A 57,671-nucleotide genomic window follows, 5' to 3' on the forward strand; every position below is an offset into this window, starting at 1 on the left:
GCAGCTTCGCCCAGTTGTGGCGCGAGGCGCGGATCGAGCAGCAACTGTGGCCGGTGTCCTTTCAGTGGCGAGGCAGCGAGCTGACGCCTGCCGAGTTGCTGCCATCGCCCTGAGAACCTGTTCATGATCTTTGGAAGCAGTTTTCCAACCATTCCAAAGCGATAACGACAACCTGGCGAAAGCCGCCGTTCATTGTGTGGGGCGCCAGTTGGTGGGCTGAAGCGGATCGCCGCCCGGCCCACCCGGTTAGATGCGCGGCTGTAGGGTGGGCTTCAGCCCACCAAATCGAAGGTCCGCTTTCGCCTTGAGGTGCTAAGTCTCCCCGCGGATTTGCTTGAAAGCCTTGAGCGCTGCAAGGCGCTCGCGACTGAGGGCGTCGCCCAGTTCGGCGCCCTTGTAACCGCGCTCAAGAAGGGGCTGCACGGCGACGTCACGAACCGCCTGCATGGCGGCCAGCAGGTAGCCGGCTTGCGGGTACTCACGCTGTTCCAGGCCATGACGACCCCGGGCATCCATTTCGCTGGCGGCCACGAAAGCCTCGAAGCGCTGCGGGCGGCGGAACACGTCGAAGCGCTGCATCAGCTCCAGCAGCGTAGAGGCTCGCAGCTCCATGGCGCGGTGGGCGTGGGTGTGGAACTCCCCGACCAGTTCGGCCAACTCCTGGCATTCCCGGGGTACCTTGCAGCGGCTGTTGATCGCCTGGATCAGCGGGATGCCGTGCTGTTCGTGGGCGATATGCCTAGGCCATTCGGCGGGCTCGGTGAGGCCCTTGCCCACGTCGTGCAGCAGGCAGGCCCAGCGGACCGGCAGCGGTTGATCGTGTTCGGCACACTGGCGCAGCACGGCCAGTACGTGGATGCCGGTGTCTATCTCGGGGTGATGAGCCGGTGGCTGCGGTACGCCGAACAGCGCATCCACCTCGGGTAGCAGGGCTGCCAGGGCTCCGCAGTCGTGCAGTACCTGAATGAAAACGTCAGGTCGTGGCTCCATCAGAGCACGGGAGATCTCTTTCCAACTGCGTTCCGGTGTCAGGGCGTCCAGCTCGCCGGATTCCGCAAGTTGGCGCATCAGCGCCTGGGTCTCGGCGGCCACGCTGAAGCCCAGTGGTGCATAACGGGCTGCGAAGCGCGCTACCCGCAAAACACGCAGTGGGTCCTCGGCGAAAGCCAGCGAGACATGCCGCAGCTGTTTGGCAGCCAGGTCGCGTTGCCCGCCATAGGGGTCGATAAGCCCGCCATCTGGATCCTCGGCGATGGCGTTGATGGTCAGGTCGCGGCGGATCAGATCCTCTTCGAGAGTCACTTCCGGGCTGGCATGGAAGGTGAAGCCGCCGTAGCCGCGGCCACTCTTGCGTTCGGTACGCGCCAGGGCGTATTCCTCGCCTGTTTGCGGGTGCAGGAACACCGGGAAATCCGCGCCAACCGGGCGATAGCCCGCTTCCAGCATGGCCTCGGCAGTAGCGCCGACCACGACCCAGTCGATCTCGGTGACCGGGCGGCCGAGCAGGCGATCTCGTACGGCGCCGCCAACTTTATAGATGAGCATAGGGTTCTCCGTCATCGGCAGAGGATAACCGCTGTGCCGGAGCCTGTCGTTGCGCACGAAGACGCGGGCCCAATCAGGGCCCGCTATCAAAGTGGAGGGATATGCAGATCCAGGCGCGGAAACTCGCCGTTCGCGGCCGTGTCGCTTTTGGGCGGCACGTGCTGGGTGTTGACGATCTGTTCGCCCTGCAGGGTCTGCAGGTGGATATCGAAGCCCCACAGCCGGTGCAGGTGCTTGAGTACTTCCTCGGTGGAGCTGCCCAGCGGTTTGCGGTCGTGCTGGAAGTGACGCAGGGTCAGTGAGCGATCGCCGCGCCGGTCGATGCTCCAGATCTGCACGTTGGGTTCGCGATTGCCCAGGTTGTACTGGGCCGCCAGGGTTTCGCGGATGGTGCGGTAGCCTGGCTCGTCATGGATGGCGGGCACGCTCAACTCGTCCTTCTGGTCATCATCGAGAATGCTGAACAGCTTCAGGTCACGGATTACCTTGGGCGACAGGTACTGCAGGATGAAGCTCTCGTCCTTGAAGCTGGTCATGGCGAATTTCAGTGTGCTCAGCCAGTCGCTGCCGGCAATATCCGGGAACCAGTGACGATCTTCTTCCGTAGGCTCTTCGCAAATGCGGCGGATGTCGCGATACATCGCGAAGCCCAGCGCGTAGGGATTGATGCCGCTGTAATAGGGGCTGTCGAAAGACGGTTGCAGCACCACGCTGGTGTGCGACTGCAAGAACTCCATCATGAAGCCTTCGGTAACCAGGCCTTCGTCGTAGAGGTCGTTCATCAGGGTGTAATGCCAGAAGGTCGCCCAGCCCTCGTTCATGACCTGGGTCTGGCGCTGCGGATAGAAATACTGGGCGATCTTGCGCACGATGCGGATCACTTCGCGCTGCCAGGGCTCCAGCAGCGGGGCGTGCTTTTCCAGGAAATACAGGATGTTTTCCTGGGGCTCCGCGGGAAAGCGCTTGCTGTCGCCGTCACCGGCCTTGCTGGCGCTCTTGGGGATGGTGCGCCACAGATCGTTGATCTGGCGCTGCAGGTGCTCTTCGCGATCCTTCTGGCGACGTCGCTCCTCTTCGGCGGAGATTGGGTAGGGCCGCTTGTAGCGATCCACACCGTAGTTCATCAGCGCATGGCAGGAGTCGATCAGGTCCTCGACCGCGTCGATGCCATGGCGCTCTTCGCACTGGGTGATGTACTGCTTGGCGAACACCAGGTAATCGATGATCGAACTGGCGTCGGTCCAGGTGCGGAACAGGTAGTTGCCCTTGAAGAAGCTGTTGTGACCGTAACAGGCATGGGCGATCACCAGCGCCTGCATGGTGATGGTGTTTTCCTCCATCAGGTAGGCGATGCAGGGGTCGGAGTTGATCACGATTTCGTAAGCCAGCCCCATCTGGCCGCGGCTGTAGGACTTTTCAGTGCTGAGGAACTGTTTGCCGTACGACCAGTGGTGATAACCCAGTGGCATACCTACCGATGCGTAGGCATCCATCATCTGCTCGGCGGTGATCACCTCGATCTGGTTCGGATAGGTGTCCAGCGCATAGCGTTCGGCGAGCCGGCTGATTTCCCGGTCGTAGTCGCGAATCAGCTCGAAGGTCCATTCCGAGCCGGTGGACAGGGGCTGGCGTTTCCTGTTGCTGGCGCTGCTGCTCATGTCGAAAGCCTCCGCTGGAACAGTTCGCGGAATACCGGGTAGATATCTCCCGCCGATACCAGTTGCTGTTGGGCGAAGGTCTCGTCGAAGGCTTCGGCGACCCGTTCGTATTCGAACCACAGAGCCTGGTGCTCGCGCGGGGTGATTTCCACGTAGGTGAAGTACTGCACGAAAGGCATGATCTGCTTGATCAGGATGTCTCTGCACACCGGTGAGTCGTCGTTCCAGTTGTCACCGTCGGAAGCCTGGGCGCCATAGATGTTCCATTCGTTGACCGGGTAACGCTCGGCCATGATCTCCTGCATCATTTTCAGGGCGCTGGATACGATGGTGCCGCCGGTTTCCCGCGAGTAGAAGAACTCTTCCTCGTCCACTTCCTTGGCACTGGTGTGGTGGCGGATGAAGACCACATCGATCTTGTCGTAATTGCGCTTGAGGAACAGGTACAGGAGGATGAAGAAGCGCTTGGCGACATCCTTGGTGGCCTGGGTCATGGAGCCGGACACGTCCATCAGGCAGAACATCACCGCCTTGGAGCTGGGCGTGGGGTGTTTGACCAGCAGGTTGTACTTGAGGTCGAAGGTATCGAGAAACGGCACGCGGTGAATGCGCGCGCTAAGCCGTTCGATTTCAGCCTCGAGAAGCTGAATGTCGCCGAAGTTGTCCGGTTCTTCTCTACGCAGGCGTTCCAGCTCGGCTTTGGTCTCCCGCAGCTTTGCCCGGCTGCTGCCGGATAGTGCGATACGCCGCGCATGTGCCGAACGCAAGGTGCGGATGATGTTGATCCGCGACGGATTGCCTTCGCTGCTGATCCCGGCGCGTACGGTCTTGAAGGTTTCGGCACCGGTCAGGTGGCGCTTGACCAGATTGGGTAGCTCCAGATCCTCGAACATGAAGTCGAGGAATTCTTCCTGGGTGATCTGGAAGACGAACTCATCCATGCCGTCGCCGGAGTTGCTGGCCTTGCCTGCCCCCTGGCCACCGCCGCCACCCTGCGGCCGCGGGATGCGTTCGCCAGCGATAAAGTCCTTGTTGCCCGGATGCACGACGGTCTGCTTGCCGCCCCGGCCATGGTGCAGCACCGGTTCGTCGATATCGCGCCCTGGAATGCTGATCTGCTCGCCGTGTTCCATATCGGTGATGGAGCGGCGGCTAACCGCCTCTTCCACAGCCTTCTTGATGTGATCACGGTAACGACGGATGAACCGCTGGCGGTTCACCGTGCTCTTGTTCTTGCCATTCAGGCGACGGTCGATCACGTAGCTCATAGGCCCTCCGGGCCAGCTTAAAGCGGCAAGCTACAAGCTGCAGGTCGGCCGTATCTGGCCCGTGCTTTTCTTGCAGCTTGAAGCCTGGCGCTTGTGGCTGCTGTTATTGCGATTTACGTACGCGCAAATACCACTCGGACAGCAGGCGCACCTGCTTCTCGGTGTAACCGCGCTCGACCATTCGTTTGACGAAGTCGTTGTGCTTCTGCTGGTCCTCCTTGCTGGCCTTGGCGTTGAAGCTGATGACGGGCAGCAGGTCTTCGGTGTTGGAGAACATCTTCTTCTCGATCACCACACGCAGCTTCTCGTAGCTCAGCCAGGTCGGATTCTTGCCGTTGTTGTTGGCGCGGGCACGCAGCACGAAATTGACGATTTCGTTGCGGAAATCCTTCGGGTTACTGATGCCGGCGGGCTTCTCGATCTTCTCCAGTTCCTCGTTTAGGGCGACGCGATTGAGGATCTCGCCGGTCTCCGGATCGCGGTATTCCTGGTCCTGAATCCAGAAGTCCGCATACAGCACGTAACGGTCGAAGATGTTCTGGCCATACTCGCTGTAGGACTCGAGATAGGCGGTCTGAATCTCCTTGCCGATGAACTCGATGTAGCGCGGTGCCAGGTATTCCTTGATGAAGCGCAGATAGCGTTCGCGTACTTCGCCGGGGAACTGCTCCTGCTCGATCTGCTGCTCCAGCACGTAGAGCAGATGCACCGGGTTGGCGGCGATCTCATGGGGGTCGAAGTTGAACACCTTGGAGAGAATCTTGAAGGCGAAGCGGGTCGACAGACCATTCATGCCCTCGTCGACGCCAGCGGCATCGCGATACTCCTGAATCGATTTGGCCTTTGGATCGGTGTCCTTGAGGTTTTCCCCGTCGTAGACGCGCATCTTCGAGTAGATGTTGGAGTTGTCCGGCTCCTTGAGGCGCGACAGCGTGGAGAACTGGGCCAGCATCTTCAGCGTATCCGGCGCGCAGTGCGCGTTGGCCAGCGAACTGCTGATCAACAGCTTGTCGTAGATCTTGATCTCGTCGTTGACGCGCAGGCAGTAGGGCACCTTGACGATGTAGATACGGTCGATGAATGCTTCATTGTTCTTGTTGTTGCGGAAGGTATGCCATTCCGATTCGTTGGAGTGGGCCAGCAGAATGCCGTTGTAGGGGATCGCCCCAAGGCCTTCGGTGCTGTTGTAGTTGCCTTCCTGGGTGGCGGTGAGCAGTGGGTGCAGCACCTTGATAGGCGCCTTGAACATCTCGACGAATTCCATCAGGCCCTGGTTGGCCCGGCACAGCGCGCCCGAGTAGCTGTAGGCGTCGGCATCGTTCTGCGGGTATTCCTCGAGCTTGCGGATGTCCACCTTGCCCACCAGGGCGGAAATGTCCTGGTTGTTCTCGTCGCCAGGCTCGGTCTTGGCGATGGCGATCTGGTTGAGGATCGAAGGGTAGAGCTTGACCACCCGGAACTGGCTGATATCGCCGCCGAACTCGGCCAGGCGCTTGCTGGCCCAGGGCGACATGATGCTGCCCAGGTAGCGCCGCTCGATACCGTAATCTTCCTCCAGAATCGCGGCGTCCTCGGCGGCATTGAACAGCCCCAGCGGGGACTCGAAGACCGGCGAGCCCTTGATGGCGTAGAAGGGAACCTTCTCCATCAGTTGCTTGAGCTTTTCAGCCAGCGACGATTTACCGCCACCGACCGGGCCCAGCAAGTAGAGGATCTGTTTCTTCTCTTCCAGGCCCTGAGCGGCGTGCCGGAAGTAGGAAACGATCTGCTCTATGCATTCTTCCATGCCGTGGAAGTCGGCGAAGGCGGGATAGCGACGGATCACCTTGTTGGAAAAGATGCGCGACAACCGCGGGGTATGCGACGTATCGAGCAGCTCCGGTTCGCCGATCGCCATCAGCAACCTTTCGGAGGCGCTGGCGTAGGCGCTGCGATCCTGTTTGCACAGTTCGAGGTACTCCTGCAGCGAGTACTCCTCCTGGCGGGTCGCCTCGAATCGTTGCTGGAAGTGACTGAAAATGCTCATGACTTCACCTCGCTCGATGCTTGGAGCCGGCCGGGATCGGTCGAGCGGGTGCATGCAGGCCCGGCGCTTGCGCAACCGGGATGAATCCCCCGAGCACCCCCGCAGCCAGTCAGAACCTCGTGGTCGGCCTGTCCGTGGCGTGGCAGGTTAGAGGACAGCCGCCGCCGGGTGTTACCCGTGCGGCGTATCGGCTGCCTTCTCCTGCCATGACCATTCGTTGCATGGCCTGACTGTCTGCTGAAGGTGGTTACCGATGGCCCGTTCGGCCGATTGGCCGGCTACCTGAATTGGGATGGCCTGAGGTAAGGATAGTTCGGAATCGGCAGGGTCAAGGCGCAATCGCCGATAGTCGCCCCGTCGCGGCGCCCTTGAGGGGGCCAAGCCCAGTGCTGGCGCGGGCCTGGCGGGAGAATTTTTTTATTCCGGCTGGCTGGACGCGGTTTCCTGCGGGAAGGTGTTGCGCCACAGTTCGAAGCCACCATCGAGACTGTAGACGTCGGAGAAGCCTTGGCCAACCAGGTACGCGGCTGCGCTCTGGCTCGAGTTGCCGTGGTAGCAGGCGACGATCACCGGCCCGTCGAGATCGGCCTTGGCGATGAAGTCAGGCAGCGAGTAGTTGTCCAGGTGCTGTGACCCGCTGATATGCCCGGCAGCGAAGCTCTGCGGGTCACGGATGTCGACCACCACCGCGCCATTCTCACGCAGGGCGTGGGCCTGTTCCGGGGGGATGCGTTTGAACTCGCTCATGCTGTTTCCTCATTGCAGTCGCAGCGATGATACTCGCCGCTGTCGATATTCATCAGGGTCAGGCTGCCGCCCCACACGCAGCCCGAATCCAGGGCGAACACCCCAGGCTCATCGCAATGCCCTTCCAGGGAGGCCCAGTGGCCGAAAACGATCTTCTGGCCACGGGTCTTGCGTTGTTTGTGGCTGAACCAGGGCAAGTAGCCGGCGGGTGCGGTGCCCAAGCCTTCCTTGCTTTTCAGGTCCAGGGTGCCGTCCGCCTTGCAGAAGCGCATGCGGGTGAAATAGTTGGTGATCACCCGCAGTCGCGCCACACCCTGCAGTTCCTTGTCCCAGCGCGCAGGCTCGTTGCCGTACATGCCGTCGAGGAACATCGGGTAGAGGGCGTCATCGGCCAGCGCGCCCTCGACTTCAGCCGCACGCCTGAGCGCCTTGGCCATGTTCCATTGCGGGGGAATGCCTGCGTGCACCAGGGCCATGTCACGCTGCTCATCGTAATGCAGCAGTCTTTGCCTGCGCAGCCAGTCGAGCAGCTCGTCGCGATCCTCCGCCTCGAGGATTTCCCGCAGGGTGTCGCCGCGCTTCAAGCGTTCGATGTTGCGCGAGGCAGCCAGCAGGTGCAGGTCATGATTGCCCAGCACGCAGACCAGTGCGTGGCGCATGCGATACAGGAAACGCAGCGTTTCCAGCGAGTCGGGGCCGCGGTTGATCAGGTCGCCGACCAGCCACAGGCGATCATGCTCGGGATTGAACGCGACGCGCTGCAGCAGGCATTGCAGCGGCTTGAGGCAGCCCTGCAGATCACCAACGGCATAGGTCGCCATCAGTGCAGGGCACCAGGGACGGCAAGACGGAAGGGCGCGATGGGCGCGTCGAAGCGTTTGCCGTCATCGGCGATCATCTGGTAACTGCCCTGCATGGTGCCAACCTGAGTCGCCATCAGCGTGCCGCTGCTGTAGCTGTGGCTGGTGCCTGGCTCGATCAACGGTTGCTCGCCAATCACCCCGGCGCCACGCACCTCCTGGACCTGACCGTTGCCATCGGTGATCAGCCAGTGGCGCGACAGCAGTTGCGCGGGCAGGCTGCCCGTATTGGCGATGGTCACGTCGTAGGCGAACGCGAAGCGGTTCTGCTGCGGCTGCGACTGCTCCGGCAGGTAGCGGGTGACGATACTGACGTCTATCTGGTAACGAGGGTCGGACATGGGCACTCGACAAGTCAGGTGAGCGAAGGGGCGGGTTGTTCCGCCAACTGATCGGCCAGGCGCACGAAGGCGGCCAGATCCAACTGTTCCGGGCGCAAGCTGCCGTCGACGCCAGCCGCCTCGATTTCGCTGGCTGGGAGCAGGGCCTTGAGGGTGTTGCGCAGGGTCTTGCGACGCTGGTTGAAAGCTTCGCGCACCACCCGCTCGAGCAGATGATGGTCCTTGGCCGGGTGCGGCAGCTGCTTGTGCGGCGTGAGCCGGACGATGGCCGAGTCCACCTTGGGGGGCGGGTTGAAGGCGCCGGGGCCGACGTTGAACAGATGTTCAACCTGACAATGGTACTGGACCATGATCGACAGGCGACCCCAATCGCCGCCACCAGGGCCGGCAGCCAGGCGTTCGACCACTTCCTTCTGCAGCATGAAGTGCATGTCGCGGATCAGGTGGGCGTTGGCAAGCAGGTGAAAAATCAGTGGCGTGGAGATGTTGTAGGGCAGGTTGCCGACCACGCGCAGGCTGCCAGGCTCGGCCTGCAGGCGGGCGAAGTCGAATTTGAGGGCATCGCCCTGATTCAGGCGAAAACGCGGTTCATTGCCGAACTTCGCTTCCAGAATGGGGATCAGGTCGAGATCCAGCTCGATCACGTCGAGCCTGGCGCCACTGTTCAGCAGCCCTTCTGTCAATGCGCCCTGACCCGGGCCGATCTCCAGCAGGTGTTCGTTGTCACGGGCATGGATGGCGCGCAGGATGCGATGGATCACGCCGGCATCGTGAAGGAAGTTCTGGCCAAAGCGTTTGCGCGCACGGTGTTGGTAAGGCTCGGACATCGAAGAGCAGCTCCAAGCTTCAAGCTGCAAGCCATAAGCGACAGCAGAAAGCGGTAAGGCGAAAACGCTCAGTTTAGCAGGGAAAGGGCTTCTACTTGTGGCTTGTCGCTGGCAGCTTGCGGCTGCCCTGGGCCATTTCATAGGCAGTTTCCAAAGCGACCTGCAGGCTGCCGCAGTCGATCCGGCCGCTGCCGGCGAGATCCAGAGCGGTGCCGTGATCGACCGAAGTGCGAACGATCGGCAGGCCCAGGGTCACGTTCACGGCAGCTCCGAAGCCTTTGTACTTGAGTACCGGCAGCCCCTGATCGTGGTACATGGCCAGCACCGCGTCGCAGTGTTCCAGGTGTTTTGGCGTGAACAGGGTATCGGCCGGCAGTGGGCCGATCAGGTCGATGCCCTCGCCACGCAAGCGCTGCAGTGCCGGTTCGATGATGTCGATTTCCTCGCGACCAAGGTGGCCGCCTTCTCCAGCGTGAGGGTTGAGGCCACAGACCAGAATACGGGGTGCGGCAATGCCGAACTTGTCGCGCAGGTCGGCATGCAGAATGCGTGTCACGCGTTGCAGGCGCTCTTCGGTGATCGCGTCAGCCACCTCCTTGAGCGGCAGGTGGGTGGTCACCAGGGCAACGCGCAGGCCATGGGTTGCCAGCATCATCACCACCTGCTCGGTATGCGTCAGGTCGGCGAGAAATTCGGTGTGGCCGGAAAAAGCGATGCCAGCATCGTTGATGATGCCCTTGTGTACCGGCGCGGTTATCAGCCCTGCGAAATCGCCGTCCAGGCAACCCTGGCCCGCGCGCGTAAGGGTCTGCAGTACGTAGGCCGCATTGGTCTTGTCCAGTTTGCCGGTTGTTACCGGCTGCCCCAGAGGTGTATCCCATACATACAGGCTGCCAGCTGGGGCCGGCTGTTGCGGCCAGTTGCCGGGGGCGGTTTCGATCAGGCTGATGGTCAGCCCTAGCTCCACCGCGCGCGCCTTCAGCAATGCGCTGCTGGCGATGCAGATCAGCGCATGGGCCTGGCGTTGGGTGGCGAGCAGCAGGCATAGATCCGGGCCAATGCCGGCGGGTTCTCCGGGGGTGAGGGCGAAGCGCAGGCAGTTGGTCATGATCGGCTCTCGAGGGCAGGGCATTGGCGATTCTAGCGCAGGCGCAAATGAAAAAGCCCGGCGCTGGGCCGGGCTCTTCGGTGCAGCATCAACGCGTATTTACAGCTTGATCTCCACATAGGCTTCGTCGCGGATCTGGCGCAGCCAGGTCTGCAGCTCTTCCTCGTACTTGCGGTTGCGCAGCAGGTTCAGCGCCTGCTGTTCGCGCATCTGCTCGCTACTGTCAGTGGCGCGACGGCCCATGACCTGCAGCACGTGCCAGCCGAACTGGCTCTTGAAGGGCTTGGAAACTTCACCGCTGGCGGTATTGTTCATCACTTCGCGGAACTCGGGGACCAGCGCGTTGGGGTCGATCCAGTTCAGGCTACCGCCATTGAGGGCCGAGCCCGGGTCTTCGGAAAAGCTTTTCGCCAGTTCGGCGAAGTCTTCGCCGGACTGGATGCGCTGGTAGAGGCGCTCCGCCAGAACCTGGGCTTCGGCCTCGCTGCGAATTTCGCTGGGCTTGATCAGGATATGGCGTACGTTCACTTCGTCACGGACGGTCGCTGCTTCGCCACCACGCTTCTCCAGTACCTTGAGCAGGATGAAGCCGCCTGGCGTACGGATCGGTTCGCTCACGTCACCGACGCTCATGGCGCCCAGCATGCTGTCGAACGGCGGTGGCAGTTGAGCGGCTTTACGCCAGCCCATCTCGCCGCCGTCCAGCGCCGTTTCACTGGCCGAGTTGGCGATGGCCAACTGGCCGAAGTCGGCGCCCTGACGTGCTTGCTGGTAGATGTCCTGAGCACGCCGTTCGGCGGTCTGTAGGGCATCGGAGGAGGCATCTTCCTGCACCGGGATGACGATGTTGGCCAGGCGGAACTCTTCCGAAAGCTGCATCTTGCCCAGATCGGAGGCCAGGAAGTTCTTCACTTCCTGATCGGTCACCTGGATGCGTTCGGCCACTCGACGCTGACGCACGCGGCTGATGACCATCTCGCGGGAGACCTGATCACGGGCTTCGTTGAACGACAGGCCGTCCTGGGCCAGTGCAGCACGGAACTGCTCGACGCTCATGCCGTTGCGCTGGGCAATGGTGGTGATGGCCTGGTTGAGTTCTTCGTCGCTGATGCGAATGCCGGAGCGCTCGCCCATCTGCAACTGAATGTTCTCGATGATCAGGCGATCCAGCACCTGCTGGGTCAGCACATTGGCCGGTGGCACCTCGGTGCCGCGTTTGGCGATGGTCTGTTGAACCTCGCGGACACGGGCGTCGAGCTGGGTCTGCATGATCACGTCGTTATCGACGATCGCCACCACGCGGTTGAGGGGCTGTACATCGGCGTGTGCCGCGGTACCCAGAAACAGCGCGCCCAACAGCAGCGGGCGCACGCACTCAGAAAGCTTCATCTTCACGTTTACGATAACCTTGAATGCCTTGGTCGAGGAATGTCTCAACGTTGCTACCCGTCACGCCGCCCAGGCCTTTGAGGACGATTTGCAGGAAGATGCCGTTATCCGGCTCGTCGTTGCGCGAGGGGTTGAGGCTGACCTCGTCGTAGTCGATCCAGTAGCGGTTGATGACGCGCAGCTTCCAGCAGCAGCTGTCGTACTCGAAGCCACCGAAGGCTTCCAGGGTACGGTTGCGACCGTAGTCGTACTGCCAGCGGGAAATGACGCTCCACTGCGGACCGAGAGGCCAGATGACTGAGAAGTCATGCTGGCTGATCTTGTAGTAGTCCTTGATGAAGTTCGGGTTTGCCGAGCCATCCGCAAGAGTTTCAGTGCCATAGTCACTGCCGAAGCCCCAACGACCGGTGCTCTGGTCATAGTTGAGGGTGTCATTGCGATAGCGATACCCGACGTTGACGATCTTGCGTGGGTTATCCGCTGGCTGGTAGTGGAACATGGCGCTACCCGAACGAGTGCGATGCGCATCCGGATCCCAGTTGAAGTCCGAGGTGAAGCGCCAGTCCTGGTTGTAGCGATACATGTATTCCAGCGCGTAAGGGGAGACCGAAGACTGCGCCTCATCACGGGTGCGGTAATCGATGCCCGGCATCTGCACCTGGCGGTCTTCGAAGTAGAAGGCCTGGCCGATGCTGAAGCGCTGACGCTCGAAACCGTTAGATTCGATCCAGCGGCTGGTTACGCCGAGGGAGATCTTGTTTTCGTCGCCGATGCGATCCTTGCCGCTGAAACGGTTTTCGCGCCACAGCGATGCGTAGTTGAAACTGCTCTCGCCAGTGTCGAATACAGGAATATCGGTCTGGTCTTCCTCAGGCACATAGAGATAGAACAGGCGCGGCTCGAGGGTCTGGCGAGCTTCGCGACCGAACAGTGAGGTCTGGCGGTCGAAATACAGGCCGCTGTCGACGCTGAACATGCCAACGCCACGATTCTGGCTGCTGCTGTACTGCTCATCGGCCAGGAGCGTGTCCTTGCCGCGCTGATCGATATCCAGGTCATAGTTGGTCTGGAGGTACTTGATCTGAGGCTTGATGAAGCCCCAGCTCCAGTCCAGAGGCAGGCTGACTGCTGGCTCTACGTGCATACGGGTGCCGTTGGAGCGTGCTAGACCTTGGATATTTACGTCATTCCAGGGGCCTTCGGAGTTCCCATTTTGGTCGATGTAGTTGCCGCTACGCAGATCGCGATCGAAGCGTACCAGCTCGGTCCCGTAGGTGAAGTTCAGGCCACCCGGCTCGAATGGCAGCTTGCCGTCCAGGGTGATCTGAGGCAAGCGATCGTACGGGGTCACATCGGTGATGGTGGCCAGCTCGTAGGCGTGAGCATTCAGGCGTGCTGTGTAGCTGTCACCACGCCAGGTCAGCGTGCCACGCTGGTTCACGTAGGTGGACGTTTCGATGCCCAGATCCGTGTTCAGATCCTGGAAGTAGTAAGGGTCGCTGATATCGGTGTAGTCGACCTCGGCCAGCAGGCGGTCATTCAAACCTTGCCTGTGCTGCCAGCTGTACATCCAGCGCTGATCCTTGTAACCCGACTGCAGCTTGCGGTCGTCATTGCTGTCGTCCAGATAGCCTGCACCGACCTGACCTTCGCTGTTGCGGGTCAGGTAACGGAACTCGCCTTCGAGCAGCAGGCCACGATCGGCCATGTAAGTCGGGTACAGGGTGGCGTCGAAGTTCGGCGCCAGGTTGAAGTAGTACGGTGTCTGCAGGGTCAGGCCATTGCTACTGGAACTGCCGAAGCTCGGAGGCAGGAAGCCGGACTGGCGACGGTCATCGATCGGGAAGTAGATGTACGGTGTGTAGAACACCGGAAAATCCTTGACCCGCAGGGTGACGTTGGTCGCGGTACCGAAACCGGTTGCCGGGTTCAGGGTGATGTTGTTACCCGTCAGGTGCCAGGCGTTGCTGCCAGGTTCGCAACTGGTGTAAGTACCATCCTTGAGGCGGATGATCGCGGTTTCTTCGCGCTTGGCGTAGGCCGCGCTGCCGCGTACATGAGCGGCGTGCATCACGTACTCGGCGTTGTCGATCCGTGCTTCACCGTTGTCCAGTTGCAGCTCGGCACGATCACCGACGACCAGGGCGCCCTTGTCGCGCAGACGCACATTGCCGACCAGTTCACCGCGGTTTTCCGCCTGGTGCAGGTTGGCTTCGTCAGCCTCGACCTGCATGCCTGCCTGGCGCACGACCACATCACCGGCGAGGGTGGCGACCTGCTCTTCCTGCTGATAGCGGGAGGCGCGAGCCGAAACGAACATCGGCGCTTCGCTCATCGGCGTGGTGTCGTTCATGCCCGGCCGGCTCGGCTCGATGTAGGAGCCGGAGCAGGATGGGCCGATCTCGGCCAGCTGCGCGCTGGTCAGCTGCTCGCGCGGTACCCAGTCCAGGTGGCTGTAATCGGCACTGCGCGATGCCAGCGCCCGGCCACCACTTTCGGTGACTTGCGTTGGTGCGGCCTTGGTCCCAGGCTTGGCAGTGGCCGCCGTCGTCGTGCCAGCACTTACCGCATTGGTGCTGTGCGTCGGCCGAGTCGGCAGATTGGCCGTGCTGGTTTTCGGCGCACAGGCCCAACCGCCAGCAGGCGAAGCCTGGCAATCGAACTGTTCGGCAGCAGTGGCGAATGGGCTGGCGAAGGGTTGCAGGGCCAGCAGGCCGCCCGTTACCAGAAGCGGGAATTTCTTACGAAAAGCGGGGTATTTTACTGCCATCTTGTTTTCCGGGCTTCCTGTGCGCTTTTGGCCCAGGGGCCGCACGCCTCTCGATGGGCTGAAAAAGATGCTGGATAATAAAGCATGACCCGCGCAACGGCTAGCGCCGTCGGAGACCCTTGTAATGCCTGATCAAGATGTACGTCTGCAACGCCTGCAACAGTGGCTCGAGCCGCAGCTGCAGCAGCTATTCGTTTCCAAGCAGTGGGGAGAGGTGCCACAAGCCCCGTTGCTACCGGCCAGCAGCGATGCCAGCTTTCGTCGATATTTCCGCTGGGAGGCAGCAGGGCGCAGCCTGATCGTGATGGATGCACCGCCTCCCCAGGAAAATTGCCGACCGTTCGTCGAAGTGGCCGCTTTGCTGGCGCGCGCGGATCTCAACGTGCCGCATATCCATGCCGCGGATCTCGAACAGGGCTTCCTGCTGCTCAGCGACCTGGGCCGCCAGACTTACCTGGATGTGATCGATAGCGACAATGCCGACAGCCTGTTCGCGCCCGCCATTGACGCCTTGCTCGCCTATCAGCGCCTGCCCATGGATACGCCATTGCCGCACTATGACGTCGCCCTGCTGCGCCGCGAACTGCAATTGTTTCCGGATTGGTATGTCGCCAGGGAGCTGGGCATCACCTTCGATGCCGCGCAGCAGGCTGCCTGGGAGCGCATTTGCACGCAATTGATCGACAGCGCCCTGGCCCAGCCCAAGGTGCTGGTGCACCGCGACTACATGCCGCGTAATCTGATGATCAGCGAGCCGAACCCCGGTGTGCTGGACTTTCAGGACGCCGTCTATGGCCCCGTCACCTACGATGTCACCAGCCTGTTCAAGGATGCCTTCCTCAGTTGGCCGGAGGCGCGCGTGCAGGCCTGGCTCGAGGATTACTGGCAGCAGGCTCGGGCCGCAGGCATACCGGTGCAGGGCGATGTGCAGGACTTCCTGCGGGCCAGCGACCTGATGGGTGTGCAGCGCCACCTCAAGGTGATCGGTATTTTCGCGCGCATCTGCCACCGGGACGGCAAGCCCCGCTACCTGGCTGACGTGCCGCGTTTCTTCGCCTATATAGATGCGGTACTCGGCAGGCGGCCGGAACTGGCAGAGCTTGGCGAGCTGATTGCCCAGCTCAAGCGCGCCGCGGAGGCTGCCCGATGAAGGCGATGATTCTCGCCGCCGGCAAGGGCGAGCGGCTGCGGCCGCTGACGTTGCATACGCCCAAGCCCCTGGTCAAGGCCGCCGGTGTACCGCTGATCGAGTACCACGTGCAGGCTCTGGCGCGCGCCGGTTTTACCGAGCTGGTGGTCAATCACGCCTGGCTCGGTCAGCAGATCGAGGATTATCTCGGTGACGGCGCACGGTATGGCGTGAGCATCCGCTACTCGCCCGAGGGCGAGCCTCTGGAAACCGGCGGTGGCATCTTCAAGGCCCTGCCTTTGCTGGGCGATGAGCCATTCGTGGTGGTCAACGGCGATATCTTCACCGATTACGATTTCGCCAACCTGCGCCGCCCGCTGGGCGGGCAGGCGCATCTGGTGCTGGTGGACAATCCGCCACATCACCCGAACGGCGACTTCCTGCTGCACGACGGCCAGGTCGAAGATGGCGTGGCGGGCCACGACAGCTTCACCTACAGCGGTATTGCCGTGTTGAGCGCGGCGCTGTTCGCCGGCAGCCAGCCGGGAGCCTTCAAGCTCGCGCCCTTGCTGCGCGATGCCATGGCGGCCGGGCAGGTCAGTGGTGAGCGTTTCTCCGGGTGCTGGGTCGATGTCGGTACCCACGAGCGGCTGGCCGAGGTCGAACGCCTGCTGACGGGCGAGCGCTGATATGTACTGGCCGCTGACGCTGGTTGGTGCCGTGGCGGGCTACGCGCTGGCGAGCATCCCGGGGCTGCTGCTTGGCGGGCTGCTGGGGCAGGTGCTCGACCGGCGCCTGGGGCTGCGTGGCTGGAAGGCGCTGGGAGAGCGACTGCGCAGCGCCTCGGCGGTGGGCGACGAGCACTTGCTGTTCGTCATGCTCGGCCGCCTGGCGAAAAGCGATGGCGTGGTGCAGCAGGCGCATATCCGCCAGGCTCGTGCCGAGATGCAGCGCCTGGCCGTTGGCGAGGCAGCCAAGGCCAGCGCCATCGACGCCTTTTCTCGTGGCAAGACGGGGCAGGACAATCTGCGCGGGCCCCTGCAGCGCCGTCGCGCCGACGCGGATGCGCTGTTGCGCGCCTGCTGGCGCATGGCCTGGGCAGATGGCCGAGTGGGGCAGGCGGAACGTGAGCTGATCCTGCTCTGGGGCAAATGGCTGGGCGTTTCCGCCGATGCTCAGGAGGCGCTGAGTGCCGCCTACTCACCGCGCCGTGGACCACCCACTGCCGCTCCTGACAGTTACCAGCAGGCACTGCGGCTGCTGGGCGTGAATGCCGAGAGTGACACCCAGCAGATCAAGAAAGCCTACCGGCGCCTGCTCAGTCGTCATCATCCGGACAAGATGGCTGGCAGTGGTGCGGTGCCCGAAAAGGTCCGTGAAGCCACCGAGAAGACCCGCGAGCTGCACAACGCCTATGCGCTGATTCGCCAGCGCCGGGGTTTTCGCTGAGGGGGACTAGCGGCAGTGCGTCTACTTGCCGCCTGCCTGCTTGTCGAGCCAGCCGCGCAAGCGTCGGAACAGTTGCTCCTCGGCCACGTCGGCGTTGCCGGGCAAGGCGTCCAGGCCGACCTGCACGAAGGTCGGTTGCTTCTGCCGCTGACTGAGCTGTTTGCGCAGCAGCGCGGCCTGTCGAGCGGTAGTGCTGTCGCGATAATAGAAGTCACCGACACTGGCCTTGAGTTGCGCCAGCAGGTCGTTGATTGGCGATTCGAAGCCTTCTGGCTGACGAAGATCCACCAGCAGCAGATGCGCCACGTTGGCTGGTTTGCGCTCGGCGATATAGCGGGCCGCCCAGTAGGCGCCACTGCCGTGGCCCATCAGCACCAGTGTCTTGGCCTGTTGTTGCCCGGCAAAGGCGATGCCTGCGTCGATCCGGGCGAACACCCGCTCGACATGCGCGGCGCGCGCGGCTTCTGCGTTCTGGGTCGGCTCGGTGGCTGGTGCCGATGTTGGCGCGGGTTCGGGCGTGGCGGGCTCGGCAGGTTTCTCCGCGGGCACCTCCCCAGCCGCCGGGGCGGATTCGACGACGCGTATCGGAAGGTTGGCGCCCTGGGGATCCGGCAGGCTCAGGCTCAGGCTGTGCCAGCCGGCATCCGGCAATTTCTGGCGCAGCGGGCCGATTACCCTCGGTGCATCGGCACTCTCCTCGTCGCCCGGCAGCAGAATCACCGCACCCTTGGGGGCCGGGTCGTTGGCTGGCAGCCATAGGGCGAGGAACTGCGTGCCGGCGGCGTCGAGGCGCTGTTGCTCATCGGCCGCCAACTGACGTTCGAGGGCCAGGGCTTCGAGCTCACTGCGCTCGGCCAGCGGCGCGCGTTGCTCGGGCTTGGTTTCGGCTTGTTCGCCAGTGTCGGCTGGCGGGCTCTGCTCGCCATGCGCGGCCATGGTGCCTGTCAGCAGCATCAGGCACAGCATGTAGCGTGGCGAGTGGCGAAAGCGCATCATCGAAGGGCCCGAGGTCATGCTGAAACGTCAATAGACCCTAGAGCCTAATCACTTGTCGTGGATTTGTCAGATCCAGATGTAGCTTAATGCGGCCTTTCACGGCGGGCGCCTGCCTGCTATCTCCTCGCGTTTCGGTGCCCGAGCATGATCCACCGCTGGCTGTTTTTCCTGCTGCTGAGCCTGCCAACCCTGTCGTGGGCGGACGAGTCGCCGTCTGCCCCCGCGCCGATCTTCGATGCAGCGCAGCAGCAATGGCTGGCCGATCATCCCGTACTGCGTGCCGGGGTCGTCTTGCAGGCGCCCTATGCGCAACTCGACCGGCGCTTGCACCGCCTGACCGGTGCCAACGTCGAGATGATGCACACCCTGGCTGCCTTGATGGGCGTGCAATTGCGCTGGCGGACCTTCCAGACTCAGGAGGAACTGGAAGAGGCGCTGCACACTGATCAGATCGACCTCGCCAGTGGCCTCGGCCAGACGCCTGCCGGGCTGCGTCGCTGGGTGTTTTCCGACCCTTTCCTGCGGGTGTCGCATTTGTTGGTCGGCGAGCGCGACAGCAACGGTTCGGTGGACCTCGAGCAGCTCGACGGTCGTTCGCCGATTGCCTTGAAGGTATCGGATGCCGTCCTCGACTACCTGCGCAGCAGTTACCCGAAACTCAGGCTGGATACCGCCAGTTCGCCGCGTCAGGCCCTGCAACGGGTAATCAATCAGCAGGCCAGCTACGCGGTGCTCGATGAAGCGCAACTGGGGCGTCTGTCCCGTGAGCCGGAATTTCTCGGCCTGGCGATAGTCGGCGATATCGGTTTTCCGCAACTGCTGCGTGTCGCCACCCGGCGTGACTGGCCGGAGCTGTCGGCCATCGTCGATGTCGCGCTGCGCAGCGTCTCCGCTCGCGAGCTGGATGATCTGCACAACCGCTGGCTGCCGCCGAGCTATCTGCAGCAGGAAAGCTCGTCGAGCTTCTGGCGCGGAATCAGCCTGCTGCTCGGTCTGCTGTTGATCTTCGCCCTGCTGCTGGCGTTGTTGATGCGTCGCCAGCGCGACACCCTGGAGTTTCGTCTGCTCGCCGCGCGTCACGAGATCGAGCTGCGTGAAGTCGCCCGCGATGCACTGCGGCTGTCGCAGTTTTCCATCGACAACAGCACGGTGGGCATTCTCTGGGTCAATTGGGACAGCCACGTGCGCTACGCCAACCGCGCGGCGGAGGCGATGCTCGGCTGTCGCAGCGGCGCTGTGGTGGATCGGCCGTTGAGCGATTTCGAGCCGAGCCTGAACATGGACCGCTGGCTCAACCTGTGGCGGCTGGCGCGCAGTGGTGACGAGCGGCCGCCGAGCTTCGAGACCGAATGCCTGCGGGCCGATGGCAGTCGCTTGCCGGTGGATGTATCGCTGAGTTTTCTGCAATACCGCGATACCGAGTATCTGGTGGTGTTCATCACCGATGTCACCGAGCGCCGCCGTGCCCTGGCCGCGCTGCAGGAGAGCGAGGCGCGGCTGCAGGGCATCGCTTCCAACGTGCCTGGCGTGGTGTTTCGTCTGGAGCGGGCCCGGCCCGGGGACCCAGCGTTGTTCGCCTTCATCGGCGAGGGCAGCGAAAGCCTGGTCGGCTATCGGGCATCGACACTGCTGGCGCCCGATCACGGTCTGCGCAGCCTGGTGCACCCGGACGACAAGGCCAATTACCACCGCGTTCAGGATCGCGCCTTCGACAGTGACAGCGATTGGCATTGGCAGGGGCGCATGCTCACCCATTCCGGCGAGTCGCGCTGGGTGGACATCAAGGCCATGGCCAGGCGCATGGCCGACGGTCGGCTGATCTGGGACGGCGTGGTCTGGGACATCAGCGAGAACAAACGCAACGAGCTGGCGCTGGCCGAATCGCAGATGCGTCTGCGCGATCTGTCGGCGCACCTCGAGAGCGTGCGCGAGGAGGAGAAGGCGCGCATCGCCCGGGAGGTGCATGACGAGCTGGGCCAGGTGCTCACCGTACTCAAGCTGGAAACCTCGATGTGCGAGCTGGGGTTCGCCGAGCTCGACCCGGGCCTGCGTGACCGACTGGACAACATGAAGAAGCTGATCGCCCAGTTGTTTCAACTGGTGCGCGACGTGGCAACGGCGCTGCGCCCACCGATTCTGGACGCCGGTATCGCCTCGGCCATCGAATGGCAGGCGCGGCGCTTCGAAGCGCGCACGCAGATTCCCTGCCTGGTCGAGGTGCCCGAAAACGTACCGCCACTGAGCGATGCCAAGGCGACCGGGCTGTTTCGCATCCTTCAGGAATCGCTGACCAACGTCATGCGCCACGCCGAGGCGCACACGGTGAGCGTGCGCCTGGAACTGCTCGGTGACAGCCTGCGCCTGTCGATCAGCGACGATGGCCGCGGTTTTCAGCCCGCTGCGGTACGTGCCGACTCCTTCGGTCTGGTGGGCATGCGCGAGCGGGTGCTGATGCTCGGCGGACAATTGACCCTCGACAGCCGCCCCGGCGAGGGTACCCTGTTACGTGTAAGGGTACCGCTGAGCGAGTGTGTGTCCACCGACTGAACAGGGGCTAAACGCGTGATCCGAGTACTGGTAGCCGAAGACCACACCATCGTCCGCGAGGGCATCAAGCAACTGATCGGCATGGCGCGTGATCTGCAGGTGGTCGGTGAGGCGAGCAACGGCGAACAGTTGCTGGAAACCTTGCGCAACACACCCTGCGAAGTGGTGTTGCTGGACATCTCCATGCCTGGTGTCAACGGCCTGGAGGCGATTCCGCGCATTCGCGCCCTGGCCCAGCCTCCGGCGATTCTGGTGCTGTCGATGCATGACGAGGCGCAGATGGCCGCCCGCGCGCTGAAGATCGGTGCTGCCGGTTATGCCACCAAGGACAGCGACCCGGCCCTGCTGCTCACCGCGATCCGCAAGGTCGCCGGTGGTGGGCGCTACATTGACCCCGATCTTGCCGATCGCATGGTCTTCGAAGTCGGCCTGACCGATTCGCGGCCACCCCACGCGCGGCTTTCCGAGCGGGAGTTCTCGGTGTTCGAGCGTCTGGTGCAGGGGGAGGGCGTCAACGAGATCGCCGCTCATCTGGCGCTCAGCAGCAAGACCATCAGTACCCACAAGGCGCGTCTGATGCAGAAGCTCAACCTCAATTCGGTCGCCGACCTGGTGCGTTACGCGGTCGAGCACAAGCTGGTCTGACAGCCCGACTTGTCTATTCGCGACGCGCTCGCCTCGGGCCATCGTCGATCGAATCGTGGGTGCGCTCCGAGGACGTATCCATTTGCGACACGGCTGTAGGGCTCGCCCTACAAGCGCCTTTCCGACTCCCTTATATCAAAGTGTCAGTACGCCCGATTTGCAGGTTCTAACGCCGGTCCTAGTCTTGAACCACGGTAGAACAACAGGCAGGTGCGGTGATGGGCGACACTTCTTCGAGCGACATCCTGGTCAGCTTTCGTGGCGTGCAAAAAAGCTACGACGGCGAGAACCTGATCGTCAAAGATCTCAATCTGGACATTCGCAAAGGCGAGTTCCTGACCCTGCTCGGGCCATCCGGCTCCGGCAAGACCACCAGCCTGATGATGCTGGCCGGTTTCGAAACGCCCACGGCCGGCGAGATCACCCTGGCCGGCAAGCGCCTGAACAACGTGCCGCCGCACAAGCGCGACATCGGCATGGTGTTCCAGAACTATGCACTGTTCCCGCACATGACCGTCGCCGAAAACCTGGCATTCCCCTTGAGCGTGCGCGGCATGAGCAAGGCCGACGTCGGCGAGCGGGTCAAACGTGCGCTGTCGATGGTACAGCTCGACGCCTTCTCAGGCCGCTATCCGGCACAGCTTTCCGGTGGGCAGCAGCAACGTGTGGCTCTGGCCCGTGCGCTGGTGTTCGAGCCGCAACTGGTGCTGATGGACGAACCCCTCGGTGCGCTGGACAAGCAGTTGCGTGAACACATGCAGATGGAGATCAAGCACATCCACCAGCGCCTGGGCGTGACCGTGGTCTACGTGACCCACGACCAGAGCGAAGCGCTGACCATGTCCGACCGCGTCGCGGTGTTCCATCAGGGCGAAATCCAGCAGATCGCCCCGCCGCGTGAACTCTACGAGGCACCTTGCAACACCTTCGTGGCCCAGTTCATCGGTGAGAACAACCGCTTTGCCGGCCAGTTGGTGGAGCGCAATGGTGACAACTGCACCGTGCAGTTGAGCCGCGGCGAGAAAGTCCAGGCCCTGGCCGTCAATGTCGGCCAGCCTGGCGATGCTGTGAGCCTGTCGATCCGCCCGGAGCGCGTTCGCCTGAATGCCGCCGCGCAGACCTGCGATAACCGTTTTTCCGGTCGTGTGTCCGAATTCATCTACCTTGGCGACCATGTTCGGGTGCGTCTGGAGGTGTGCGGCAAGACCGATTTCTTCGTCAAACAGCCGATTGCCGAGCTCGATCCTGCGCTCGCCGTCGGTGACGTGATCCCGCTCGGCTGGCAGGTCGAGCACGTTCGCGCCCTTGATCCGCAGTCGGCGGAATGATCGGCGTTTTCCGCTTTACCACAGCACTCGGAGCCAACATAAAAATGTCGAAGCTATTCTCCCTTTCCGCGCTGACACTGGGGCTGGTCTGCGCTGCACAGGTTCACGCCGCGGATCTCACCGTCATCAACTTCGGTGGCGCCAACAAGGATGCTCAGGTCAAGGCCTACTACCAGCCGTGGGAAGCGGCGGGTAACGGCAAGATCATCGCGGGCGAGTACAACGGTGAAATGGCCAAGGTCAAAGCCATGGTCGACACCAACAGCGTGTCGTGGGACCTGGTCGAGGTGGAATCGCCCGAACTGGCCCGTGGTTGCGACGAAGACCTGTTCGAAGAGATCGACTACTCGGTGGTCGGTGACAAGAACGCTCTGGTACCGGGCGCCGCTTCCTTCTGTGGCGTCGGCTTCTTCGTCTGGTCGACCGTCATGGCCTACAACGCCGACAAGCTGACCACCGCACCGACCAGCTGGGCCGATTTCTGGGACGTGAAGAAATTCCCGGGCAAGCGTGGCCTGCGCAAGGGCGCCAAGTACACCCTGGAGTTCGCTTTGATGGCCGACGGCGTTGCGCCGAAGGACGTCTACAAGGTGCTGGCGAGCAAGGACGGCCAGGAGCGCGCGTTCAAGAAACTGGACGAGCTCAAGCCTTACATCCAGTGGTGGGAAGCCGGCGCTCAGCCGCCGCAGTATCTCGCTTCCGGTGACGTGGTCATGAGCTCGGCCTACAACGGCCGTATCGCCGCCACCCAGAAGGAAGGCAGCAGCCTGAAAGTGGTGTGGGACGGTGGCATCTACGACTTCGATGCCTGGGCCATCCCGAAAGGCGCGAAGAACAAGGACCAAGCCCTGAAGTTCATCGCCTACACCCTGCAGGCTGAAAACCAGAAGACCTATTCGGAAAACATCGCCTACGGGCCGGTCAACCCGAAAGCGGTCGATCTGCTGGACGCCAAGGTCGCCGCCGACCTGCCGACCGCACCGCAGAACATCGCCAATCAGGTGGCCATGGACGTGACCTTCTGGGCCGACTTCGGCGAAGTCCTGGAGCAGCGTTTCAACTCCTGGGCTGCCAAGTAACGGCTCGCTCGAAAGGTGAAAGCGCAGCTGCTTTCACCCGTTGCAAGGAGCGCCTGCATGCAGGCGCTCCGGCTTCACCCCCGAATTCCTTATCTGTTTCACCGGAGTTAGCCCCATGGCCCTAGCAGTGCCCCATGCCGAGGTCGCCGGCCCCTCGCTCAAGCAGCGTCTGGCGCGCGCCGAGCGGATGAATCGCCTCAAGTCGCAGGCGTTGATCCTGCCGCTGGTGCTGTTTCTCGTCTTCACCTTTCTGGTGCCGATCGTGGCGCTGCTCAACCGCAGTGTGGATAACCCGGACGTGATCGGTTCGATGCCGAGAACCGTGGCCGCCATCGAAACCTGGGATGGTCGTGGCTTGCCCGCCGAGCCGGTCTATCAGGCACTGGCGCTGGATCTGGCCGAGGCGCGCGAGAAGCAGAGCATCGGTGACCTGTCCAAGCGCCTGAACATGGAGCTGGCCGGCTACCGCAGCCTGCTGGCCAAGACCGCGCGCTCGCTACCCTTCGAGGCCGAACCGGCATCCTACAAGGACGCGCTCGAGTCTTTCGATGAGCGCTGGGGCGATCCCGCCTATTGGCAGGTGATCCGTCGCAACACCAGCTCCTGGACCTCGTACTACCTGCTGGCTTCGCTCGACCATCGCGTCGATGACACCGGCGCCGTGGTCAAGACCACGCCGGATCAGGCCATCTACCTCGACATTTTCGCCCGCACCTTCTGGATGGGCGCGGTGATCACCGCCATCTGCCTGGCGTTGGCCTATCCGCTGGCTTACCTGCTGGCCAACCTGCCGACCCGTCAGGGCAACCTGCTGATGATCATGGTGCTGCTGCCGTTCTGGACCTCGATTCTGGTACGCGTCGCGGCCTGGATCGTGCTGTTGCAGTCGGGCGGGCTGATCAACTCGGCGCTGATCAAGCTGGGATTGATCGACCAACCGCTGGAGCTGGTGTTCAACCGGGCGGGCGTGTACATCTCCATGGTGCACATCATGCTGCCGTTCATGATCCTGCCGATCTACAGCGTGATGAAGGGCATATCGCCGAGCTACATGCGTGCGGCGATCTCCCTTGGCTGTCATCCGTTCGCCAGCTTCTGGCGGGTGTATTTCCCGCAGACCCTGGCCGGCGTCGGTGCGGGCTGTCTGCTGGTGTTCATCCTGTCCATCGGCTACTACATCACCCCGGCGCTGCTCGGCAGTCCGAGCGACCAGATGGTCAGCTACTTCGTCGCCTTCTACACCAACACCACCATCAACTGGGGCATGGCCACCGCGCTGGGCGGCTTGCTGCTGGTCGCCACGCTGCTGCTCTACGTGGTGTACAGCTGGCTGGTGGGTGCTGGTCGCCTGCGTCTGGGTTAATGAGCGGAGAATAGAAAATGCTGAGCCCTTACATGTCTCCCGTGGAGCGCGCCTGGTACTACGGCCTGCGCCTGCTCTGCGGCCTGGTACTGCTGTTCCTGGTGCTGCCGATCCTGGTGATCGTGCCGCTGTCGTTCAACTCCGGCACCTTCCTGATCTACCCGATGCAGGGGTTCTCGATGCGCTGGTACGAGGATTTCTTCGGCTCGGCTGGCTGGATGCGCGCGCTGAAGAACAGCATGATCATCGCCCCGGCGGCGACCGTGCTGGCCATGGTGCTGGGTACCCTGGCCGCCATCGGCCTGACCCGCTCGGAGTTCCGCGGCAAGGCGCTGGTGATGAGCCTGCTGATTTCGCCGATGGTGGTGCCCGTGGTGATCGTTGGCGTCGCCAGCTACCTGTTCTTCGCGCCGCTGGGGCTGGCCAACGGCTACCTGTCGCTGATCGTGGTGCACGCGGTATTGGGCGTGCCCTTCGTGATCATCACCGTGTCCGCCACGCTGCAGGGCTTCAACTACAACCTGGTGCGTGCCGCGGCCAGCCTTGGCGCCTCACCGATCACCGCGTTCCGCCGGGTGACCCTGCCGCTGATCGCTCCAGGCGTGATCAGTGGCGCGCTGTTCGCCTTCGCCACCTCCTTCGATGAGGTGGTGGTGACCCTGTTCCTCGCCGGCCCGGAGCAGGTCACCCTGCCGCGGCAGATGTTCAGCGGTATCCGCGAGAACCTCAGCCCGACCATCGCCGCTGCCGCGACCCTGCTGATCGGCTTCTCGGTGCTGCTGTTGCTGACCCTCGAGTGGCTGCGCGGGCGTAGCGAGAAGCTGCGTACCCAGGTCGAATAAGTCTCTACGTTTCGTAACCGCCGCACACCCCTCGGTTGCGGCGGTTTTTTTATGCCTGGGGATCGGGCGGAGTAAACTGCTGCGCTCTCCCGCGTTTCCCGGAAAGCCCCATGGATTTCGACGATCCCAGTTTTCGCGAGCTGCTCGATGCGCTGCACGACGGCGTGTACATCACCGATGCCGATGGCATCACCCTCAAGGTCAACAGCGCCTACGAGCGGCTCACCGGGCTGCGCAGCGAGGATGTGGTCGGCCAGCACATGCAGGCGCTGGTCGAGCAGGGGGTGATTTCCCAGTCGGTGTCGCTGCGGGTGCTCAAGGAGGGCAGGGCGCTGTCGCTGATGCAGAGCGTCAGCCAGGGCAAGCGCCTGCTGGTCAGTGGCACGCCGATCTTCACCGCCGAAGGCCAGGTTCGCTACGTGGTCAGCACCGTGCGCGACATGACCGAATTGCTGCGCATGAAGCACGAGCGCGACGAATTGCAGCAGCTCAAGCAACTGCGCAACAGCACCGCGCGCCTGCATGCCGGCCAGCGCGACGATCTGCTCGACGCTTCACCGGTGGCCGACCACCCGGCATCCGGGCGGGTATTCGCTCAGGCCCGCCAGGTCGCTGCCAGTGACGTGAAGGTCCTGCTGCAAGGCGAGACCGGGGTCGGCAAGACGCTGATCGCCCAGTACATCCACAAGAGCAGCCCACGGGCCGCGCAGCCGTTCCTGGCGCTTAACTGCGGTGCCTTGCCGGAAAACCTGATCGAAGCGGAGCTGTTCGGCTACGTGCCCGGCGCTTTCACCGGCGCCGGCAGCAAGGGCAAGCGCGGCCTGCTGGAGCTGGCGCACCACGGCACGGTGTTTCTCGACGAGATCGGCGACCTGCCGCTGGCCCTGCAGGTGAAGTTGCTCAAGGTCATCGAGGAAAGTCGTTTCATCCCGGTCGGCGGTCTGGAACTCAAGGAAGTGGACGTTCGCATCATCACCGCTACCCACCATGATCTGCGCGCCATGGTCGGCGACGGGCGATTTCGTGCCGATCTCTATTACCGGCTCAACGTGGTACCGATCCACATTCCGGCACTGCGTGAGCGGCGTGAGGAAATCCAGCCGCTGCTCGACTTCTACCTGACCGAATTCAATCAGCGCTACGGGCGCCAGCTCGAGTGGGGGCTGGAGGCTCTGGACGCGCTGACCGACTATTCCTGGCCGGGCAACATCCGCGAACTGATCAATCTGGTCGAGCGCCTGGTGGTTACCTGCAGCGGGGCGGTCGTCGAGCTCTTCGACCTGCCCGAAGAGATGCGCAACAGTGAGCGGGACGCCAGTGACGACAGCCTGCTGCCGTTGCGCAAGCAGGTCGAACAGCTCGAGCGACGGCTGATCCGCAACGCCCTGGTGCAGCACAAGACCACCCGCGAAGCCGCCCGCGTGCTCGGCTTGAGCCAGGCCACTCTGGTGCAGAAGATGAAACGCTGGGAGCAAGGCTGATCGGAAAATGGATCAGGCGAGGTCTTTCTGATCCATTTGCTGATCGCTGCAGCACCCCAATAGCCTGTGGCAAATCGACGCAAGCCGTCTACGGCAAGGGTTTCGTCAGGCTGGCACAGGAATCGCTATGACAGGCCCGAACCCGCAAAGCTGAACACCACATAAAAGGGCCTGATGATGAGTATTGCCGCATTCAAGATCGCCAATAAGCTGCTGACCGGCCAAGGCGCCGTCGAGCAACTGGCGAACGAACTGCCCCGTCTGAACATACAGAACCCGCTGATCGTCACCGATGCCATCCTGATCAAGTCGGGCACCGTCGAGCACGTTCTCAAGCAACTGGGCGAGCGCGCCTATGGCATCTTCGATGGCGTCGAGCCGGAGCCGGAGATCGCCATCGTCGAGGCCTGCACCAAGGTGTACCGAACGGGCGGTCATGATGCTCTGATCGGCGTCGGTGGCGGCAGCGCCATCGATATCGCCAAGGCGGTGGCCGGTTACGTCGGCCATGACGGCGCGTTGGAGGAGCTGTTCGGTGTCGATCAGGTCAAGCGTAAAGGCCCGCCACTGATCGCCATTCCGACCACGGCCGGTACCGGTTCGGAAGTGACCAACGTGTCCATTCTTTCCGACAAGCAGGCGCAACTGAAAAAAGGCATCGTCAGCGATTACCTGTTGCCCGACGTCGCCCTCGTCAGCCCGCTGATGACCCTTACCTGCCCGCGCAGCGTGACGGCGGCCAGCGGCGTCGATGCCCTGGTGCATGCCGTGGAGTCGTACCTGTCGGTGAATGCCTCGCCGATCACCGATGCGCTGGCCATTGGCGCCATCAAGCTGATCAGCAAGGCGCTGCCCAAGGCCTACGCCAACCCGGCCGACCTCGTCGCCCGTGAAGACATGGCCACCGCCAGCCTGATGGCCGGCATGGCATTCGGCAACGCCGGCGTGGGCGCGGTGCATGCCCTGGCTTATCCGTTGGGCGGGCGTTTCAATATCGCCCACGGGGTCAGCAACGCACTGCTGCTGCCCTACGTGATGGCCTGGAACAAGCTGGCCTGCGTCGAGCGCATGGCCGAGATCGCCACTGCCATGGGCGTGCAGACCTTTGGCCTGAGCGACAAGGCCGCTGCCGACCTGGCCGTCGAGGCCATGGCCGAGCTGTGCGCCAGCGTCGATATCCCCAAGGGCATGCGCAGCTTCGGCGTGCCGGAGGAGGCCATCCCGGCCATGGCCGAGGAGGCCAGCAAGATCGACCGCCTGATGCGCAACAACCCGCGTCGCCTGACGGCCGGCGACATCGAGCAGATCTACCGCGCCGCCTATTGAGCACCTGCAACAGCTGATGACGCGCCCCGGTTCTGCCGGGGCGTACTGGTTTACGTCCATACTAATAACATTGGTAATCCAAATGTCCGAACTGCACCAACAAGGCCCGGAGGCGCCCTACACGCCCCTTGGGCCATTCAAGCTGCGTCTGCCTTTCATCCATTACCGCTTCGAAATCTCCGACTACATGCAGGGTCTGCTGATGTGCGCGGTGGATCTGGCGGCGATCCCGCTGATGACCGAATTCCTCGGCATGCCCTTCGAGGTGGCGCTGGCGGTGGTCATGCTCAACGGCCTGCTGTACCTGATCCACCACCTGCTTGGCGACCCGGTAGTACCGGGCTGGATCACGCCGGCCATTCCCATGCTCATGGCCTATTGCAGCCAGTTCCCGGAGGGCGCCGAGCGGGTGCACGCGCTGATCGCCTTCCAGTTGATGCTGGGGATATTCTCCATCGGCCTGGGCATGACCGGGATGGCACGCAGGGTGGTGTCGCTGGTGCCCTCGGCGCTCAAGGCCGGAATCATCATGGGCGCCGGGCTCAGTGCGGTGGTCACCGTGTTCAAGGAGGGCGGCCGCTTCGACGCCTTCCCCTGGACGATCTCCATCGCCATCGGCGTGGCCTTCTACCTGGTGTTCTCCATGCACTTCCAGGAGCTGAAGAAGCGCAACCGCTTCTGGTGGAACTTCGCCAAGCTGGGCATCTTCCCGATCATCCTGCTGGCGGTGATCGTCGCGCCGATCTTCGGCGAAGCACCCTGGCCGAGCATCGAGTGGGGCATCAGCAAGCCCGACTTCATCACCCTGTGGAACGAATACACCGTGTTCGGCCTCGGTATGCCGCCGCTGATGATGTTCGTCACCGCCATCCCCACCGTGCTGGCCGCCTATCTGGTGGTGTTCGGCGACGTACTGAGCAACCAGGCGATCCTCGACGAGGGCGGCAAGGTGCGCCGCGACGAGAAGATCGACTTCGATCCCAATCGCTCGCACCTGCTGTTTGGCGGGCGTAATGCGCTGATGAGCATCCTCGGCCCCGATGTGGCGATGTGCGGCCCACAGTGGGCAGCCATGCAGGTGGTGATCACCGAGCGCTTCAAAGGCGGCGCCAAGGCGATGAAATCCATCTACGGCGGTGTCGGTTCGTTCCGCTGGGGCACCAATACCGGCTTGCTGCTATTGCCGGTGGTGACTCTGGTGCAGCCGATTCTCGGCGTTGCCCTGGCGCTGACCCTGCTCATTCAGGGCTACGTGAGCGTACGCCTCGGCATCATGGAAGCGCGCAGCCAGCGCGATCTGGGCATTGCCGGGGTGATCGGCGCGGTGCTGGCGATCAAGGGCGCCGGCTGGGCGTTCGCCATCGGTCTCGGCCTGTGCCTGCTGATCTATGGCACCCGCTTCTTCCGCGGCGAGAACGACCAGACCTTCAGCAAGGACCTGCCGCCCGCCGAACCGGTCGGCAAAGACTAACTATCAATCCGGGAACCGACGGCTCCCGGCCACTGGAGAGATCATGAAACTCAACGATCCCGATCTGCTGCGTCATCAGGCCTATATCAATGGTCAGTGGCGCGACGCCAGCGACGGCGCCACCACGGAAATCTTCAATCCGGCCAATGGTGAATCCCTGGGCCGCGTGCCGAACCTGGGCGCCGCCCAGACCCGCGCGGCCATCGAGGCTGCCCGTGATGCCCAGCCGGCCTGGCGCGCGCTGACCGCCAAGGAGCGCGCTGCGCGCCTGCGCAACTGGTACGAGTTGATGCTCGCCAATCAGGAAGACCTGGCGCAGATCATGACGGCCGAGCAGGGCAAGCCACTGAGCGAAGCGCGCGGCGAAGTGCTGTATGCCGCCTCGTTCATCGAGTGGTTCGCCGAGGAAGCCAAGCGCGTCTATGGCGATACCATTCCCGGTCATCAGGCCGATAAGCGCCTGCTGGTGACCAAGGAGCCGGTCGGCGTGACCGCTGCGATCACGCCCTGGAATTTCCCCGCGGCGATGATCACCCGCAAGGCTGGCCCGGCCCTGGCGGCTGGCTGCGCCATGGTGCTCAAGCCTGCGCCGCAAACGCCTTTCAGCGCTCTGGCTCTGGCCGTACTGGCCGAGCGTGCCGGCATTCCAGCCGGGCTGTTCAGCGTATTGCCGGCAGACGCCGAGCGCTCCCGTGAAGTGGGCGCCGAACTGTGCGCCGATCCCATCGTGCGCAAGCTGTCGTTCACCGGCTCCACCGGTGTCGGCATCAAGCTCATGGAGCAGTGCGCGCCGACGCTCAAGAAACTGTCCCTTGAGCTGGGTGGCAATGCACCCTTCATCGTCTTCGCCGATGCCGATCTGGATGCCGCGGTAGAGGGCGCCATGGTCGCCAAGTACCGCAACGCCGGGCAGACCTGCGTCTGCGCCAACCGCCTGTACGTCCACGATGCGGTGTATGACGCCTTTGCCGAGAAGCTCGCGGCAGCGGTTGCCGAGCTCAAGGTCGGACACGGCGCCGAGGCGGGCGTGACCACCGGCCCGCTGATCGACGGCAACGCCGTGGCCAAGGTGCAGGCGCATCTGGCCGATGCGCTGGAGAAGGGCGCCAGGGTCGTGCAGGGCGGCAAGGCGCTGGGAGGCAACTTTTTCGAGCCGACCGTGCTGGCAGACGTAACCACCGAGATGCGTGTCGCCCGCGAGGAAACCTTCGGCCCGCTCGCACCGTTATTCCGCTTCAGCGACGAAGCCGAGGTGGTACGCCAGGCCAACGACACCGAGTTCGGCCTGGCCTGCTACTTCTACACCCGCGATCTGGGCCGTACCTTCCGGGTGGCCGAGGCGCTTGAGTACGGTATGGTCGGTATCAATACCGGGCTGATCTCCAACGAAGTGGCGCCGTTCGGCGGCATGAAAGCCTCCGGCCTGGGCCGCGAGGGCTCCAAGTACGGCCTCGACGAGTATCTGGAGATCAAGTACCTCTGCCTGGGTATCTGAGCGGCTCTTTCGAGGCGTTGGTAGAAAAGCCGATCAGCGTGCTTGAGGTTTGCACGCGTAGCAGCATGCACGGTGGACGGGTGAAACGTCGTCCACCCTACGACGCGGATCGCACTTCGATGGAGCTGGCTTGCCGGCGAAACGATAGTCGTAGCACCGAAATGGCAGCATGTAGGGTGGATGACGCTCTTTTCATCCACCTTCGTGGTTGCTGCCTGGTGGACGGGTGAAGCGTCGTCCACCCTACGACGCTGATCTCCAACGAAGTGGCGCCGTTCGGCGGCATGAAAGCCTCCGGCCTGGGCCGCGAGGGCTCCAGGTACGGCCTCGACGAGTATCTGGAGATCAAGTACCTCTGCCTGGGTATCTGAGCGGCTCTTTCGAGGCGTTGGTAGAAAAGCCGATCAGCGTGCTTGAGGTTTGCACGCGTAGCGGCATGCACGGTGGACGGGTGAAGCGTCGTCCACCCTACGACTACCGCCGCCATCTTCAGTGAGCGCGTTTGCGCGTGGGCATCTGCTCCGGCATGTAGCCCGGTCCGAGCGTAGCGCCACCCGGGGGCTGCGCCCAACCCAAGCTACGAGCGGTGCAGACTCCAAGCCGTGCGCCTGTCGATCAAAGGCCTGTCAGTCGTTACAATGCGCGCCACCGTGACCAAGCACTCAGAGGTGCGCCATGCAACCCTTCGCCATCGCCCCGTCGATCCTTTCCGCCGACTTCGCTCGCCTGGGTGAGGAAGTGGACAACGTACTCGCCGCCGGGGCGGACATCGTCCATTTCGATGTCATGGATAACCACTACGTGCCCAACCTGACCATCGGCCCGATGGTCTGCACGGCGCTGCGCAAGTACGGCGTCACCGCTCCCATCGACGTGCACCTGATGGTCAGTCCGGTGGATCGCATCATCGGTGACTTCCTCGAAGCCGGTGCCAGCTACATCACCTTTCACCCTGAAGCCACCCTGCACATCGACCGCTCCCTGCAGTTGATCAAGGATGGCGGCGCCAAGTGCGGCCTGGTGTTCAATCCGGCGACCTCGCTGGAGTCACTGAAGTACGTGATGGACAAGGTCGACATGATCCTGCTGATGAGCGTCAACCCAGGTTTCGGTGGCCAGAAATTCATCCCCGGCACCCTCGACAAGTTGCGTGAAGCCCGCGCCCTGATCGACGCCAGTGGCCGTGATATCCGCCTGGAAATCGACGGTGGCGTCAGCGCCAAGAACATCCGCGAGATCGCCGAAGCGGGCGCCGACACCTTCGTCGCCGGCTCGGCGATCTTCAATCAGCCGGACTACAAGGCCGTGATCGACGCCATGCGTGCCGAGCTGGCCCAGGTGCGTGGATGAAACCGCTGCGCGCGCTGTGCGCTGGTGAGCTGCCACGTCTGGTGATGTTCGACCTGGACGGTACCCTGGTCGATTCGGTGCCGGACCTGGCCACCGCCGTCGACCGCATGCTGGTCGAGCTGGATCGTGAGCCCGTCGGCGTCGAGTGCGTGCGCCAGTGGGTCGGTAACGGCGCGCGCGTGCTGGTACGCCGTGCCCTGGCCGGCGGCATGGATCATTCGTCGATAGGCGAGGCCGAAACCGATGCGGCGTTGGCGCGCTTTCTCGATATCTATGCCGACTGCCACGATCTGATCAGCCTGTACCCCGGCGTGCATGAACTGCTCGAAGCCCTGAGCACTGCCGCCGTCGAGCTGGCCGTGGTCACCAACAAGCCGGAGCGTTTCGTCGCGCCGCTGCTCGAGCAGGTTGGCCTGGGTGGTTATTTCCGCTGGATCATCGGCGGCGATACCCTGCCCCAGCAGAAGCCCGACCCGGCCGCGTTGCTGCAGGTGATGCGACTGGCTGGAGTGACGGCCGCGCAATCGCTGTTCATCGGCGACTCGCGCAGCGACGTACTTGCCGCTCGCGCCGCTGGTGTGCCTTGTGTGGCGGTGAGTTACGGTTACAACCATGGCCGACCGATCGCCGAAGAAGAGCCGCAGTTGGTGGTCGATAGCCTGGCCGAACTTCTCTGAGGGCGCACCTGCGGCATTTGGTTGCCTGAACCGAGCGGCTGCGCTACCTTGGCCGCTCGTTATTCCCCCTCTTCGAGATGCTCCCGTGGTGGTCACCTGCAAACTCTGGATGAAAGTCATCAAGGCCCTGGCCCGTTGGCGCTGGCGCGCCTGACTTTCACCTGCCGCAACAGGCGGCCCGTTCGCACTGACCGATTTTCCAAGCCACGAGGCTGATCATGATCCATGAAGAATTCCTGCGTTTGGCCGCTGAAGGCTACAACCGCATTCCGCTTGCCTGCGAAACCATCGCCGACTTCGACACGCCACTGTCGATCTACCTGAAACTGGCCGACGCGCCCAACTCCTACCTGCTCGAGTCGGTGCAGGGCGGCGAGAAATGGGGGCGTTATTCGATCATCGGCCTGCCGGCGCGTACCGTGCTGCGCGTGCACGACCACCGCGTGGTGATCAGCACCGATGGCGTCGACGTCGAACGCCACGAATGTGCCGACCCATTGGACTTCGTCGAGACCTTCAAGGCTCGTTACAGCGTACCGACCATTGCCGGTCTGCCGCGCTTCAACGGCGGCCTGGTCGGCTACTTCGCCTATGACAGCGTGCGCTATGTGGAACCGAAGCTGGCCGGGGGCGTCAACCCCGATACCCTGGGCACCCCGGACATCCTGCTGATGGTCTCCGACGCCGTGGTGGTGTTCGACAACCTGGCCGGCAAGATGCACGCCATCGTGCTGGTCGACCCGGCCGAGCCCGACGCCTTCGCCCGTGGCCAGGAGCAGCTGCAGGCCATCCTGCACAAGCTGCGTCAGCCCTTCACGCCGCGCCTCGGCGTAGACCTCAACAAGGCGTCGGGTGAGGAGCCGTCCTTCCGCTCCAGCTTCAGCCGCGACGACTACGAACGCTCGGTCAACGCCATCAAGGATTACATCCTCGCTGGCGACTGCATGCAGGTGGTGATCTCCCAGCGCATGTCGATCCCGTTCAAGGCCGCGCCCATCGACCTGTATCGGGCACTGCGCTGCATCAATCCGACGCCGTACATGTACTTCTTCAACTTCGGTGACTTCCACGTCGTCGGCTCGTCGCCGGAAGTGCTGGTGCGCGTGGAAGACAACCTGGTCACCGTACGCCCCATCGCCGGCACCCGTCCGCGCGGCGCCACCGAAGAGGCCGACCTGGCGCTGGAGCAGGACCTGCTCTCCGACGCCAAGGAAGTCGCCGAGCACCTGATGCTAATCGACCTGGGCCGTAACGACACCGGCCGCGTCTCGGAAATCGGCTCGGTGAAGCTGACCGAGAAGATGGTCATCGAGCGTTATTCCAACGTCATGCACATCGTTTCCAACGTCACCGGCGAGCTGAAGAAAGGCCTTACCTCCATGGACGCCCTGCGCGCCATCCTGCCGGCCGGTACCCTCTCGGGCGCACCGAAGATCCGTGCAATGGAGATCATCGACGAGCTCGAACCGGTCAAGCGTGGCGTCTATGGCGGTGCGGTCGGTTACTACGCCTGGAACGGCAACATGGACACCGCCATCGCCATCCGCACCGCAGTGATCAAGGACGGCGAACTGCACGTCCAGGCTGGCGCCGGCATCGTCGCCGACTCGGTCCCCGCCCTGGAGTGGGAAGAAACCCTCAACAAGCGCCGCGCCATGTTCAAGGCCGTTGCCCTCGCCGAACAAAGCGGCTCCTGAGTGCCTTGACGGCACCAGAGTCCCCAGGCTGCACACAAAAGCCCCATCCACCCGGATGGGGCTTTTTGCATCAGCGCCGCGATCGCCAGCAAGCTGGCTCCTACACAGGAGACTGTTCGGGCGATTGATAGCTGGATGGATTTGCTCGAAGCGATATCCACAAAGGTCCTGAGTGCACCCTCGCACCGACAGCCAACCCGCAACTTCCTTGTAGGAGCTGGCTTGCCAGCGATGTTCTCGCACGCGGCTCGCCGTTCTGACGATTGAAAGTAGGGTGGACGTCGCTTCATCCGTCCACCATCGTGATGGTGAATGGAAACGGCGGCCCTTATCCACCCTGCTGGTTTGGGGCGATATCAGCCTTCGAGTTTGGCCAGCGCTACGCCTGCGTCGAGGTAGGCGCCGGCCTGTTCGCGGATGGTCAATGTGCCGCTCACCGGGGCGGTGATCTGGGTTTCCATCTTCATGGCTTCCATCACGGCAATCACCTCGCCGGCCTTTACCTGGGCGCCATCCTCGACCAGCCAGGCATGCAGGTTGCCGGAAATCGGCGCTGTCACCAGGCCTTCTTCCGCTGTGGGGGGCGCTGCCTGGGGAGCCGCTTGGGTTCCACCGGCCAGCGGTGTCAGGCCTTGCAGCAATGCACTGGGCAAACCCAGTTCATGGCGTTTGCCGTCGATCTCGATGAAGGTGCGCAGCACGGCGGCATCAGCGGCTGGCAGGGTGCGTGGGGCCAGGGTGATCTGTTCGGCGAAATCGGTCTCGATCCAGCGCGTGTGCACGGCGAAGCGCTCGGGGCCGGTGAAGTCGTCGTGGGCCATCACGGCCTGGTGGAACGGCAGCACCGAGGCGATCCCTTCGATCTGGAATTCGGCCAGCGCACGGCGGGCGCGAGCGATGGCCTGTTCGCGGGTGGCGCCGGTGACGATCAGTTTGGCCATCATCGAGTCGAAGGTGCCGGGCACTTTCGAGCCGCTTTCCACGCCGCTGTCCAGGCGCACGCCGGGACCGCTCGGGGGGCGGAATGCAGCGATCTGCCCCGGGGTGGGCAGGAAGCCCTTGCCGGCATCTTCGGCGTTGATACGGAATTCGAAGCTGTGACCACGGGGTGTTGGCGTTTCGCTGAACGACAGCGGCAGGCCGTCGGCGACACGCAGTTGTTCGATCACCAGATCGATGCCGGTGGTTTCTTCGGTTACCGGGTGTTCGACCTGCAGGCGGGTGTTCACTTCCAGGAACGACAGGGTGCCATCGGCGCTGAGCAGAAACTCCACGGTACCGGCGCCGACGTAGCCAGCCTTGGCGCAGATGTCGTGAGCGGCCTGGTGGATGCGCTGGCGTTGCTCGTCACTGATGAAGGGCGCAGGTGCCTCTTCCACCAGTTTCTGGTTACGCCGCTGCAACGAGCAGTCCCGCGTGCCGACCACCACCACGTTGCCGTGGGTGTCGGCGATCACCTGCGCTTCGATATGCCGCGGGCGGTCGAGGAACTGCTCGACGAAGCACTCCCCACGCCCGAACGCCGCCTCGGCTTCGCGTACTGCCGAGGCGTACAGCTCGGCGACTTCATCCATGCGCCAGGCGACTTTCATGCCCCGCCCACCGCCGCCGAACGCGGCCTTGATGGCGATTGGCAGACCATGCTGCTCGGCGAAGGCCAGCACTTCGGCAGCACTTTGCACTGGGCCGGGCGTACCGGCGACCAGTGGCGCGCCGACCTGCTGGGCAAGCTTGCGGGCCTCGACCTTGTCGCCGAGCACGTCGATGGTTTCCGGGTTGGGACCGATCCAGATCAGCCCGGCGTCCTGCACGGCACGGGCGAAGTCGGCACGCTCGGAGAGAAAACCGTAGCCGGGGTGCACGGCATCGGCACCGGCGCGTTTGGCGATGGCCAGCAGTTTGCCGATGTCGAGGTAGGTGTCGGCGGGGCGCTCGCCGTCCAGAGCATAGGCTTCGTCGGCCTGGCGGACGTGCAGGGCGTCGATGTCGGCGTTGGCGTACACGGCCACCGAGCCAATACCCTGGTCGCGGCAGGCGCGGGCGATGCGCACGGCGATTTCACCACGGTTGGCGATCAGTACTTTTTTCATGGGATCTCTTTCACGTCGGCAGTGGAAAGGAGGGCGTCGGCCTGCAGCTCGGCGAACGCATCGATCGGGTTGAAGCGGATCTGCGCATTGATCGGTATCTGTCCGGCCAGGTCCAGGTGGTGGCTGGCCACGGCGGCGATCACCGGGTAGCCGCCGGTCAGCGGATGGTCGGCAAGGAACAGCACCGGTTGGCCACTGGCAGGCACCTGAATGGCGCCGAGCGAGGTGCCTTCGCTGGGCAGCTCGTCAGGATTGCAACGCTCCAGCGGCACCTCACCGGTCAGGCGAATGCCCACCCGATTGGATTGCGGGGTTACGCGCCACAGCTGGCTGCTCAGCCGTTGGATGGCGGCTTGGGTGAACCAGTCGCTGCGCGGGCCCATGACCACATCCAGGGTGATCACGTCGTTGGCGGTCGGTAGCGCGAAGGCGGGCGCTTCCTGCACCGATACGCTGCAGCCACCGCTGGTTTCGTTGAAGCCCAGCCGGTCGCCGGCAGCCAGGGCCGGGGGGCCGACCTGCGCCAGGGTGTCGGTGGCCAGGCTGCCCAGCACGGGCGCGACAGCGAAGCCGCCGCGAATCGCCAGGTAGCTGCGCAAGCCCGCCTTGGGGGCACCCAGGCTGACGCGGTCGCCGTCTTCCAGTTCGATGGGCTGGTAATTGCCAGGCTGCCACTGCAGGCCGCTGGCGGTGGTCACGGTCAGCGGCGTGCGCGCGCCGGTGACGGCGATGATCGTGCGTCCATGGCAGACGAAGCTCAGGCCGCCGAGCACCACCTCCAGGCAGGCGCTGGCGGAGTCGTTGCCCACGGAGCGATTGGCCGCGCGCAGGGCGCCACGATCCAGCGCGCCGGACATCGACACGCCCTGGTCGGTGTGACCGGCGCGGCCGAGATCCTGCAGCACGCTCTGCAGACCGGGGGTGAGAATTTCCAGGTGGGCGCCGCTGCATGTTTCGCTGGCCGCGGGCTGCTCGTGCGCTGGCAGGCCGCCGGGCGGTAGTGGCCCGGCATCCGTGAAGCGCACCTTGTAGCCGGGGCGCAGCAGGGCCGGTTCGTCGCGCCCCAGGTCCCACATCTGCAAGGGCGTGACGCCGATGATCTGCCAGCCGCCGGGGCTGGCCTTGGGATAAACACCGCTGAAGTTGCCGGCCAATGCCACCGCACCAGCCGGGATGCGCGTGCGCGGGGTTTGTCGGCGCGGTACCTGAAAGCCCGCGCCCCCGGTGAGATAACCGAAGCCCGGCGCGAAGCCGCAGAAGGCGACCTCGTAGTCTGCGCTGGTATGGCGGCTGACTACTTCTTCACGGCTGATGCCCAACAGGCTGGCGACCTCGTCGAGATCCTCGCCGTTGTAATGCACGGGGATCTCCACGCGGCGGCTTTCCCGCGTGCTGCGCTGGCTCAGGTCGCGGCGGGCGATGTGGTTGATCAGCACCTGCCGGTCGACAGCACTGGGTCGGTATTGGATCAGCAAGGTGCGCGCTGCCGGGACGATTTCTTCGATGCCGGCTATGGGCGTGGCCTGCAGCGAGTCGAACAGCGCCAGGGTTTCGTCCAGATCGGCCAGTTCCACCAGCAACGCATCCAGATTGACGGGGAGAAAACGCACTGCAAGCTCCTACACGTGGTACGTGCTGTCGGGCACGTCGGTGATGAACATATGGCCTGGCGAATGGGTGATCGCGAACGGCACGCCGGAAGCCATGACGGCCGCCTGGGGCGTGACGCCGCAGGCCCAGAACACGGGTATCTCACCTGCGTCGATACGCACGGGGTCGCCGAAATCCGGTTTCTGCAGGTCGGCGATACCCAGGCGTTGTGGCTCGCCGATATGCACCGGGGCGCCATGCACCGAGGGGTAGCGCCCGGAAATGCCGGCCGCTTCGGCGACGCGATCCGCCGGGATCGGCCGCATCGACACCACCATCTCACCGTGCAGACGGCCTGCGGGGCGGCAGGCGCGGTTGGTGCGGTACATCGGTACGTTGCAGCCATCGGCGATATGCCGTACTTCGATGCCAGCTTCCTGCAGGCCGGTTTCGAAGGTGAAGCTGCAGCCGATCAAAAAAGCCACCAGGTCCGGGTGCTCCGCCCAGGCTGCGCTCGCATCGCTGACCTCTTCGGCCAGCTTGCCGTCGCGCCAGATGCGGTACAGCGGAATGTCGGTACGCAGGTCGGCGCCTTCGGCCAGTACGGTGCGCGGGCTGCCGGCGTCGCTGACGTCCAGCACCGGGCAGGCCTTTGGGTTGCGCTGGGCGTAGAGCAGGAAGTCGTAGGCCCAGTCGCGGGGCAGGGCGATCAGGTTGGCCTGGGTCATGCCGGGAGCGATACCGGCGGAGGGCGCGATCAGGCCATTACGATACCCGGCGCGGGCTTCGCGTGCGGCGGCGATGGCGGCCTGTTGAGCGCGTTGCAGGGCGTTCATCGGGCGGCTCCGGCAAAGGATTGCAGGGTCACGCCGGACTTCTCCAGCAACTGGCGGACCTCGAGGGCCATCTGAATGGCGCCGGGGCTGTCGCCATGCACGCAGATGGAATCGGCCTCGATCCGCGTGACGCTGCCGTCGATGGCTTCTACCGTGCCGTCTTCGACCAGACGCAGCATGCGCTGCGCGACGTTCTCGGCATCGTGCAGCACGGCGCCCGGCTCACGGCGTGACACCAGGGTGCCTTGCGGGGTGTAGGCACGGTCGGCGAAAGCTTCGGCAACGCAGGTCAGGCCTTCGCCCCGAGCCAGATCGACCAGGCTGGAACCGGCCAGGGCGACCAGCACCAGGCTGGGGTCGACGACGCGTATCGCCTCGATCACCGCCAGGGCCTGGCGCTGGTCATGGGCAATGGTGTTGTACAGCGCACCATGGGGCTTCACGTAGCGTACCGACGTGCCGGCGGCATGGGCCAGCGCCTGCAGTGCGCCGATCTGGTAGATCACGTCGGCGGTCAGTTCGTCGCTGGCCACGTCCATGTTGCGGCGGCCGAAGCCGACCAGGTCCGGATAGGCCACGTGGGCGCCGATGGTCACTCCCTTGGCCGTGGCGGCTTTGAGGGTGCGCAGGATGCCGGCCGGGTCGCCAGCGTGAAAACCGCAGGCGACGTTGGCGCTGGTCACGATGTCGAGCATTGCGGCATCGTCGCCCATGCGCCACTGGCCAAAGCTTTCGCCCAAGTCGCTGTTGAGGTCGATGTTCGGCATGTCGGGTCTCCTTGAGTCAGGCCACATTGAGGAAAGCGAAGATCGGGACGACCGATTTGGCCGCCATGTACCAGGTCAATGCGCAGGTCAGCGCGCCGAGCACCAGCAACCAGCGGGGGTAGTGGTAGCCCTCCATGAGGTCGGAGCGGCACCAGCCCACGTAGATGAAGATGGTCAGGCCGATCGGCAGGATCAGGCCATTGAAACCACCCGCGAAGATCAGCAGGGCTGCCGGTGGTGTGCCGAGCAGCAGGTAAACGCCCAGGGAAATGGCGATGAATACCACGGTCGCCAGGTTGCGGCCGCGCTCGCTGATGGATTTGTTGAAGACCGTGATGAAGGACATCGAGGTGTAGGCCGCACCGATCACGCTGGTGATGCCCGCTGCCCAGAGGATCAGGCCGAAGGCACGCAGACCGAATTCGCCCGCCGCGGCCTGGAAGGCTTGCCCGGCCGGGTTGGCGCCCTGGCCCGAGGTGTCGATGACCACGCCACTGGCGACGACACCGAGAATGGCCAGGAACAGGATGTAGCGCATCACCCCGGTGACCATGATGCCGCTCAGTGCTGCCTTGGACACCTCGTTGATGTTCTCCACGCCGACCGTGCCGCGATCCAGCAGGCGGTGGGCGCCAGCGTAGGTGATGTAGCCGCCGACCGTGCCGCCGACGATGGTGGTGATGGTCGCGAAGTTGATTTCGTCCGGCCATACCGTCTGGCGCAGTGCCTCACCGAGCGGCGGGTTGGACGCGAAGGTCACGAAAAGGGTCAGGGCGATCATCATCACCCCCAGCACCACCATGATCCGGTCCACGGCGATGCCGGCGCGGTGCGACATGAAGATGCCGATGCCCACCAGGGCACTGAGTGCGCCGCCCCATTTGGTATCCAGGCCCATCAGTGCGTTGAGGCCCAGACCCGAGCCCGCGATGTTGCCGATATTGAAGACCAGGCCGCCGAAGATCACCAGCACGGCCAGCAGGTAACCGCTGCCGGGAATCGCCGCGTTGGCGATATCCGATGCGCGCATGCGGGTCAGGGTGACGATGCGCCAGACGTTCAACTGCACCACGAAGTCGATGAGGATCGAGGCCAGGATGCCGAACGCGAACGCTGCACCCATGTTCGCCGTGAAGGTAGCGGTCTGGGTGATGAAGCCAGGGCCGATGGCCGAGGTCGCCATCAGGAAGATGGCCGCTATCAGGGAGGAACGACGTGAGCGGGCGAAGTCGCCGGTGGTCTGGGCCTGCATGGAACACTCCTGAGGACTGGGTTACGTGTGCAGGGTGTAAGGCAATCACCATGCCACATCACCAGAAATGCGTTCTCGTTGTTGATTCTAGACGCATTTATTGTTCAACAATCTTATTTGTATTGATGATCTATTTGCACTGTTTTGTTACCTCGTTACCCAGTGATGATTCAGCATGGTGCGTGAGGTGACAACCTTGCCCCTTGCCTGAAGCGCCTCGCTCGGAGACCATCGAGCCTCTTCGGCTCTCGTTCGTTTGCGCAGGGCCCAGCTATTGCTCGGTGGATCGGTGATGAACAAAGACATGCCTGACAACCCGCGAACCCTCGGGGAAACCGTGACGGCGGAGATTCGTCGCAAGCTGGTCGATGGTGAGCTGGTACCGGGGCAGCGGCTTTCCGAGGCGGCGCTGAGCGAAAGCCTGGATATTTCCCGCAATACGCTGCGCGAGGCCTTTCGCGTGCTGACTCAGGAGGGTCTGCTCAAGCATGAGCCCAACCGCGGTGTATTCGTGTCGGTGCCCGATATGGCCTCGATCATCGAGATCTACCGGGCACGGCGATTCGTCGAGTGCCAGGCGCTGGTGCAGGCGTATCCCAAGCATCCGGCGGTGAAACGCATGCGCGAGGCGGTAAGCGCCGCCCAGCGCAGCGCCGAGGTGCCGGACTGGGGCGCAGTCGGCACGGCCAACATGGCCTTCCATGCGGCCATCGTCGAGCTTGCCGACAGCCAGCGGCTCAACACCTTTTACGCGCACCTGTCCGCTGAGCTGCGGCTGGTATTCGGCCTGCTCAACGACCCCGAATTTCTCCACGCGCCCTACATCGACATGAACGCCGCGATTCTCGAACGACTGGAAGCGGGGCGGCCAGACGAAGCCGCCAAGGCGCTGGATGCCTATCTGGTGCAATCCGAGCGCACCATCCTCGCGGCTTATGCTCGCCGCGGCAACTGATCTGCCGCTCTTGCGAAGCCGGCGCGCTGTCCCTGGCAGGAGCCTGCCTTCAATCTCTGCAGCCGCGGCGACAGGTGGCGAGGGGCGATTACAGCGAGGGTGCCTGCTGTCGTCTGCGCCAGCCGGCGAGGCGCTGCTCCAGAGTCTTTAGGCTGGCGATCTGCTGCTTGCGGGCCCGGCTGAACAGGATCAGTGCCAACTCGGCGGTCACCAGGGCATCGGCGCTGGCGTGGTGACGTTGCTGCACCTGCAGGCCGAAATGCCGTGTCCAGTCATCCAGACCGCCATTGCGGATTTCCGCCTCGGGGCAGAGCAGGGGGGCCAGCTCGGCGACGTCGAAGAAGGGGTGGCGCAGGCGCAGGTTCAGGGTCTCTTTCAGGGCGCGGGCGAGCATGCGCTGGTCGAAACCGGCGTGAAAGGCCAGCAGCGGGCTGTCGCCGAGAAACTCCATGAAAGCCAGCAGCGCTTCACCGGGCTCGATGCCGGCGGCAATGGCGCTGGGTGCCAGGCCGTGGATCAGCACACTGGCGCTGACCCGATGATCGTCGCGGTGCAGGGTGCATTCGAATTGCTGGCCAAGCTGGATGGCACCGTTGTCGATGACCACTGCACCGATCGACAGCACCTGGTCACGCTTCATGTCCAGCCCACTGGTTTCCAGGTCGAGCACCACCAGGCGTCGCTGCGTCAGCGGTGTTTCATCCGGCACGGCTGGGGCTGGCAGCGCATCGCGACGGCGTTGCTGTTCAGGGGGCAGGGTCGTATGGCGGCGGGTCAGCCAGGTGAGTGCATTCATAACTGGTAGCGTAGCGCCAGGCTGCTTTGCAGGCGCTGGGCCTGACGAAAGGATTCACGGAGGATGCGCCGATCCAGGTGGTTGAGACTGTCCGGGTCGAGGCGGTTGGAATACGGCTGGGCCTGACGCGCCTGCAGTTGATGCTGCTGCAGGCGCGTCTGCTGGATGAAGTGATAGGCCTCTTCGTAGGCCGCGCCATCCAGTGGGTCGATGATGGCTCGGTCGATCAGTTCGCGCAGGCGCTGCTGGGTATTGCAGGCCTTGATGCCATTGGCCAGGGCCAGCAGTCGGGCGCCGTCGACGAAGGGCGTCAGGCCCTGGGACTTGAGATCCAGAGTGTCTTTCTCGGCGCCGCGACGGGCCACCACGAAATCCCGAAAGCGCCCAACGGGTGGCCGTTGTCGCAGGGCGTTGTCGGCCATCAGGCGCTGGAACAGGCGGTTGTCGGCGATCTGCCCGAGCAGCTCGTCGCGCAGTTTTTCGCAACCGCTGGCGTCGCCCCACACGGTGCGCAGGTCGAAGTAGATGGTCGAGGCCAGCAGGTTTTCCGGGGACGCCTCGCGCACGAAGCCAGCGAAGCGGCGCGACCACTCCTGGCGCGACAGGCACAGTTGCGGGTTGCCGGCCATGATGTCGCCCTTGCACAGGCTGAAGCCGCATCGTGCCAGGCGTTGATTGATCTCCATGGCCAGTGGCAGCAGGCGGCCGCGGATCGCTGCGGCCTCCGCGCCGTCCGCTGCCTCGAAGAGAATGCCGTTGTCCTGGTCGGTATGCAGGGTCTGCTCGCGACGCCCCTCGCTGCCGAAACACAACCAGGTGAACGCAACGCCCAGGTCGCCCAGGTCTTCGATGGTCAGCTCGATCACCCGGCACACGGTGTGGTCATTGAGCAGGGTGACGATATGGGTGATCTGGCTGGCGCTGGCACCGTGGGCTAGCATGCGGTCGACCAGTTGGCGGATGTCTTCACGCAGGGCGGCGAGGGTTTCCACCCGCCCGGCGTGGCGAATGGTGCGGGCCAGGTGCACCAAGTCGACGCGCTGCAGGGAAAACAGGTCGCGTTCGGAAACCACGCCGCAGAGTTTGCCCTGTTCCACCAGGCAGACGTGGGCGATATGCCGCTCGGTCATGGCGATGGCGGCATCGAAGGCGCTGGCGCTCGGCGGCAGGTGGAAGGGCGACTGGGTCATCAGGCTGTCGATCGGCAGCTCCAGCGAACTGCCGTCCGCCACCGCACGGCGCAGGTCACGCAGGGTGAAGATGCCCTGTGGGCGCAGCCCGGGATCGACGATGACGATGCTGCCGACCTGCCCTTCGTGCATCAGCCGCACGGCATCGCGCAAGGGCATGTCCGGTGCGCAGGAGATCGGTTGGCGCATGGCCAGCTCGCCCAGGCGGGTATCCAGCGAATACTGCGAGCCGAGGGTTTCCACCGCGCGCATCTGCACCTGCTGGTTGACCTGATCGAGCAGGCTGCTGACGCCGCGCAGGGCGAAATCGCGCAGTGGCGTGGACTGCGCGAACAGACGGGCGAAGGCGGTTTTGTCGAGCAGCAGGCAGAAGGTGTCCTCGGCGGCCAGGTGAGCGGTGCGCGTGGCCCGTTCACCGATCAGCGCAGCCATGGGAAAGCACTCGCCGCTGGTGATCTCGAAGGTGGTTTCCGTGCCGCGCCGCGCCGAGTGCGGGCGCTGGCCATGAACGCGGCCCTGCTTGACGATGTAGAGGTGCTGCACCGGGCCATCGTCCGGGTGGATGATGGTGTCATCCTCGCCATAGAAGCGCAGTTGGCAGTGTTCGACCAGATAGGCGAGGTGGGCGGTATCCATCTGGTTGAACGGTGGAAACTTCTGCAGAAACTCCATGGTGCCGTGGATGTTCTGCTGCACCGCGGTCTTGCCGGCCAGGGCGAAATCGTCCGCTGGTTTCATCGCTCGCTGTTCCTTTCGTTCTTGTGGCGACATGGTGGCGACCTGGGCCCGGATTCGACATAGGACGTAAGTCTAGGGTCTGTCGGCGGCCTGCGTTTTATCGATTGTCACGAGATTAGCGCGGCCGGTCGTGAACCTCTGCGGTCATTTGGCGTCCTGTTTTGTCTGGGACGCATTTTGTCTGAGACGCATTTTTAATCCGGAGCGCTTCGTTCAATTCCGGAGACAGAGGAGAGCACCATGAGCGGCAACCATCTTGGCCGAACCCTGGCCCTCGGCCTTGGCATCATCCTGAGTTGCAGCGCCAGCGCGCAGCAGAAGCCCATCGAGCTTATCGGCATCAACGTGGCTGGCGCGGCATTCGCCAGTTCGCACATTCCCGGCAAGCACGGCACCAACTTCTTCTTCCCGCCGTCCGGTTATTACACCAAATGGCAGCAGAAGGGCATCAGCTGGGTGCGCTTCTCCATTCAGTGGGAGCGCCTGCAGCCCAAGGCCAATGGCGAGTTCGATGAAAGTTACGCCAAGCTGATCGACAAGACCCTGACCGAAGCCCACCAGAGCGGCATCGAGGTGATGCTCGACGTGCACAACTACGGGCGCTACTACGACAAGGTGATCGGCACCGACGATGTACCGATCTCCGCCTACAAGAATCTGATGGAACGCATCGCCGCACGCTGGGGCAACAACCCGGCGGTGTATTCCTACGACCTGATGAACGAGCCCTACGGCGCGGCCAACAAGTTCTGGCCGGAAGTGGCCCAGGCCGGCATCGACGGGGTGCGCAAGTACGATTCGAAGAACGCGGTGTACGTCGAGGGTGCGCAATATTCGTCGGCAACGCAGTGGCCGAAGCTCAACGATGCCTTGCTGGACCTGAAGGATCCGGCGAACAACATCGTCTATTCGGCGCACATGTACATCGACCCCGACAGCAGCGGCAGTTACAAGCAGGCCCTGGCGCCCAATCTGGATCCGCAGATTGGCGTCAAGCGCATCGAACCCTTCGTCAACTGGCTGATCAAGCACAACAAGAAGGGCCATATCGGCGAGTTCGGCGTGCCGGCCGACGACGAGAGCGGCCTCAAGGCCCTGGATCAGACCCTTGCCTACCTGCAGAAACACTGCATCCCGTTCACCTATTGGGCGGCGGGGCCCTCGTGGGGCAAGCACAAGTTGTCGATCGAACCGGTCAAGGGCGTGGACCGGCCGCAATGGGCGGTATTGCAGAAGTACCTGGGGGGCGGCAACTGCACCAGTATCGGTCCGGGAACCTGAGGTTCCCGTTCGCGCTCTGATTAGCGGGGCGGCACTCAATGCTGCCGTCACCGTTCCCCTCGTAAGACCTCATCTCAAGGATGCAAACATGACAAACCGCAATCTGTGGGTGGATTATGCCAAGGCAATCGGCATCCTCCTGGTGGTCTATGGCCATGTGGTGCGCGGTTTGCTCAACGGCGGCATCATTACCGAGAACGTGGATTTCCACTGGCTGGTGGACAGCGTCATCTACACCTTCCACATGCCGCTGTTCTTCTTTCTGTCCGGGCTGTTCTTCTGGCACTCGCTGAACAATCGCGGCAGTGGTGGCCTGTTCTGCAACAAGATCGACACCATCTTCTATCCCTTCGTGCTCTGGTCGTTGCTGCAAGGCAGCATCGAAGTGGTACTGGCCCGCTATACCAATGGGGGCGTCGGGATGGGCGAAGTGCTGGCGCTGCTGTGGTCACCGCGCGCGCAGTTCTGGTTCCTGTACGCGCTGTTCGCCGCGTTCTGCCTGGCCATCCTGCTCTATCGCAGTTTCTCGACAAGGGCGTTCCTGCCGCTGCTGGTGCTCAGTGCGCTGTTCTACCTGCTGCAACAGTGGACGCCGCGGGTCGCCGTGCTGGTGTTCCTGGCGCAGAATTTCGTGTTCTTCGCCCTTGGGGTCTGGTTCAACCAGATCCGTGATGGCATCGAGGCACGCGCCTCGGCATTCGCCCTGGGTAGCGGCCTGGCGTTCATCGTGGTGCAGTATCTGTTCCACGGTCCGCTTGGCCTGACCTATGCGGATCGTGGTGCGGCATCGCTGGTCGTGGCCTTCATCGGCATTCTGTTCAGCGTCAGCCTGTGCATGGTGCTGGCGCGTCGCCCGCTGGACTGGGTGCTGACCCTGGGCGCGCTGTCGATGCCGATCTTCCTCATGCATATCCTCGCCGGCAGTGGCATGCGAGTGATCCTGAGCAAGTTTCTGGGCATCAACGACGACACCTTGCATATCGTCGCCGGCTGCCTGGCGGGCGTAGTGCTGCCGATCATCGCGGCGAAGATTCTCCAGGCGCTGGGCATCAACTGGTTGTACGAAGCACCGAAGCGTTTCTCCGCCTATCGCTGGCAGCAGCGTCGGGTTGCCGTGCAGCCAGCTGGGTGATGCGGATACCCGGCATTGGCGCAATGCCGACGATCGCTTGGTGGGTTACGCGACGCTTGGAGATTTTCGGTGTTTGAAATTTATAGGCAGTGCGTCGCTAACCTGCGCGGCCCGACCCACCCTACGGGTCTTGCGCGGCTCCATAGGGCGCCGTAACCCGCCACTTGTACGATTCCGGTTTGGAAAAGGAAAACCGCCTTTCGGCGGTTTCCTTTTGCGCGGACGTTTAGCGCGCCTGGCTGGCTTTCAGCTCGCGGCGGCGGCGGTGCAGCACCGGTTCGGTATAACCGTTAGGTTGTTTCGTGCCCTCCAACACCAGCTCCAGCGCCGCCTGGAAGGCGATGTTACCGTCGAAATCCGGCGCCATCGGGCGATACAGCGGGTCGCCCGCGTTCTGCCGGTCGACCACCGGGGCCATGCGCTTGAGGCTCTCCAGCACCTGCTGTTCACTGACCACGCCATGGCGTAGCCAGTTGGCCAGCAACTGGCTGGAGATGCGCAGGGTGGCACGGTCTTCCATCAGGCCGACGTCATTGATGTCCGGCACCTTGGAGCAACCGACGCCCTGGTCGATCCAGCGCACCACGTAGCCGAGAATGCCCTGGGCGTTGTTGTCCAGTTCGTTGCGGATGTCCTCGGCGCTCCAGTCGGTGCTGGGCGCCAGCGGGATGCTGAGGATTTCGTCCAGCGAGGCCGGTGTGCGCTTGGCCAGTTCGGCCTGACGGGCGAATACGTCGACCTTGTGGTAGTGCAGGGCGTGCAGGGTGGCCGCGGTTGGTGACGGCACCCAGGCGGTGTTGGCGCCGGCCAGCGGATGGCCGATCTTCTGTTCGAGCATCGCGGCCATCAGGTCGGGCATGGCCCACATGCCCTTGCCGATCTGTGCACGGCCCTGCAGGCCTGTGGCCAGGCCCACGTCGACGTTGTTGTTCTCGTAGGCGCTGATCCACTTCTCGCTTTTCATGGCGGCCTTGCGCACCACGGCGCCGGCTTCCATCGACGTGTGGATTTCGTCGCCGGTACGGTCGAGGAAACCCGTGTTGATGAACACCACGCGTTCGCTGGCAGCGGCGATGCAAGCCTTGAGGTTGACGGTGGTGCGGCGCTCCTCGTCCATGATGCCGACCTTCAGGGTGTTGCGCGGCAGGCCCAGCACCTGTTCGACACGGGCGAACAGCTCGCTGGTGAACGCCACTTCCTCGGGACCGTGCATCTTCGGTTTGACGATGTACACCGAGCCGGTGCGGGTGTTGGCGCGGCTGCTGTTGCCGTTGAGGTTGTGCAGCGCGGCCAGGCTGGTGCACAGCGCATCGAGAATGCCTTCCGGCAGCTCGTTACCGCTGGCGTCGAGTACCGCCGGGTTGGTCATCAGGTGGCCGACGTTGCGCACGAACAGCAGGCTGCGCCCGTGCAGGGTGAGCTCGCCGCCATCCGGGCGGGTATAGACGCGATCCGGGTTCATGGTGCGGGTGAAGGTGCTGCCCCCCTTGCTCACTTGCTCGCTCAGGTCGCCCTTCATCAGGCCCAGCCAATTGCGGTAGACCAGGGTCTTGTCCTCGGCATCGACTGCGGCTACCGAGTCTTCGCAGTCCATGATGGTGGTCAGCGCGGACTCCATCAGTAGGTCTTTCACGCCTGCCGCGTCGGTGCTGCCGACCGGGCTGCTGGCGTCGATCTGGATTTCGAAGTGCAGGCCGTTATGCTTGAGCAGAATGGCGATTGGCGCGCCGGCTTCGCCCTGGAAACCGACCAGTTGGCTGGCATCGCGCAGCCCGCTGATATCACCCTTGTCGAGGGTGACCAGCAGCTTGTCGCCTTCGATGCGATAGCCGCTGGCATCGGCATGGGAGCCGGCCGCCAGTGGCGCGCTTTCATCGAGAAAGGCGCGGGCGAGGGCGATGACCTTGTCACCGCGCACCCGGTTGTAGCCCTTGCCCCGTTCGGCGCCGCCGTCCTCGCTGATCGCGTCGGTGCCGTACAGCGCGTCGTACAGCGAACCCCAGCGCGCGTTGGAGGCGTTGAGCGCGAAACGGGCATTCATCACCGGCACGACCAACTGCGGGCCGGCCAGGCGGGCGATTTCGTCATCGACGTTTTCGGTGCTGGCTTGCACCTGATCGGGCTGCGGCTGCAGATAGCCGATCTGCTCCAGAAATGCCCTGTAGGCCACCGCGTCGTGGGGCTTGCCGGCCCGGCTGCGGTGCCAGTCGTCGATCTGCGCCTGTAACTGGTCGCGCTTGTCGAGCAGGGCCCGGTTCTCTGGTGCCAGATCGCGGAACACCGCATCGGCACCGGCCCAGAACGCATCGGCCGTGACGCCGCTGCCGGGAATGGCTTCGTCATTGATGAAATCGAACAGCACCTTGGCGACCTGCAGGCCACCGACTTGAATACGCTCAGTCATCTCTCGCCTCTCTGCTTCGCTTAGCCACTGTATCGGCAGGGAACCCTCGGTGCTGCGCAGACAGATCGCTATCGGGGGCCGTTGTAGACGGCTGCCCGCGTCGATGCGGCTTGTCTGGAGATGCTTCGTGAGCGGGGTTTTCCACAACCAGCAGGACTGGGGTTGAATTCATGTAGTGGTTTTCTGCAGATACTACATGAACGAATTGGGAAAAACAGTCCAGAAATGGTCACCGCTACCTTGGTCGTACTCGAGCTTTCTGTATCGTCGAGAGAGCGGCCTATACTGCAGGGCACCCGTGAGGAGTCGATCATGCCGATAAGCGCTGCTGCCACTGCCGATCTCGATGACCTGGTGCCGCTGTTTGCGGCTTATCTGGAATTCTATGGCGTGGACAAGGCCGTCGCGGACGTCCGTGGTTTCCTGGCCGCGCGTCTTGAGCGGGGCGACTCGACGATCTTCATCGCACGTGACGGGCAAGGTGCCGCTCAGGGCTTCGTGCAGCTCTATCCGCTGTACGCCTCGCTGGCCTTGCGCCCGAGCCTGTTGCTGAGCGATCTGTACGTTGCCGACCACGCGCGGCGGCAGGGCATTGGCGAACGCTTGCTCGATGCCGCGCGGCAGCATGCACTGGACACCGGCGCCTGCGGGTTGCAGTTGGAAACGGCAAGAACCAACCTGACGGCGCAGTCCCTCTACGAACGCCTCGGCTATGTCCGGGATGCGGTTTACCTTACCTATTGGCTCGACCTGAGTTGAGCACCAACGACGAGGACGTGAGCATGGATCATCTGATACTGACCGTTATCGCCCAGGATCAACCCGGCCTGGTCGAGCGTGTCGCCCAGTGCGTGGCCAGGCATGGCGGCAACTGGCTGGAAAGCCGCATGTCGCGGATGGCCGGGCAGTTCGCGGGCATCCTGCGGGTGGATGTCCCGGCGGCCTCCCACGGTGCGTTGATGGAGGCGCTGAGCGAGCTGAGTGCCCAGGGTATCCGTGTGCAGCTCGCGTCAGCGGGCGCCGAGCCGGACTGCACCTGGAAGTCCATCCATCTCGATCTGCTGGGCAATGACCGCCCAGGGATCGTGCGCGATATCACCCGGCTGCTGGCGGACAACGGCGTCAATCTGGAGAACCTGGTCACCGATGTAACGCCCGCGCCCATGAGCGGCGAGCCGCTGTTTCACGCCCAGGCGACCCTGGCAGTACCGGAAGGGCTGCCACTGAGCACGCTGCAGACCTCGCTGGAAACCCTGGCGGACGATTTGATGGTGGAATTGAAGTTACGGATGGAGGAGTAGCCATCGGCATGCCTGTTTGAGTGAATGAGCGCCATCGAAACGACAAGGCCGCCCGATAGGGCGGCCTTGTCATTACAGGGTCAGCTGATCACCACTTGTAGTCGACGCTGGCGATCACGCTACGCGGGTCGCCGTAGTAGCAGTAGAAGCCATCGCAGGTCGACAGGTATTCCTTGTCGAACAGGTTCTTGGCATTCAGCGCGACGCTGGCGCCTTCGAGGGTGCTGTTGAATTTGCCGAGATCATAGCGCATCGCTGCATCGTAGACGGTATAGGAGCGGGTATGACCGTCCGACACGTCGCGAACGAAGCCCATGCTGCCGACGGCAATGTTGTTGGTTTCGCCGATGTAACGTGCACCGAAACCAACCCCAAACCCGGCCAGCGCGCCGTTGTTCCAGGTGTAGTCGGCCCAGATGGATGCCTGGTTTTCGGGCGTCAGGGGCAGCGCTCTGTTCTTGTCCCGTGGGTCGCCGACCTTGGTCATCTTGCTGTTTGCGTAGGTATAGGCGGCCGTGATCTTCAGGTTGTCGCTGACGTTACCCACCGCCTCCAGTTCCAGGCCGCGTACCTGTACTTCTCGAACCGGTTCAGTGGCACCGGCGGTGCTGGTCGTGATGATGTTCTGCCGCTTCAGGTCATAGGCCGCCGCTGTGAACAGGATGTCGCTGCCTGGCGGTTGATACTTGATGCCCAGTTCGTACTGCTTGCCCGTGCTGGGCCGGAAGGTTCGACCACCACTGCCTCCAGCCTCGGCCTGGAAGGATTCGGCGTAGGACACATAGGGGGTGAAGCCGGAGTCGAACACGTAACTCAGCGCGGCATTACCGCTGAAGGCGCTGTCGCGGCGACTGTCTTCGGCGTTGCCTGCGTTATAGAACGTGGTGTCGGTGCTGAGCCAGTCCTGACGGCCGCCCAGCGTCAGGCGCCAGTTGTCGAGGGCGATCTGATCCTGGATATACAAGCCCATGCTGTGGCGTTTCTGGTTGTAATCCTGAAACGCGCTGTAGGAGACGTTGCTGAAATCCTGGCCATAGATCGGGGTGATGATGTTGCTGGTCGGCGCGGAGCCGAACAGCCACCGGTAGTTGGTGTTGACGCGCTGGTAGTCCACTCCGAGCAGTAGGGTGTGCTTCAGCGCACCGGTATCGAAGTCCGCTTGCAGGTTGGAATCTACCGCAAATTGGCTGACATCCTCGTCAACCACGTTGGCACCACGAGAAAGCGTTCCGTCATCTGCAACGGCTGTTGCGAAACCGCCCGCCGTAATGCTCTGAAATTCCAAGTCGCTCTTGGTGTAACGCAGGTTCTGGCGGAACTGCCACATATCGTTGAGGCGATGCTCGAAGGCGTAGCCCAGCGCGTAATACTTCTTGTCGTAGAACTCCCAGTCCGGATCGCCGAGATTCTTGTGGTAGTCCACCTTCCCGGCCGGCGTAGCGAGTTTTGTGCCTTGCAACGGCAGGAATTGGCTGGTGGTGCCGGTATCGTCGCGGTTGAACTGGCTGAGGAAGGTCAGCCGGGTGTCGTCGTCGAGGTTCCAGGTCAGGCTGGGGGCGATGTTGAAGCGTTGATCGTCGATATGCTCGATCGCCGTGCCGCTGTCGCGCAGTACACCGCCGATACGGTAAAGAAAACGCCCCTCGTCATCGACGCGGCCGGTGCTGTCGAAGCTGATCTGCTTGTGCTGGAAAGTGCCGACCTGCAGCTGTATCTCGTTGCTGCTGACAGCCTCCGGGCGCCGGCTGACCATATCCAGCAGGCCGCCTGGAGGTGTCTGGCCGTAAACCGAGGAGGCGGGACCGCGCAGCAGGGCGACGCGCTCCAGGTTCCAGGTTTCCAGCTTGGGCATCACGTAGGTGCCCTTGGGCAGTGGCAAGCCGTCGAGCATCTGGATCGGCTCGAAGCCACGGATCTTCATCCATTCGGCGCGGCTGTCACTGCCGTAGCTGCTGGCGATGACGCCGGGCATGTAACGCACGGCATCATCCAGGTTCTGCACCTTGCGATCCTGCATCTGCTCGCGTGTCGCCACGGAGATCGAACGTGGTGCTTCGAGAATCGACGTGTCGGTCTTGCTGCCCGCCGCCGTGCGGGTGGCCAGGTAGCCGGTGGTCGGCCCCCAGGCACCCTCCACGCCAGTGCTGGCGCTGATGGTGGTCTCGGGCAATGCCAGCGCGGCGTTGTCCGCTACAGGCTGCACGCTGTAGGTCCCGGCAGCACCGGGTACCAGCATCAGGCCCGTGCCGGAAAGTGCCTGGCGCAGGGCGCCAGCGGTGTCGAACTGACCTTGTACCGGTTGCGCGCTCTTGCCGGCGGTCAGGCCCGGGTCGATGCTCAGCACCACACCGGCCTGGCCGGCGATCTGGTTGAGGGAGCTGGCCAGCGGCGCAGCGGGCAACTGGTAGGTACGCACGCCGGAGTCCGGCGCCTGGGCCAGACTGAGTGCGGGCAGGCTGACCAGCGCCATGGCGGCGACCAGCATGCTCGGGCGGAACGGGGTACGGCTGAACATCTGCATCGCAGGTGGCTCCTACAGGGAAATGAGTCTCGATTTCCTAATGCCGAAGCAGATGCAGAAAGTGATAGGGCCAGCGCGAAATATTTTTTACCGAGGCGTTTGCGGCACGACCGTTATCCACCAGTCGGTATGGCGCTCGATCCTTACCGGCAGGCTGGCCGGTAGCGCGGCCAGTGCCAGGTCTAGATTACGCAGCGGGAAGCTGCCGCTGATGCGCAGATCGGCGATGCTGTCGTCGACCCCCAGATGGCCGTTCTGATACTCGCCAAGCCGCTCCAGCAACTCGGCCAAACGCACGTTTTCCACCACCAGCATGCCGTGCATCCAGGCGTCCGCTGCGGCCGGTGCCGGCTCACTGGCGCCCAGGCCGTCGCTGCTCATCAGCACTTGCTGACCTTGCGGGATCACCCGCTCGTCGCTGGCGTAGCGCGGCTGTGCAGCCACCGCGGACTGCAGCACGATCAACTGGGTGCCCTGCTCGTCCTCGCGCACCAGAAAGCGGGTGCCCAGGGCACGCAGGGTGCCGTGTTCGGTCTCGACCAGGAACGGCCGCGGATCGCCGTGGGCGGTTTCCACGAGAATTTCGCCACTGCGCAGGAACAGCCGACGCTCTTCGGGGGTGAAAGCGATATCCAGCGCGCTGCGGCTATTGAGGCGCAGGCGGCTGCGATCGGCCAGTTGCAGTTCCCGTTGTTCGCCGGCTGCGGTCACTTCATCGGCCAGCCAGTCGCTCAGCGGGCGCTGCTGGTTGAGCAGGCCAAGCCCCAGCACCGCGACCAGCAACACACCGAGCAGGCCGCTGACGGTGCGTCGCTGGCTGCCAGCCGGGCGCCGCAACAAGGCCTTGCGCGCTGCCGGTGCCGCCGCCACCGCGAGTTGCTGGTCCAGGCCGGTCAGTTGTTTCCAGGCGCGTACATGCTCGGGGTCGCTGGCCAGCCAGCGCTGGAATTCGACTTTCTCCCGTTCACTGGTCATGCCCGAGTCGAGGCACAGCTGCCAGTGGATGGCGGCTTCCAGCACGCGATTGCTGACCGGCGCAGAGGCAGCGATCATGCCGTCGGCTCTCCGTACAGGGCGATGTAGCACTGCCGTACCGCCTGGGCGAGGTACTGGCGCACCCGGGGAACCGACACGCCGAGACGTTCGGCGATCTCGGCATGACCGAGGCCATCCAGGCGGTTGTAGAGGAAGGCACTGCGCGCCTTGAGCGACAGCGTGCCGAGCAGACGATCGATTTCGCGCAGGGCCTCGAGCACCAGCGCCTGTTCTTCCGGGCTCGCGTGCACCGCTTCAGGGGTGTGGCTCAGCTCTTCCAGGTAGGCGCGTTCAACGGCGTTGCGACGGAAGTGATCGATCAGCAGCCCGCGGGCGATGGTGCCGAGCAGGGCGCGGGGTTCACGCATCTGCTGCAGGTCGGCCTTGCCAAGTATGCGGACGAAGGTGTCCTGGCTGAGGTCTTCGGCTCGCTGCGGGCAACTCAGGCTTTTACGCAGCCAGCCGAGCAGCCAGTCGCGATGATCGCGATAGAGCTGACCCGTCAGTTGCTGATGCGTGGATTCCCCGACAGACACACGTAGCTCCGCGAATAAGGAGAAATAAAGCAATAACTATTCGCATATGATTGCAGGATGCAAGCAGGCCCTGCAATCGCTTGTGATCGGTTTTGTGTGGAAGGTCGTGGGGATCGGAGCCGGGCAGGAATCCGCAAGCGCGAATGCCTGCCCTCGGCTTTGCCGGTCAGCGTTTGCGCAGGGTCAGCCAGGCATCGACGCTATACACCGCCAGACCTGCCCAGATGAACAGGAAGGCGACCATCTTGCTCGGGTCGAAATGCTCGTCGAACACGAACACGGCCAGCAGCAGCACCAGAGTCGGCGCCACGTATTGCAGAAAACCCAGGGTGGTGTAGGGCAGGTGCCGTGCGGCAGCGTTGAAGCACACCAGCGGGATCAGGGTGACCGGGCCGGCCGCCATCAGCCACAAGGCCTCGGTGGTGGTCCAGAATGCCGGCTGGTTGCTCATCGCCGCGGGGTGCAGAAGAATCCAGCCAATGGCCAGCGGCAGCAACAGCCAGGTCTCCACCACCAGGCCTGGCAGCGCAGCGACGGGGGCTTTCTTGCGAATCAGGCCGTAGGCGGCGAAGCTCAGTGCCAGCGCCAGAGACACCCAGGGCAGGCTGCCGACTTGCCATAGCTGCTGGGCGACGCCAGCGGCTGCCAGCCCTACGGCAACCCATTGCAGGCGACGCAGCCGCTCACCGAGGATCAACATGCCTAGCAGCACGTTGACCAGCGGGTTGATGTAGTAGCCCAGGCTGGCTTCGAGCATGCGCCCGTTGTTCACCGCCCAGACGTAGACCAGCCAGTTACCGGCGATCAGCGAGCCACTGATGGCCAGCACCGCGAAGCGTTTCGGGTGGTCGATCAGCTCGCGTAGCCAGCCGGGATGCTTCCATACCAGCAGTAGCAGCGCGCCGAATACGGCCGACCAGAGCGCCCGGTGGACGATGATTTCCAGCGAGGGAACAGCCTGAATCGCCTTGAAGTAGAGCGGGAAAAGGCCCCAGATGACATAGGCCGAAAGGCCCAGGATGTAGCCGCGGCGCAGGTCTGCGGTGGCCATGTAAGTCCTTGATAAGGCAGTGGAGGTTTGCACCATTCTAGTGCGTTGGTGCGGAGTTGTCCGTGCGTTCAGCTTTATTATCGCAGGCGCCTGCTGCTCAAAACAGTTTCAGCGGCTCTTCGTTCAAGGCGGCGATTTGCTCGCGCAGCATCAGGATCTGCTCGCCCCAGTACCGCTCACTGCCGAACCAGGGGAAGCTCTGTGGAAAGGCTGGATCGTCCCAGCGCCGCGCCAGCCAGGCGCTGTAGTGCATCAGCCGCAGGGAACGAAACCCCTCGATCAGCGGCAGCTCGCGCGGGTTGAAGTCGTGGAATTCCTGATAGCCGTCGACCAGTTCGGCGATCTGGCCAAGCCGCTCGTGGCGCTCGCCGGCCAGCATCATCCACAGATCCTGAATCGCCGGGCCCATGCGGCAGTCGTCCAGATCGACCATGTGATAGGTCTCGTCACGGCACAGCAGGTTGCCCGGGTGGCAGTCACCGTGCAGGCGGATCGCTTTCACCGGGTTTTCCGCGAACAGCTGATCCAGACGCTTGAGCAGGTCACGGGCGACCGACTCGTAGGCCGGCAGCAGGCTGCGCGGTACGAAGTTGCCTTCCAGCAAGGTCGCCAGGGAGGCGTGGCCGAAGTTGTCCACCCGCAGCGATTCGCGGTGTTCGAACGGGCGCAGCGAGCCAACCGCATGCAGGCGCCCGAGCAGTTGCCCGAGACGATAGAGCTGATCCAGATTGCCTGGCTCCGGTGCTCGGCCGCCTCGGCGCGGGAACAGCGAGAAACGGAAA

Annotated in this window: 46 protein-coding genes and 2 pseudogenes (2 of these 48 running past the window's edge); 23 read left to right on the forward strand and 25 right to left on the reverse strand. The window is 63.4% G+C overall.

The features are described from left to right. Positions 1-113, forward strand: partial view of a 2-amino-4-hydroxy-6-hydroxymethyldihydropteridine diphosphokinase gene (gene folK, locus QRN22_RS20250; protein WP_042556580.1) — the end only. Its footprint begins 415 nt before the window's first position; 113 of the gene's 528 nt are visible here — the last part of the coding sequence; its start codon lies beyond the left edge, outside the window; its stop codon occupies positions 111-113. A gap of 199 nt (positions 114-312) precedes the next feature. Here the strand turns inward: folK and QRN22_RS20255 are convergent, their stop codons facing one another. The 11 genes from QRN22_RS20255 to QRN22_RS20305 form a co-directional block, all read right to left on the reverse strand. Next, positions 313-1,545: a multifunctional CCA addition/repair protein gene (locus QRN22_RS20255; protein WP_042556581.1), complete on the reverse strand. Its 1,233-nt coding sequence runs from the start codon at positions 1,543-1,545 to the stop codon at positions 313-315. 86 nt (positions 1,546-1,631) lie between these two features. Then, on the reverse strand, positions 1,632-3,203 hold the full coding sequence (locus QRN22_RS20260) for a SpoVR family protein (RefSeq protein ID WP_042556582.1): 1,572 nt from the start codon (positions 3,201-3,203) through the stop codon (positions 1,632-1,634). Beyond that, a complete protein-coding gene (locus QRN22_RS20265) occupies positions 3,200-4,471 on the reverse strand; it encodes a YeaH/YhbH family protein (protein ID WP_042556583.1) in 1,272 nt (423 codons plus the stop codon). The genes QRN22_RS20260 and QRN22_RS20265 overlap by 4 nt, the downstream gene beginning before the upstream one ends. 103 nt (positions 4,472-4,574) lie before the next feature. Further along, the gene (locus QRN22_RS20270; RefSeq protein WP_042556584.1) at positions 4,575-6,497 is read right to left on the reverse strand and encodes a PrkA family serine protein kinase; all 1,923 of its coding nucleotides are present in this window, start codon (positions 6,495-6,497) and stop codon (positions 4,575-4,577) included. Between the two features lie 417 nt (positions 6,498-6,914). After that, positions 6,915-7,244, reverse strand: coding sequence for a thiosulfate sulfurtransferase GlpE (glpE, locus tag QRN22_RS20275; protein WP_042556585.1), 330 nt, complete (start codon positions 7,242-7,244; stop codon positions 6,915-6,917). Beyond that, positions 7,241-8,065, reverse strand: coding sequence for a symmetrical bis(5'-nucleosyl)-tetraphosphatase (locus tag QRN22_RS20280; protein WP_042556586.1), 825 nt, complete (start codon positions 8,063-8,065; stop codon positions 7,241-7,243). The genes glpE and QRN22_RS20280 overlap by 4 nt, the downstream gene beginning before the upstream one ends. Beyond that, positions 8,065-8,445 (reverse strand): Co2+/Mg2+ efflux facilitator ApaG/CorD, encoded by a 381-nt coding sequence (apaG, locus tag QRN22_RS20285; RefSeq protein WP_042556587.1) that lies wholly within the window; start codon positions 8,443-8,445, stop codon positions 8,065-8,067. Before apaG ends, QRN22_RS20280 begins: the two co-directional genes overlap by 1 nt. A gap of 14 nt (positions 8,446-8,459) precedes the next feature. Beyond that, positions 8,460-9,272, reverse strand: coding sequence for a 16S rRNA (adenine(1518)-N(6)/adenine(1519)-N(6))-dimethyltransferase RsmA (rsmA, locus tag QRN22_RS20290; RefSeq protein ID WP_042556588.1), 813 nt, complete (start codon positions 9,270-9,272; stop codon positions 8,460-8,462). 91 nt (positions 9,273-9,363) lie between these two features. Then, positions 9,364-10,380, reverse strand: coding sequence for a 4-hydroxythreonine-4-phosphate dehydrogenase PdxA (gene pdxA, locus QRN22_RS20295; RefSeq protein ID WP_042556589.1), 1,017 nt, complete (start codon positions 10,378-10,380; stop codon positions 9,364-9,366). Positions 10,381-10,479: 99 nt separating this feature from the next. Beyond that, positions 10,480-11,769 carry a peptidylprolyl isomerase gene (locus QRN22_RS20300; RefSeq protein ID WP_042556590.1) on the reverse strand — a complete coding sequence of 430 codons (1,290 nt, stop codon included), beginning with the start codon at positions 11,767-11,769 and terminating at the stop codon, positions 10,480-10,482. Beyond that, on the reverse strand, positions 11,756-14,539 hold the full coding sequence (locus QRN22_RS20305) for an LPS-assembly protein LptD (RefSeq protein WP_042556591.1): 2,784 nt from the start codon (positions 14,537-14,539) through the stop codon (positions 11,756-11,758). Before QRN22_RS20305 ends, QRN22_RS20300 begins: the two co-directional genes overlap by 14 nt. Positions 14,540-14,663: 124 nt before the next feature. On the opposite strand from QRN22_RS20305, the gene QRN22_RS20310 reads away from it, so the two are divergent. Genes QRN22_RS20310 through QRN22_RS20320 form a run of 3 tightly spaced genes read left to right on the forward strand, consistent with a single transcriptional unit; the run spans position 14,664 to position 17,117 of the window. Beyond that, a complete protein-coding gene (locus QRN22_RS20310; RefSeq protein WP_042556592.1) occupies positions 14,664-15,689 on the forward strand; it encodes an aminoglycoside phosphotransferase family protein in 1,026 nt (341 codons plus the stop codon). Further along, positions 15,686-16,357, forward strand: a complete 672-nt coding sequence (gene murU / locus QRN22_RS20315; protein WP_042556593.1) for an N-acetylmuramate alpha-1-phosphate uridylyltransferase MurU — start codon at positions 15,686-15,688, stop codon at positions 16,355-16,357. The genes QRN22_RS20310 and murU overlap by 4 nt, the downstream gene beginning before the upstream one ends. Before the next feature lies 1 nt (position 16,358). Then, on the forward strand, positions 16,359-17,117 hold the full coding sequence (locus tag QRN22_RS20320) for a DnaJ domain-containing protein (protein ID WP_042556594.1): 759 nt from the start codon (positions 16,359-16,361) through the stop codon (positions 17,115-17,117). A 21-nt stretch (positions 17,118-17,138) separates the two neighbouring features. Here QRN22_RS20320 and QRN22_RS20325 read toward each other — a convergent pair whose 3' ends face one another. After that, complete coding sequence (locus tag QRN22_RS20325; RefSeq protein ID WP_231570243.1) at positions 17,139-18,131, reverse strand: alpha/beta hydrolase family protein; 993 nt, start codon at positions 18,129-18,131, stop codon at positions 17,139-17,141. 126 nt (positions 18,132-18,257) lie between these two features. Here QRN22_RS20325 and QRN22_RS20330 point away from each other — a divergent pair, with 126 nt between their 5' ends. The 14 genes and pseudogenes from QRN22_RS20330 (at position 18,258) to trpE (ending at position 35,414) form a co-directional block, all read left to right on the forward strand. Continuing rightward, the gene (locus tag QRN22_RS20330; protein ID WP_042556595.1) at positions 18,258-20,660 is read left to right on the forward strand and encodes a PAS domain-containing sensor histidine kinase; all 2,403 of its coding nucleotides are present in this window, start codon (positions 18,258-18,260) and stop codon (positions 20,658-20,660) included. A 15-nt stretch (positions 20,661-20,675) separates the two neighbouring features. Then, on the forward strand, positions 20,676-21,305 hold the full coding sequence (locus tag QRN22_RS20335) for a response regulator (RefSeq protein ID WP_042556596.1): 630 nt from the start codon (positions 20,676-20,678) through the stop codon (positions 21,303-21,305). 218 nt (positions 21,306-21,523) lie between these two features. After that, the gene (locus QRN22_RS20340; RefSeq protein ID WP_042556597.1) at positions 21,524-22,633 is read left to right on the forward strand and encodes an ABC transporter ATP-binding protein; all 1,110 of its coding nucleotides are present in this window, start codon (positions 21,524-21,526) and stop codon (positions 22,631-22,633) included. 44 nt (positions 22,634-22,677) lie between these two features. After that, the gene (locus QRN22_RS20345) at positions 22,678-23,712 is read left to right on the forward strand and encodes an ABC transporter substrate-binding protein (protein WP_042556598.1); all 1,035 of its coding nucleotides are present in this window, start codon (positions 22,678-22,680) and stop codon (positions 23,710-23,712) included. 115 nt (positions 23,713-23,827) lie between these two features. Continuing rightward, a complete protein-coding gene (locus QRN22_RS20350; protein ID WP_042556599.1) occupies positions 23,828-25,075 on the forward strand; it encodes an ABC transporter permease in 1,248 nt (415 codons plus the stop codon). A 17-nt stretch (positions 25,076-25,092) separates the two neighbouring features. Then, positions 25,093-25,917, forward strand: a complete 825-nt coding sequence (locus QRN22_RS20355; RefSeq protein WP_042556600.1) for an ABC transporter permease — start codon at positions 25,093-25,095, stop codon at positions 25,915-25,917. 110 nt (positions 25,918-26,027) lie between these two features. Continuing rightward, positions 26,028-27,398: a sigma-54 interaction domain-containing protein gene (locus QRN22_RS20360; protein WP_042556601.1), complete on the forward strand. Its 1,371-nt coding sequence runs from the start codon at positions 26,028-26,030 to the stop codon at positions 27,396-27,398. A gap of 177 nt (positions 27,399-27,575) precedes the next feature. Then, positions 27,576-28,724 carry an iron-containing alcohol dehydrogenase gene (locus QRN22_RS20365; protein WP_042556630.1) on the forward strand — a complete coding sequence of 383 codons (1,149 nt, stop codon included), beginning with the start codon at positions 27,576-27,578 and terminating at the stop codon, positions 28,722-28,724. 82 nt (positions 28,725-28,806) lie between these two features. Beyond that, complete coding sequence (locus QRN22_RS20370; RefSeq protein WP_042556602.1) at positions 28,807-30,195, forward strand: membrane protein; 1,389 nt, start codon at positions 28,807-28,809, stop codon at positions 30,193-30,195. A 43-nt stretch (positions 30,196-30,238) separates the two neighbouring features. Beyond that, a complete protein-coding gene (gene gabD / locus QRN22_RS20375) occupies positions 30,239-31,690 on the forward strand; it encodes an NADP-dependent succinate-semialdehyde dehydrogenase (RefSeq protein WP_042556603.1) in 1,452 nt (483 codons plus the stop codon). 245 nt (positions 31,691-31,935) lie between these two features. Then, a pseudogene (locus QRN22_RS20380) lies at positions 31,936-32,061 on the forward strand (aldehyde dehydrogenase family protein); the annotation flags it as partial. 304 nt (positions 32,062-32,365) lie between these two features. Next, positions 32,366-33,040, forward strand: a complete 675-nt coding sequence (rpe, locus tag QRN22_RS20385) for a ribulose-phosphate 3-epimerase (RefSeq protein ID WP_042556604.1) — start codon at positions 32,366-32,368, stop codon at positions 33,038-33,040. Then, a pseudogene (locus QRN22_RS20390) lies at positions 33,037-33,871 on the forward strand (phosphoglycolate phosphatase). The gene rpe and the pseudogene QRN22_RS20390 overlap by 4 nt, the downstream one beginning before the upstream one ends. Positions 33,872-33,935: 64 nt before the next feature. Then, complete coding sequence (gene trpE / locus QRN22_RS20395; RefSeq protein WP_042556606.1) at positions 33,936-35,414, forward strand: anthranilate synthase component I; 1,479 nt, start codon at positions 33,936-33,938, stop codon at positions 35,412-35,414. Positions 35,415-35,770: 356 nt separating this feature from the next. On the opposite strand, the gene QRN22_RS20400 is transcribed toward trpE, so the two are convergent. Genes QRN22_RS20400 through QRN22_RS20420 form a run of 5 tightly spaced genes read right to left on the reverse strand, consistent with a single transcriptional unit; the run spans position 35,771 to position 41,949 of the window. Then, the gene (locus QRN22_RS20400; RefSeq protein WP_042556607.1) at positions 35,771-37,504 is read right to left on the reverse strand and encodes an acetyl/propionyl/methylcrotonyl-CoA carboxylase subunit alpha; all 1,734 of its coding nucleotides are present in this window, start codon (positions 37,502-37,504) and stop codon (positions 35,771-35,773) included. Continuing rightward, positions 37,501-39,114, reverse strand: a complete 1,614-nt coding sequence (locus tag QRN22_RS20405; protein ID WP_042556608.1) for a 5-oxoprolinase subunit B/C family protein — start codon at positions 39,112-39,114, stop codon at positions 37,501-37,503. Before QRN22_RS20405 ends, QRN22_RS20400 begins: the two co-directional genes overlap by 4 nt. Positions 39,115-39,123: 9 nt before the next feature. Further along, positions 39,124-39,930, reverse strand: a complete 807-nt coding sequence (locus QRN22_RS20410; RefSeq protein WP_042556609.1) for a putative hydro-lyase — start codon at positions 39,928-39,930, stop codon at positions 39,124-39,126. Next, positions 39,927-40,697: a LamB/YcsF family protein gene (locus QRN22_RS20415; protein ID WP_042556610.1), complete on the reverse strand. Its 771-nt coding sequence runs from the start codon at positions 40,695-40,697 to the stop codon at positions 39,927-39,929. Before QRN22_RS20415 ends, QRN22_RS20410 begins: the two co-directional genes overlap by 4 nt. Before the next feature lie 16 nt (positions 40,698-40,713). Continuing rightward, the gene (locus QRN22_RS20420) at positions 40,714-41,949 is read right to left on the reverse strand and encodes an NRAMP family divalent metal transporter (RefSeq protein ID WP_042556611.1); all 1,236 of its coding nucleotides are present in this window, start codon (positions 41,947-41,949) and stop codon (positions 40,714-40,716) included. A 292-nt stretch (positions 41,950-42,241) separates the two neighbouring features. Between QRN22_RS20420 and QRN22_RS20425 the strand changes: the two genes are divergently transcribed. Continuing rightward, the gene (locus tag QRN22_RS20425; RefSeq protein WP_042556612.1) at positions 42,242-42,904 is read left to right on the forward strand and encodes a GntR family transcriptional regulator; all 663 of its coding nucleotides are present in this window, start codon (positions 42,242-42,244) and stop codon (positions 42,902-42,904) included. A gap of 88 nt (positions 42,905-42,992) precedes the next feature. Here QRN22_RS20425 and QRN22_RS20430 read toward each other — a convergent pair whose 3' ends face one another. Both QRN22_RS20430 and QRN22_RS20435 read right to left on the reverse strand, forming a co-directional pair. Then, positions 42,993-43,700 carry a 3'-5' exonuclease gene (locus QRN22_RS20430; protein ID WP_042556613.1) on the reverse strand — a complete coding sequence of 236 codons (708 nt, stop codon included), beginning with the start codon at positions 43,698-43,700 and terminating at the stop codon, positions 42,993-42,995. Then, positions 43,697-45,628 carry a putative nucleotidyltransferase substrate binding domain-containing protein gene (locus QRN22_RS20435; protein ID WP_042556614.1) on the reverse strand — a complete coding sequence of 644 codons (1,932 nt, stop codon included), beginning with the start codon at positions 45,626-45,628 and terminating at the stop codon, positions 43,697-43,699. The genes QRN22_RS20430 and QRN22_RS20435 overlap by 4 nt, the downstream gene beginning before the upstream one ends. A gap of 240 nt (positions 45,629-45,868) precedes the next feature. Here QRN22_RS20435 and QRN22_RS20440 point away from each other — a divergent pair, with 240 nt between their 5' ends. Both QRN22_RS20440 and QRN22_RS20445 read left to right on the forward strand, forming a co-directional pair. After that, positions 45,869-46,909, forward strand: coding sequence for a glycoside hydrolase family 5 protein (locus QRN22_RS20440; protein ID WP_042556615.1), 1,041 nt, complete (start codon positions 45,869-45,871; stop codon positions 46,907-46,909). A gap of 88 nt (positions 46,910-46,997) precedes the next feature. After that, a complete protein-coding gene (locus QRN22_RS20445) occupies positions 46,998-48,041 on the forward strand; it encodes an acyltransferase family protein (protein WP_042556616.1) in 1,044 nt (347 codons plus the stop codon). Between the two features lie 226 nt (positions 48,042-48,267). On the opposite strand, the gene QRN22_RS20450 is transcribed toward QRN22_RS20445, so the two are convergent. Beyond that, positions 48,268-50,445 (reverse strand): malate synthase G, encoded by a 2,178-nt coding sequence (locus QRN22_RS20450; protein ID WP_042556617.1) that lies wholly within the window; start codon positions 50,443-50,445, stop codon positions 48,268-48,270. 312 nt (positions 50,446-50,757) lie between these two features. On the opposite strand from QRN22_RS20450, the gene QRN22_RS20455 reads away from it, so the two are divergent. Both QRN22_RS20455 and QRN22_RS20460 read left to right on the forward strand, forming a co-directional pair. Further along, positions 50,758-51,204: a GNAT family N-acetyltransferase gene (locus QRN22_RS20455; protein WP_042556618.1), complete on the forward strand. Its 447-nt coding sequence runs from the start codon at positions 50,758-50,760 to the stop codon at positions 51,202-51,204. A 23-nt stretch (positions 51,205-51,227) separates the two neighbouring features. After that, positions 51,228-51,746 carry a glycine cleavage system transcriptional repressor gene (locus QRN22_RS20460; protein ID WP_042556631.1) on the forward strand — a complete coding sequence of 173 codons (519 nt, stop codon included), beginning with the start codon at positions 51,228-51,230 and terminating at the stop codon, positions 51,744-51,746. A gap of 88 nt (positions 51,747-51,834) precedes the next feature. Here the strand turns inward: QRN22_RS20460 and QRN22_RS20465 are convergent, their stop codons facing one another. The 5 genes from QRN22_RS20465 to QRN22_RS20485 form a co-directional block, all read right to left on the reverse strand. After that, positions 51,835-54,267: a TonB-dependent siderophore receptor gene (locus QRN22_RS20465; protein WP_042556619.1), complete on the reverse strand. Its 2,433-nt coding sequence runs from the start codon at positions 54,265-54,267 to the stop codon at positions 51,835-51,837. Positions 54,268-54,354: 87 nt separating this feature from the next. Next, positions 54,355-55,320, reverse strand: coding sequence for a FecR domain-containing protein (locus QRN22_RS20470; RefSeq protein ID WP_042556620.1), 966 nt, complete (start codon positions 55,318-55,320; stop codon positions 54,355-54,357). Beyond that, positions 55,317-55,838: an RNA polymerase sigma factor gene (locus QRN22_RS20475; protein WP_042556621.1), complete on the reverse strand. Its 522-nt coding sequence runs from the start codon at positions 55,836-55,838 to the stop codon at positions 55,317-55,319. The genes QRN22_RS20470 and QRN22_RS20475 overlap by 4 nt, the downstream gene beginning before the upstream one ends. 166 nt (positions 55,839-56,004) lie before the next feature. Next, on the reverse strand, positions 56,005-56,889 hold the full coding sequence (rarD, locus tag QRN22_RS20480) for an EamA family transporter RarD (RefSeq protein WP_042556622.1): 885 nt from the start codon (positions 56,887-56,889) through the stop codon (positions 56,005-56,007). A gap of 97 nt (positions 56,890-56,986) precedes the next feature. After that, on the reverse strand, positions 56,987-57,671 hold the 3' portion of the coding sequence (locus QRN22_RS20485; RefSeq protein ID WP_042556623.1) for a serine/threonine protein kinase. 290 nt of this gene lie beyond the right edge of the window; the window shows 685 of its 975 coding nt (coding positions 291-975); the start codon falls outside the window, past its right edge; the stop codon is at positions 56,987-56,989.

Source organism: Pseudomonas sp. MEJ086 (assembly GCF_030209025.1).
GTDB lineage: Bacteria > Pseudomonadota > Gammaproteobacteria > Pseudomonadales > Pseudomonadaceae > Aquipseudomonas > Aquipseudomonas fulva_A.

Bases quoted from the DNA above. Each gene is read 5' to 3' on its own strand.
- QRN22_RS20415 (WP_042556610.1), bottom strand. From the start codon at position 40,697: ATGCCGAACATCGACCTCAACAGCGACTTGGGCGAAAGCTTTGGCCAG.
- QRN22_RS20280 (WP_042556586.1), bottom strand. From the start codon at position 8,065: ATGGCGACCTATGCCGTTGGTGATCTGCAGGGCTGCCTCAAGCCGCTG.
- QRN22_RS20300 (WP_042556590.1), bottom strand. From the start codon at position 11,769: ATGAAGCTTTCTGAGTGCGTGCGCCCGCTGCTGTTGGGCGCGCTGTTT.
- QRN22_RS20355 (WP_042556600.1), top strand. From the start codon at position 25,093: ATGCTGAGCCCTTACATGTCTCCCGTGGAGCGCGCCTGGTACTACGGC.
- QRN22_RS20340 (WP_042556597.1), top strand. From the start codon at position 21,524: ATGGGCGACACTTCTTCGAGCGACATCCTGGTCAGCTTTCGTGGCGTG.
- QRN22_RS20325 (WP_231570243.1), bottom strand. From the start codon at position 18,131: ATGACCTCGGGCCCTTCGATGATGCGCTTTCGCCACTCGCCACGCTAC.
- QRN22_RS20305 (WP_042556591.1), bottom strand. From the start codon at position 14,539: ATGGCAGTAAAATACCCCGCTTTTCGTAAGAAATTCCCGCTTCTGGTA.
- QRN22_RS20430 (WP_042556613.1), bottom strand. From the start codon at position 43,700: ATGAATGCACTCACCTGGCTGACCCGCCGCCATACGACCCTGCCCCCT.
- apaG (WP_042556587.1), bottom strand. From the start codon at position 8,445: ATGTCCGACCCTCGTTACCAGATAGACGTCAGTATCGTCACCCGCTAC.
- QRN22_RS20365 (WP_042556630.1), top strand. From the start codon at position 27,576: ATGAGTATTGCCGCATTCAAGATCGCCAATAAGCTGCTGACCGGCCAA.
- QRN22_RS20435 (WP_042556614.1), bottom strand. From the start codon at position 45,628: ATGAAACCAGCGGACGATTTCGCCCTGGCCGGCAAGACCGCGGTGCAG.
- QRN22_RS20310 (WP_042556592.1), top strand. From the start codon at position 14,664: ATGCCTGATCAAGATGTACGTCTGCAACGCCTGCAACAGTGGCTCGAG.
- QRN22_RS20470 (WP_042556620.1), bottom strand. From the start codon at position 55,320: ATGATCGCTGCCTCTGCGCCGGTCAGCAATCGCGTGCTGGAAGCCGCC.
- QRN22_RS20370 (WP_042556602.1), top strand. From the start codon at position 28,807: ATGTCCGAACTGCACCAACAAGGCCCGGAGGCGCCCTACACGCCCCTT.
- QRN22_RS20440 (WP_042556615.1), top strand. From the start codon at position 45,869: ATGAGCGGCAACCATCTTGGCCGAACCCTGGCCCTCGGCCTTGGCATC.
- QRN22_RS20265 (WP_042556583.1), bottom strand. From the start codon at position 4,471: ATGAGCTACGTGATCGACCGTCGCCTGAATGGCAAGAACAAGAGCACG.
- rarD (WP_042556622.1), bottom strand. From the start codon at position 56,889: ATGGCCACCGCAGACCTGCGCCGCGGCTACATCCTGGGCCTTTCGGCC.
- QRN22_RS20410 (WP_042556609.1), bottom strand. From the start codon at position 39,930: ATGAACGCCCTGCAACGCGCTCAACAGGCCGCCATCGCCGCCGCACGC.
- QRN22_RS20465 (WP_042556619.1), bottom strand. From the start codon at position 54,267: ATGCAGATGTTCAGCCGTACCCCGTTCCGCCCGAGCATGCTGGTCGCC.
- QRN22_RS20450 (WP_042556617.1), bottom strand. From the start codon at position 50,445: ATGACTGAGCGTATTCAAGTCGGTGGCCTGCAGGTCGCCAAGGTGCTG.
- QRN22_RS20460 (WP_042556631.1), top strand. From the start codon at position 51,228: ATGGATCATCTGATACTGACCGTTATCGCCCAGGATCAACCCGGCCTG.
- rsmA (WP_042556588.1), bottom strand. From the start codon at position 9,272: ATGTCCGAGCCTTACCAACACCGTGCGCGCAAACGCTTTGGCCAGAAC.
- gabD (WP_042556603.1), top strand. From the start codon at position 30,239: ATGAAACTCAACGATCCCGATCTGCTGCGTCATCAGGCCTATATCAAT.
- QRN22_RS20255 (WP_042556581.1), bottom strand. From the start codon at position 1,545: ATGCTCATCTATAAAGTTGGCGGCGCCGTACGAGATCGCCTGCTCGGC.
- pdxA (WP_042556589.1), bottom strand. From the start codon at position 10,380: ATGACCAACTGCCTGCGCTTCGCCCTCACCCCCGGAGAACCCGCCGGC.
- murU (WP_042556593.1), top strand. From the start codon at position 15,686: ATGAAGGCGATGATTCTCGCCGCCGGCAAGGGCGAGCGGCTGCGGCCG.
- QRN22_RS20360 (WP_042556601.1), top strand. From the start codon at position 26,028: ATGGATTTCGACGATCCCAGTTTTCGCGAGCTGCTCGATGCGCTGCAC.
- QRN22_RS20455 (WP_042556618.1), top strand. From the start codon at position 50,758: ATGCCGATAAGCGCTGCTGCCACTGCCGATCTCGATGACCTGGTGCCG.
- trpE (WP_042556606.1), top strand. From the start codon at position 33,936: ATGATCCATGAAGAATTCCTGCGTTTGGCCGCTGAAGGCTACAACCGC.
- QRN22_RS20270 (WP_042556584.1), bottom strand. From the start codon at position 6,497: ATGAGCATTTTCAGTCACTTCCAGCAACGATTCGAGGCGACCCGCCAG.
- QRN22_RS20345 (WP_042556598.1), top strand. From the start codon at position 22,678: ATGTCGAAGCTATTCTCCCTTTCCGCGCTGACACTGGGGCTGGTCTGC.
- QRN22_RS20425 (WP_042556612.1), top strand. From the start codon at position 42,242: ATGAACAAAGACATGCCTGACAACCCGCGAACCCTCGGGGAAACCGTG.
- QRN22_RS20350 (WP_042556599.1), top strand. From the start codon at position 23,828: ATGGCCCTAGCAGTGCCCCATGCCGAGGTCGCCGGCCCCTCGCTCAAG.
- QRN22_RS20260 (WP_042556582.1), bottom strand. From the start codon at position 3,203: ATGAGCAGCAGCGCCAGCAACAGGAAACGCCAGCCCCTGTCCACCGGC.
- QRN22_RS20400 (WP_042556607.1), bottom strand. From the start codon at position 37,504: ATGAAAAAAGTACTGATCGCCAACCGTGGTGAAATCGCCGTGCGCATC.
- QRN22_RS20445 (WP_042556616.1), top strand. From the start codon at position 46,998: ATGACAAACCGCAATCTGTGGGTGGATTATGCCAAGGCAATCGGCATC.
- QRN22_RS20420 (WP_042556611.1), bottom strand. From the start codon at position 41,949: ATGCAGGCCCAGACCACCGGCGACTTCGCCCGCTCACGTCGTTCCTCC.
- QRN22_RS20330 (WP_042556595.1), top strand. From the start codon at position 18,258: ATGATCCACCGCTGGCTGTTTTTCCTGCTGCTGAGCCTGCCAACCCTG.
- QRN22_RS20320 (WP_042556594.1), top strand. From the start codon at position 16,359: ATGTACTGGCCGCTGACGCTGGTTGGTGCCGTGGCGGGCTACGCGCTG.
- rpe (WP_042556604.1), top strand. From the start codon at position 32,366: ATGCAACCCTTCGCCATCGCCCCGTCGATCCTTTCCGCCGACTTCGCT.
- glpE (WP_042556585.1), bottom strand. From the start codon at position 7,244: ATGAGCGAGTTCAAACGCATCCCCCCGGAACAGGCCCACGCCCTGCGT.